This is a genomic window from Stenotrophomonas koreensis (assembly GCF_001431525.1).
GTDB classification, from domain to species: Bacteria; Pseudomonadota; Gammaproteobacteria; order Xanthomonadales; family Xanthomonadaceae; genus Stenotrophomonas; species Stenotrophomonas koreensis.
Genome location: NZ_LDJH01000015.1, coordinates 1 through 52,593, shown reverse-complemented (window position 1 = coordinate 52,593; position 52,593 = coordinate 1). Strand labels below are relative to the sequence as shown.

Sequence of the window (52,593 nt, the reverse complement as noted above, 5' to 3'; positions counted from 1 at the left end):
GGTGTAAGAAAAAGTTTCAGCAGGATGGAAAATGAAGAATCACATGCCGTGAAGCTGAAGCTTCACAACATCGTGCCGTCAGGATTTGACGGGGGAGTCCATACATGAATTGTTAGACCTCACCTGTATTGGCTAATTCTTGAAGTATGTGGAGGTACTGATTGGCAATTAAATCAAAGCCGAACTCTAGATCTAGCACGGGGAAATTTGGCGAAGTTCCGCCAAAGGCCGCGGTGACAATGTTGTTCAAGCTCTTTCCATGCGTATCAAAGCTTGCTATGCGATAGATTGGATACAAATAGTCCAGCTTATTGCCGTATACGTTACTCAGGCGGCCAAGCATAGTTCTCACATCAGGAGCGCGAGGAAGTTGCCGCCACGCAGCATCAGGCTGCGGCAGCGCGGCATTGATGGGTAGTTGCTCATTGTGAAGTTTCAAATATTCACCCTTAAATGAGTCAACAAATTCGTTGTACCGAGCTTGCCTTTGCGCCGGATCGTCAAATATGTAGGTAAGCCAGAAGAAGCTCTCTATCAAAGATCTTGCAAGAATATGCGTGATGTAACGCTGGTCGACACTACTGTTATCCAGCATTCCGTTGGCTTTAAGTGTGCCTGCGATAGATCTAAACCTTAAGGCTTCTTGACCAAGTAATCCTATTGGCCCGACCAATCCAGAGATTGCATTGAAGCGAGCGATTTCGCTGTCGAGAAGTTTGAAGTGGTCGATTTTTGTCGTGCGAGTCGGAGCTACACTCTTAGGTCCCCGAAGCCTCGCGAGCCACCCTTCTAGTTCCTCGATGAGGAATTTATCTTGACCAGCTATCAGGGCTATTAAAACTATAAGAAGTGGAACCGCTGAAGCGTAGTCATACCATTTTGGATCGGTGTTGGATGCAAGGCTGAGCAGTGTTGCGAAGGCAAAAGACACCCAGATAAGCGCGGCGATAGTGCGTCGAAGCATGATTTTTCCCCAAAATAGCAATGCACTGTCACGTGAGGTCTAACGCTTGAGTTAAGCCGAGCCGCGAAGCGGCTTCGGCTTGGACGAATTGTTATGCGGCGCCGAGGAGCTGCTGGCCCGCCACAGTGCCCAGCCGACTAGCCCAACCCACAGGAAAAAACACAAGAATGTGATGCGCTGACCGATGCTGGCCATGCCAGCGAAGCGAAGAAACCCAGTAAAGATCGACGCGATTACCAGAGCGAGCGACGGCGTTGCTGCCCAGCGCCACGAGTTGACCTTCCGGAATAGTGAGGGCAGCCAGAACCCGGCTACCAAGAACGCGATGTAGCAGCCAAAGCTGCCCACGGTGTGCAGGAGCGTCGTCGTGGATTTGAAGTCCGCCATGTTGGCGGGGAACGCGCCGGACAGTGCCATAAGGAGGCCGGCAGCTACTAAAGCCATCGCCGGGCCATTGGCCCGGAGCCCGCGGCCCATAAACTCGCGCCGCAGGCCGATGCCAAGGAGTGCTACTGCGAAGCCCGGCAAGATGTATCCGAGAACGTTCCAAGCCCAGAGGTTCGGAGCATCCAGACTGCCCAGCTCACTGATGGCTTGGTCGGTGTGCGCGTAGTCCGGCCGCATGGCCGACATTGCTAGATAGACCGTCAAGAACCATAAGGGCGTGGCGATAGCGACAAGGCCAATCTTCTTTTGAGACATCATCTGCGGTGCGGTCCCTGTGCCGCATAACTACTATTAGACCGCTGATCTGCGGCGTTGCAACCGAGTATGCCGACAAAACCCTGCCTGCAACAGGGGGCATTGTTTGCGTGCAATCAAGCACTTGCCGCCTCTTGCGAAGATTTGCCCGCGCATCCTTGAAACGATTACACCCCCCAAACCTTTTCGCTGTGGTTACACCCCTCAAACCTACGGTGTAACCATGACGGATGACGCCCGCGCCTGCTTGCGCCATCCCGTCATCACTCACTCCACAAAAAGGAAATAATCGTGCGCGGCCCGTGCCAGGTCGGCGATGGTGCGCTCGCGGGCAGCAGTATCGGCGCTGGATTGCATCAGCACTGCCACCACCACTTCGCCCTTGCCGTCGGGCAGGGTGATCACGCCGGCATCGTTGATGACATCGCCCACCGTGCCGGTCTTGTGCGCCACCGGGGTGCGCGGGGGCAGTACGCCGCGCAGGCGGCCGCTGCCGGTGCGGGTCTGGGCCATGATCTGCTTGAGCACGGCGGTACTGCCGTCGCTGAGCACCCGGCCCTGCCAGACCTGCTGCAGCAGGGTGGCGATGGCGGCAGTGCTGGCGGTATCGCGCGGGTCGGCATTCCAGGCATCGATATGCGCACGCCGCAGCGCCGGGGTACGCGGGGTATTGGCCACGGCGGCGTAACCGGTGCCGTCCAGCGGTTGCTGCTGGCTGGCCGGGTGGCCGTAGTAGTTGGCCAGCAGCTCCCAGATGTAGCGGTCGATGCGGATGCCGTCGATGCCCAGCTGCTGCATGCGCGTGTTCACCGCCGCGGTGCCGCCGCCCACGCGCAGCAGGATATCGGTGGCGTTGTTGTCGCTGACGGTGATCATCATGTGCAGCAGGTCGCGCACGCTGATGGCCGAGCCGGCGCTCAGGTGCAGGTCCATCGGCCCGCCCATTTCCGGGTAGATGTCGGCCTCGGTCAGGGTGACGGTCTGGCCCAGCGTCAGCTGGCCTTCGTCCACCAGCTTGAGGATGTGCACCGCGACGGGCAGCTTCATCACGCTGGCCAGCGGAAAGGCGCGCTGGCCGTTGACGTGGACGGCGCGCCCCGTCTGCAGGTGGATCATCGACACCCCGACCTCGCCTTCCAGGCCCTGCACCAGGCGCTGTGCCTCGCGCTGCAGGGCCGGAGCATCGGCGGCCAGCAGCGGGCCGGAGAACACACCGGTAACGAGCAGCGCGGTGGCCAGTGCCAGCTGACGTACACGCTTGCCAGGCACGGCCAGCGGTGCGGTTGATGCCTTGATGGCAGGGGCGAAAAACATCGGCGATCCTCCAGAACCGGTGCCGCCACCGTGGCAGCACGCCAGCCTGATCCAACCACGCCGGTGACGGGCAGGACACTGCCATCGGTCATCCAACGCAACAGCGCCGGCACATGGCCGGCGCTGCGAGCATTGCCTGGATCACCAAACAGGCTTACTTGGTGATGTCCACGTCCTTGGTTTCACGCAGGAACAGCGTGCCGATCACCACGGTCATCAACGCGATGCCGATCGGGTACCACAGGCCGTAGTAGATGTTGCCGGTACCGGCGACCAGGGCGAAGGAGATGGCCGGCAGGAAGCCACCGAACCAGCCGTTGCCGATGTGGTAAGGCAGCGACATCGAGGTGTAGCGGATGCGGGTCGGGAACAGCTCGACCAGGTAGGCGGCGATCGGGCCGTAGACCATGGTGACGTAGATCACCAGCACCCACAGCAGCAGGATCGTCATCGGGATGTTGATGCGTGCGGTATCGGCCTTTTCCGGGTAGCCGGCATCGACCAGCGCCGCCTTCAGTGCCGGTGCGAATGCATCGGCGCGGGCCTTGAGTTCGTCCTTGGACAGGCCGGCTGCCTCGTAGGAGGCCACGCTGTTGTCACCGACCTTGATCTGCGCCAGCGAGCCGGCCGGGGCGGCCTGCACCGAGTACGGCACACCGGCGCGGGTCAGCGCGGCGGTGGCGATGTCACAGGAGTTGGTGAACTTGCGCACGCCCACCGGGTCGAACTGGAACGAGCAGGTCTTCGGGTCGGCCACCACCAGCGCCGGCGAGTTGTTGCGGGCTTCCTCGATGGCCGGGTTGGCGAAATGGGTGATGCCCTTGAACAGCGGCATGTAGGTGATGGCCGCCAGCAGGCAGCCGGCCATGATGATCTTCTTGCGGCCGATCTTGTCCGAAAGCCAGCCGAAGAAGATGAAGAATGGCGTGCCCAGGGCCAGCGCACCGGCAATGAGCAGGTTGGCCACGGTGGCATCGACCTTGAGCATGCTGGTCAAAAAGAACAGCGAATAGAACTGGCCGCCGTACCAGACCACGGCCTGGCCTGCGGCTGCGCCGAGCAGCACCAGCAGCATCAGCTTGAGGTTGCCATCCTTGAGGCTGTCACGGAACGGGGTCTTGGAGCCCTTGCCCTCGGCCTTCATCTGCTGGAACAACGGCGATTCGCTCAGCTGCAGGCGGATCCACACCGACACGCCGAGCAGGATGATCGAAACCAGGAACGGGATGCGCCAGCCCCAGGCCTCGAACGCTTCGGTGCCCAGGGTCATGCGGCAGACCAGGATGATCAGCAGCGACAGGAACAGGCCCATGGTCGCGGTGCTCTGGATGAAGCTGGTATACAGCCCGCGCTTGCCCGGCGGTGCGTGCTCGGCCACATAGGTGGCCGCGCCACCGTACTCGCCACCCATGGCCAGGCCCTGCAGCAGGCGCAGGATGATCAGGATCACCGGGGCGGCAAAACCGATGGTGTTGTAATTGGGCAGCACGCCGACCAGGAAGGTCGAGATGCCCATGATCAGGATGGTGACCAGGAAGGTGTACTTGCGCCCGATGCGGTCGCCCAGCGAGCCGAAGAAGGCCGCGCCGAAGGGGCGGACGAAGAAGCCGGCGGCAAAGGCCAGCAGGGCGAAGATCATGCCGGTGGTTTCATTGACCCCGCTGAAGAACTGCTTGGCGATGATCGCGGCCAACGAGCCGTAAAGAAAGAAGTCGTACCACTCAAAAACGGTGCCCAGGCTGGAGGCAAAAATTACCTTCTTGTGGCCTTTGGTGAGTTCCCCTTTCGGGGCTGCGCTGGCGCTGGTGTTGGACATAGGAGCTTCCCCTCGAAGCAATCGTGTAGCGGAACGGAATTACGCGATGGAATGGTGCTGACCAGACATGGGGGGACTTGCAACAACAACTGCGGGTACGACGGCAAGGCCGGCCCGGCGCAACCGTGATGGCTGCGCCGGGTGCCTTCAGGCTCAGAAGCTGTACTTGGTGGTGAACTGCACGCGCGAGATGTCGCCCTTGCGGCCGTCCTCGATTTCGCGCACGCCGTACATCAGCTCGGCACCGACATCGACCTTGGGCATCGGGGTGTAGAACACGTTGCCGCGGATGGACTGCACGTTCCTGGTCACCAGGCCACCGGCAGCGGTGGCGTTGTCGTAGTCGCTGCGGGCGTAGATCAGGTTGGTGCGCAGGCGCTCGTTGATGTTGTGGCGCCAGCCGACAAAGCCGGCCAGCACGCCGGTGCTGTCCAGGCTGCCATCGGCCGCATCCAGGGTGGCATCGCCGGTGATGCCCAGGCCGACATAGCGGGCAATGCCCTCGCCGCCGGTGAGCTGGTAATGCAGCGCATTGCGCGGGCTCATCACCCAGCGACCGCCGACGGTGACACCGCCGGCAAAGCTGTCATCGTCATAGTCCACGCCACCGACGCTGCGGTCGACCTTGAGCTGGCGGACGATGCCGGCCACGCCGAAGTGGCCCCAGTCACCCTTCCAGTTGTAGCGCGCGGTCAGGTCCGGCAGCGTGCCGCGGTCGGAGGAGGTGCCGTTGACCAGGGTGGTTTCCGGGTTTTCCAGCGCCACGCTGAAACCGCCGTTGGTGTAGCGGATCTGCGCCTGGCGCACGAACAGCACGCCGTCGGTGGGGCCGACAAAATCGGCCGCTTCGGGCATCAGCCCGGCATCCATGAAGTTGGACCAGGTCTGGCCGGCCAGCCAGTTGTTCCAGTACATGTAGGCATGGCGCACGGTGGTGCCATAGGTGTTGGTGGCGTTCTGGTTGCCCAGCGCGTTGCCGAAGAAATCCACCTCGATCAGCGCGCCGGCCTTGTCGCCGTTGTCGGCGACGTGGTCCAGGCCAAAGCCCAGACGCGAGAACTTGGCGTGGAAGTTGGTATCCCAGTCCGAACGCTCGCCGCTCCCGCCGGCGCCGGCCACCGGGGTCTGCCCCGGCAGGTACAGCGCGCGGCCGGTGGCGTCATCGGCCAGCTGGCCATCGCCGGTGGAGGTGCTCAGGAAATCGGCCTTGATGAAGCCACCGACGCGGAAGGTGGTGCCCGGCGCAGCGCCCGGGGTGATGCTGGTGCGCTGGATCGGCTGCTTGCCGGCCGCCAGTGCGGCCGGCGCGGTGGCCTTGACCTGGTCCACATCCTGGCGCAGGGCCTGCACCTGGGCGGCCTGCTGCGGCTGGGCGGCGAGCAGCGCCTGCACCTGCTGCTCGAGCTGGGCAATGCGCGCTTCCAGGGCCTGCTCGCGCGGGGTTTCGGCCAGGGCCAGACCCGGTGCCAGCAACGCCAGCGACAGGGCCGCCGGCAACAGACGACGGACAACGGGGACGCTATCAGGATGACGCATCGGGACTCTCCGTAACAAATTATGAATATGACTAGAGAAAATCGACAGGTGCAGACTGCACGCTTGCCGCTACCACACACCATTAGCCATTGGTCGAAACCCCGCCGGCCCAAACGACAGGGGCCGGCAATGCCGGCCCCTGTCGGTGCTTCACAGTGTCAGATCAGTGGTCCGAGGCCTGTGAGGCCCCCATGCCGGTCTCGGCACGTACCTGCTGGGCCAGGAAGGCATCCCGCTCGCCACGGGCGCGGGCGCCACGGTCGGTGATGGAAAACAGCCAGATGGTCACGAAGGCCAGGGTCATCGAGAACAGCGCCGGGCTGGTGTACGGGAACGGCGCAGTACCCACCGCATTGCCGAAGGTGGCTTCCCACACCGACGGCGACAGCAGGGTCAGGCCGACCGAGGAGATCAAGCCCAGGAAGCCGCCGACCACCGCACCACGGGTGGTGCAGTCCTTCCACAGCAGCGACATGATCAGCACCGGGAAGTTGGCAGAGGCGGCCACCGCGAAGGCCAGCGAGACCATGAAGGCCACGTTCTGCTTCTGGAAGGCAATGCCCAGCAGTACCGCCAGCACGCCCAGCACCAGGGTGGTGATGCGCGAGACACGCAGCTCGGTACCGCCCGGCGGGTGGCCCTTGTGCAGCACGGTGGAGTACAGGTCATGCGACACCGCCGAGGCCCCGGACAGGGTCAGGCCGGCGACCACCGCCAGGATGGTGGCAAAGGCCACCGCCGAGATGAAGCCCATGAACACGTTGCCGCCAACCGAATGGCCGACCAGCACCGCGGCCATGTTCTGGCCACCCTGCAGGCCACCGGTGATCGGGTCCAGGTACTCGGGATTGGTCAGCACCAGGGTGATCGCACCGAAGCCGATGATGAAGATCAGCAGGTAGAAGTAGCCGATCCAGGTGGTGGCCCACAGCACCGACTTGCGCGCTTCCTTGGCATCGGGAACGGTGAAGAAGCGCATCAGGATGTGCGGCAGGCCGGCGGTACCGAACATCAGCGCCATGCCGAAGGAGATCGCACTGATCGGGTCCTTGAGGAAACCGCCCGGGCCCATGATGGCCTGGCCGATGGCCGCGGCCTGTTCGGCGCTGGCGCCGCCGTCGGCAGCGATCTGGGCCTTGACCTGGACCGCGCTGGAGAACAGCTTTTCAAAGCTGAAGTCGTACTGCCACATCACCGCCACCGCCATGAAGGTGACGCCGAACAGCAGCAGGGTGGCCTTGATGATCTGCACCCAGGTGGTGGCGGTCATGCCGCCGAACAGCACGTAGACCATCATCAGGATGCCGACCATCACCACCGCGACCCAGTACTCCAGGCCGAACAGCAGCTGGATCAGCGCACCGGCACCGACCATCTGCGCGATCAGGTAGAAGGCCACCACCACCAGCGAGCTGGTGGCCGCAAAGCCACGGATCGGGGTGGAGGCAAAGCGGTAACCGACCACGTCGGAGAAGGTGAAGCGGCCCAGGTTGCGCACGCGCTCGGCCAGCAGGAAGGTCAGGATCGGCCAGCCGACAATGAAGCCGATGGCATAGATCAGGCCATCGAAACCGGCCAGCATCACCATCGCGGTGATGCCCAGGAAGGACGCGGCGGACATGAAGTCACCGGCGATCGCCAGGCCGTTCTGGAAGCCGGAGATGCCGCCACCGCCGGTGTAGAAGTCGCTGGCCGAACGGGTCCGCCCGGCGGCCCACTTGGTGATGCCCAGGGTGGCCAGCACGAAGGTGGCGAACATGATGATCGCCGTCCAGTTGGTCGGCTGGCGCTCGGTCTGGCCGAAATCACCACCGGCTGCCAGGGCCAGGCCGCTGAAACCGAGCAGGCCCAGCGCGGCAAGAACACGGAATGAGTTGCGCATTACTTGCCTTCCCCCACGATCTGACGGGTCATCGCATCGAACCGGGTATTGGCCACGCGCACGTACCAGGCGGTGGTGGCCAGGCTCAGCAGCATCAGCACCAGGGCCACGGCAAAGCCGATGGTGGTGGCCTGCCCTTCGATCAGCGGGGTGGCCAGCAGTTCCTTGTTGAAGGCCACCAGCCCGATGAAGCCGAAGTAGCTGACCAGCATCACCAGAGTGAGCAGGCCGGCCAGCCGGTTGCGGCGGCGCCGCAGCTGCTGGTACAGCGGGTTTGCTGCAATTGCCTCCGGGTGGGAGGCAGCGGGGGTTGTCATGAAACACTCCGTCAGGATCAGCACCGCCGCAAAAAGCGCGTCGGTGGCACGAAAACAGCGTGCAAGGGTCCGCACCCGGCCAGTGACCGGGTGTTGTTCAGGCCGGCAAAGCCGGAATGAGGGGCGGCAAGCCGCTAGTGGCGGGGGTTGATCACGTCGGTGGGGGACCTCGGCGGGGGGCAACGGACTGCGGGAAACCACAGTGGCCCCGTCCACAAACGCATAGACAAACTGATGCGCCGCGGCAGGATACGCCCAAACGGCTAGACATAAATGGCTGAATATGGCTGATTCGACCATTGTCTAGTGTTATTGCTGCCGCCGGCCCGTGCCTGCTGCGGCACACTGGCTGCAAGAGGCAACTGCGTGGGGCAGCTGTCAATCAATGAGTCATAGCAAGGTGAGGGGTGCCATGGCAGACATCTATCCGGTCGATCCGCAATTCGCCGCCAAGGCGCGTTACGACAAGGCCACCTACCAACGGCTGTACGCCGAATCGATCAGCGACCCGGAAGGCTTCTGGGCGCGCCAGGCCGAGCGCCTGGACTGGTTCGTCAAGCCCACCCGGATCAAGGACACCAGCTACGCGCTGGAGGGCTTCCGGATCAAGTGGTTCGAGGACGGCGTGCTGAATGTCTCGGTCAACTGTCTGGACCGCCAGCTGGAAAAGCGCGGCGACAAGACCGCGCTGCTGTTCGAACCCGACAGCCCGGACACTCCCGCCGAGCACGTCACCTATCGCCAGCTGCACGAGAAGGTGTGCAAGCTGGCCAATGCACTGCGCAACCTGGGCGTGCGCAAGGGCGACCGGGTCACCATCTACCTGCCGATGATCGTCGAGGCCGCGGTGGCGATGCTGGCCTGCACCCGCATCGGCGCGGTGCACACCGTGGTGTTTGGTGGCTTTGCCCCCAACTCGATTGCCGACCGGGTTGCCGACAGCGGCGCCAAGCTGATCATCACCGCCGATGAAGGCCTGCGCGGTGGCAAGAAGGTGCCGCTGAAGGCCAATGTCGATGCCGCGCTGAAGCTGCCCGGCACCAACAGCGTGGAGACCGTGCTGGTGGTGCGCCATACCGGTGGTGCAGTGGCGATGCAGGCCCCGCGTGACCGCTGGTACCACGACGTGGTCGACAGCCAGCCGGCACAGTGCGAGCCGGAGCGGATGAATGCCGAGGACCCGCTGTTCATCCTCTACACCTCCGGTTCCACCGGCAAACCCAAGGGCGTGCTGCACACCACCGCCGGCTACCTGCTGTATGCCAGCCTGACCCACGAGGCGATCTTCGACCTGCGCGAGGACGATGTGTACTGGTGCACCGCCGATGTCGGCTGGGTCACCGGGCACAGCTACATCGTCTATGGCCCGCTGGCCAATGGCGCCACCTCGCTGATGTTCGAAGGCGTGCCCAACTACCCCAGCGTGTCGCGCTTCTGGGAAGTGATCGACAAGCACCAGGTGACGATCTTCTACACCGCGCCGACGGCGATCCGTGCACTGATGCGCGAGGGCGATGCCCCGGTCAAGCACACCTCGCGCGCCAGCCTGCGCCTGCTCGGCAGCGTCGGCGAGCCGATCAACCCGGAAGCCTGGCGCTGGTATCACGATGTGGTCGGCGACGGCCGCTGCCCGATCGTGGATACCTGGTGGCAGACCGAGACCGGCGGCATCCTGATCTCGCCGCTGCCCGGCGCGGTGGACCTCAAGCCCGGCGCGGCGACCAAGCCGTTCTTCGGCGTGCAGCCGGCGCTGGTGGACACCGAAGGCAACGTGATCGAGGGGGCCGGCGAAGGCAACCTGGTGATCACCGACTCCTGGCCGGGGCAGATGCGCAGCGTCTACGGCGATCACCAGCGTTTCATCGACACCTATTTCCGCACCTACCCGGGCAGCTATTTCACCGGCGACGGCTGCCGCCGCGATGAAGATGGCGACTACTGGATCACCGGCCGCGTCGATGACGTGATCAACGTCTCCGGCCACCGCATCGGCACCGCCGAGGTCGAAAGCGCGCTGGTCAGCCATCCGAAGGTGGCCGAAGCGGCGGTGGTCGGCTTCCCGCATGACATCAAGGGCCAGGGCATCTATGCCTATGTCACCCTGATTGCCGGCGAGGTTGCCAGCGATGAACTGCACAAGGAGCTGGTGGTGTGGGTGCGCCAGGAAATCGGCCCGATTGCTGCCCCGGACCACCTGCAGTGGGCCCCCGGCCTGCCCAAGACCCGCTCGGGCAAGATCATGCGCCGCATCCTGCGCAAGATCGCCGAAAATGCCCCGGATCAGCTCGGCGATACCTCCACCCTGGCCGACCCTTCGGTGGTGTCCTCGCTGGTCGACGAGCGCAAGGTACGTTGAGGCGAGGAAAGAGGTAAGAGGAGTGAGAAGAGAGAAAAGGCAAATGCAGCAGCGGCCGGCTTTTCCTCCCGCCCCTCACCAAAGCTGCGGCAAGACAGGAACGAGTTGAGAGGAAAGAGGAACGAGTAGATGCCACAGCCTCCTGCCCTCCCTCTCGTTTCTCTCTCCTCTGCCCTCGCTCCTCGCTCCTCACCGCGGCAAGCCAGGCAAGACAGGAACGAGTGGATAGGAAAGAGGAACGAGTAAAAGCAACGGCTGCCGATTCTTCCACTCGTTGCTCGTTTCTCTTCACTCGTTTCCCGCTATCCACTCACTCCTCTCCACTCGTTACTCGTTACTCGTTTCTCGCTCCTCGTTCCTCGTTCCTCGCTCCTCCCCCTCCCCTCTTTTCTGGTTCCACGCCCCGCCATGCCCACGCTCCTGATCGCCGATGACCATCCCCTGTTCCGTGAAGCCCTGCGCGGGGCCGTGCAGCGGATAATGCCGGGCGTGCAGCTGTTCGAGGCCGACAGCGTGCAGGCGCTGTATGCCCTGACCGATGCCCACAGCGATGCCGACCTGGTGCTGATGGACCTGAACATGCCCGGCGCCCAGGGCTTCAATGCGCTGGTGCACCTGCGCGCGCTGCACCCACAGCTGCCGGTGGTGGTGGTCTCCGCACGCGAGGAACCCAGCGTGATGCGGCGTGCGGTTGACCATGGCGCGGTCGGCTTCATTCCCAAGTCGGCCGATTCCAATACCATCGGCCAGGCCCTGGCCGCAGTACTGGATGGCGAGCACTGGCTGCCGGAAGCCGCGCTCAACGAACCGCCCACCGATGCGGTCGAACGCGAGATCGGCGTGCGCCTGCGCGAACTGACCCCGCAGCAGTTCCGGGTGCTGCAGATGCTCGGCTCGGGCCTGCTCAACAAGCAGATCGCCTGGGAGCTGAATGTCTCCGAGGCCACGATCAAGGCCCATGTCACTGCGATCCTGCGCAAGCTCGGCGCCACCAACCGCACCCAGGCGGTACTGATGGCCGGCAAGCTGGCCATCGACGGCGAGGGCATCGTGCTGCCGGCCGAGGAAGACTGAGGGGCGGGAAGCAGAAACGAGGGCAGAGGAGTGAGGAACGAGCAAAAGCGCCACCAGCCCCTCTCACTTCTCACTTCTCTGCCCTCGTTCCTCGCTCCTGCCAACGCGTTCCTGACCCCTACCCCAGCTCGCTCCTGCCCATCGATGGCGGGATCAAGCGAAAAGCGAGGGAAGAGGAGTGAGAAACGAGTAAAAGCGTCACCAGCCCCTCTCACTCCTCACTTCTCTGCCCTCGTTCCTCGCTCTTGACTACCGACGGCGAAGGCATCGTGCTGCCGGCCGAGGAATACTGAAGGGGCGGGAAACAGAAACGAGTGAAGAGAAACGAGCAACGAGTGGAAGAACCGGCCGCCACTGCTTTTACTCGTTTCTCTTTCCTCGCAACTCGTTCCTCGTTACTACCCACTCGTTCCTCGCTCCTGCCCGCCGCTCTGCTAGAATCCGCGCACCCCTTGGGGAGTAGCCGGCTTCCAGCTCCTGGAAGCAGCCCACATCAACATGCTTGGCCAGTGCGCCATGGTGTGGGCAACCAGTCCGGTAGGCGAGACCAGCGGCGTGCGTGCACAACATCGGTTGGGCGCGTGCGTGCGCCGTTTTCGCCCCGCCCGACCGCCGAGTAGCCATGTCCCCGTTTTCGATCCTGCTGATTGGCCTTGCCATGTCCACCGATGCCTTTGCCGCGGCGATCGGCAAGGGGGTGGCGATGGGCCGCCCACGGCTGTCCGATGCCCTGCGTACCGGGCTGATCTTTGGTGTCATCGAGGCCATCACGCCGATCCTGGGCTGGCTGCTGGGCAAGGCGGCGGCGGTGTACGTGCAGGCCTGGGACCACTGGATCGCGTTTGCGCTGCTGCTCGGCCTGGGCCTGCACATGATCGCCAACGGCCTGGGCAAGGAGGATGCGGAGCCGGACGCAGCGGCCGCCGGCAACGGCAATGCCCGCTCGTTCTGGCTGCTGGCCCTGACCGGCCTGGCCACCAGCATCGATGCGGCGGCCATCGGTGTCGGCCTGGCCTTCCTGGAGGTGCATATCGGCATCGTTGCGCTGGTGATCGGCCTGTGCACGTTCGTGATGGTCACCATCGGTGTGCTGCTGGGCAGCAAGCTGGGCGAGATGGCCGGCAAGCGCGCCGAAGTGCTCGGCGGCATCGTGCTGATCGTGATCGGTGCCGGCATCCTGTACGAACACCTCGGCCACGCCCCGCTCGCGGGCTGAGCCGGCAGCGACGACGGAGGCAACCCCACCGCCACTGGCCCGTGGAATGGCCTCAGCCGCCGCGGCGCGCGGCCACCTGCGCCGACAGGAATGCACGTAGCGAGGCCGGCTTGACCGGCTTGGTCAGCATCCGCCAGCCCTGGTCGCGGGCGGCCTTCTTCAGTTCATCGCGGCCGTCGGCGGTGAGCAGCGCACCGGGCAGTGGCCGCGGGCTGCGCTGGCGCAGCAGGTCCAGGGTCTGCAGGCCATCCAGACGGTCATGCAGGTGGTAATCGACCAGCATCACATCCGGGTTCTGCGCCAGGCAGTCCACCGCCTGGTCCACCGTGTTGGCGGCAATCACCGTGACCTGCCAACGCGCCAGCAGCGCGCGCATGCCATCGAGGATTTCATGGTCGTTGTCCACGCACAGCACGCGCAGCCCGGCCAGCGATTCACCGGCAGGCAGGCCGTTGGGGACCGGCGGCGGCATCCGCCGTGCTTCCGGTGCCGCCACCGGGCTCAGGCCGATGGCGAACATCGAGCCATGACCGACCTGGCTGCGCGCGGCCAGCCGGTGGTCGAGCAGGCGGGCGATGCGCTGGCAGATCGACAGCCCCAGGCCCAGCCCCTGCTCGCCCCAGTCAAAGGACTGCTGGTAGCGATGGAACTCGTTGAAGATCTGCTGCATGTGCGCAGCGGGAATGCCCGGGCCGGTATCCCAGACCTGCAGCCAGATCATGCCCTGGCGCTGGCGCACCGCCAGCACGATGCGCCCGCTGCGGGTATAGCGCAGCGCGTTGGCCAGGAAATTCTGCAGCACCCGCCGCAGCAGCCGGCGATCGGTATGGACCCAGGCACTGCGGCCATGCACATGCACCTTCAGCCCGCGCCCAGCCGCCACCGGCGCGTACTGGCTGGCCAGCTCGTCCACCAGAACGCGGGCATCAAACACACTGTACTTGGGCTGCAGGCCACCGCCGTCCAGGCGCGAGACATCCAGCAGGCCATCGAGCAGTTCCTCGGCACCACGCAGCGAGGCATCGATGCGCTCGACCAGATGCCGCTGCTCCGGGTTGTTGGCCGGGTGCTCACGCAGTGCCGAAGCAAACAGCCGCGCGGCATTGAGCGGCTGCAGCACGTCATGGCTGATGGCGGCCAGAAAGCGCGTACGCGAGGCCTGCGCCTGCTCGGCCGCGCGTGAACGCTCGGCCACCCGCTGCTCCAGGGTTTCATTGGTTTCCAGTAGCGCGCGCTCGACCCGCTTGAACTCGGTGATGTCGTTGTAACTGGTGACATAGCCGCCGCCCTGCAGCGCCTGGCCACGCATCTCGAACACCCGGCCATCGCTGCGCACCCGTTCAAACACATGCGCCGTACCGGCGCGCATATGGCTGATGCGGCGCGCGATCTGCTCCTCGACATCGCCATTGCCACCGACCTCGCCACGATCGGCGTTGTAGCGGATCAGGTCGGCCACCGGACGGCCGACATACAACATGCCATCGGGGTAACCGAACATCGACTGGTAATGCCCGTTCCAGGCGATCAGGCGCATCTGTGCATCGACCACGCTGACCCCGGCGGAGATGTTTTCCAGCGTGGTATGCAGGATCTCGCGGTTGAAGCGCAGCTCCTGGCCGGCCTCGTCGAGCACGGCCATCACCTCGTCCACGCGCATGCCCGAGCCACGCAGCAGGCTGGTCAGCAGCAGGCGGGCCGAGGTGGCGCCAATGGAGGCGGCGAGCAGGCGCTCGGTGAACTGCACCCAGCCACGGTCAGCCTGCCCCGCCAGCCCCCCCGGCAATTGCAGCCGTTGCGCCTGCTCGTCAAACGCCCCCCGGGCGTGGCTGTCACCCAGCACCCGCCCGGCCAGCGCCAGCAGGTCCATCACCTGGACATGCCCGGACCAGCCACCGGCAGTGGCGGCCGCGGGCGGCTGGCTGGCCGGCTCCAGGAACGGCGCCGCACGCAGGCGCTCGGCCATGCCCGGCGGCCAGCGCCAGGACACCCCGATCAACACCACACTGTTGAGCAGCAGCGACCACAGCGTGGCGTGGGTCAACGGATCCAGGCCCTGGATCCCGAGCAGGGCCTGCGGCTGCAGCCAGGGCAGCCCGGCCGGGCCATCGAGCATCCACGCCGGGCGCAGCCCGGCACTGTCGGCCATGGTCGGCAGCAGCAGGGTGTAGGTCCAGACCAGGAAGCCGGCCAGCACCCCCAGCTCGGCCCCGCGCCGGCTGGTGCCGCGCCAGTACAGCCCGGCAATCAGCGCCGGGGCGAACTGGGCCACGGCCACGAAGGCCATCAGCCCGTACGAGGCCAGGCTGGCATCGTTGCGGCTGATCCGGTAGTACGAATAGGCGGCCAGACCCAGGCCGAGGATGGCCAGGCGGCGGATCCACAGCACCCGCGCCGCACGGATCGCCGCCTCGTGCGCATCGCCATCACGGCGCAGCAGCAGCGGCATGATCAGGTCGTTGGAGATCATCGTGGCCAGCGCGATCGAGGACACCACCACCATGCCGGTGGCCGCCGAGAAACCGCCGATGTAGGACACCAGCGCCAGCACCTGGTGGCCATTGGCCAGCGGCAGCGCCAGCACCAGCGAATCGGCGGTGCTGCCATCGGCGCCGAGCAGGCGCACCCCGGCGGTGGCAATGGGCAGCACGGCCAGCGAGATCACCAGCAGGTAGGCACTGAACAGCCAGCGTGCCCGGCGCACGTCGGCCACATCGCCGCATTCGACCACCGCCACATGGAACTGGCGCGGCAGGCAGAGCATGGCCAGGAAGCTGAGCACGGTCTGGGCGATGAAGCCGCCGGGCATCGTGCTCGGGGTGAACAGCTGGCTGACCGCCGCCAGTGGCGCGCTGCCGCTGCTGCCCAGCAGCCGCCAGGCAAACACACCGACCGCGCCGATGGCCACCAGCTTGACCACCGACTCCAGCGCGATGGCCAGCATCATGCCGTGGTGGCGCTCGGTGGCATCGACCCGGCGCGCACCGAACAGGATCGCGAACACGGCCATCATCAGCGCCACGTACAGCGCCGGGTCCTGCCAGAAGCCGGGGTCGGCCACCAGCCCGGGCGAGAGCACCTGCAGGCTCATCGCCACCGCCTTGTACTGCAGGGCCAGATACGGGATGACCCCGATCAGCGCGATCAGCGCCACCAGCGCGCCGAGCCGGCGCGAGTGGCCGTAGCGCGAGGCGATGAAGTCGGCGATGGAGACCATGTTCTGGCGCCGCGCCACATGCACCAGGCGCTCGAGCACGCGCCAACCCAGCAGCATCAGCAGCACCGGGCCCAGGTAGATCGGCAGGTAACCCAGGCCATCTCGCACCGCCGTGCCGACCGCGCCGTAGAAGGTCCACGACGAGCAGTACACCGCCAGCGCCAGCGAGTAGATCACCGGCCGCAGCCACGGCCGGTTGGGGTACATCGGGTGGCGGTCGCCCAGCCAGGCCACGCCGAACAACAGCGCCGCATACGCCAGCGATACCAGCAACAGGATCCAGCTAGACACCGCGCAACTCTCCGACGATCCCCCAGGCAAGCGCCGCAGTGTACCCCCGGATCCACCCCGCTCGCAGGTGCGCAGCCACGATGCGGAACCCACTCATGGCAGGCGCAGCGCGGTATCGAGCCGACCCGCAACAAAACCGGGCGGCCATTGCCGCAAGCCGGTCAGGCCGGCAGTGGTGCAGGGGTGCTGCCAGGACGCTGTCACCGTGGGCAACCGGCAGCAACGCCTGACGGGCTGACCGCCCCGGGTGGCACACCCGCAACGGCTGGCCTGGGACACCCGCTGACAGGCACGGCCCGCCTGCCCGCCGTGTTGGAGGTCATCGCACCGATGTCACTGCGCCAGGACCGGCCCGGGCAGCGCGCTGGTGGTGGTGCCCTGCCGGCGTCGTGGTGCAAAAAACAACGCCGCCCGGTCAGGGCGGCGTTGCGTGCGCGGATGGCTGCCGGTTTTTCGACGCTTACCGCACCGGTACGCCCATTTCGGCCAGCAGGTCATGGGCCGGGTAGACCTTGTCCATCAGCCAGCGCATGTAGCGCATGTCCACATGCACCGCACGCTTGTAGCGCGGGTCGAACCACCAGCTGGCACTGACCGACTCCCAGTTGGAATCGAAGTTCAGCCCGATCAGCTCGCCACGCGCATTGAGCACCGGTGAGCCGGAGTTGCCGCCGGTGGTGTCCAGGTTGGTCAGGAAGTTCACCGTCTGCGTGCCCAGTGCCGGGTCGGCGGTGTTGCCCCAGTCCCCCTTGGCGATGGCCTCCAGCAGCGGCTTGGGCGCATCGAACGGATAGGCATTGGTGTTCTTTTCCACGATGCCGGCCACGGTGGTCACCGGGCTCCAGGTCACTGCATCGCGCGGGTTGATCGACTCGACCTTGCCATAGCTGATGCGCAGGGTGCGGTTGGCATCCGGGTACAGCGCGCGACCCTGGCTGTTGCGCCAGGCAAACAGCGCCTGCATGTAGGCCGGGCGCAGCCGCAGCGACTCGCCCTCGCGGGTCTTGGCCTCGTGCTCCAGGCGCAGCTGTGCCTGCACCAGCGGCGCGGCCAGTGCCAGCAGCGGATCCTCGCCCAGCGGCTGGCCGGCCTTGGCGCGTTCGAACTGGGCCAGGCGGTTTGCCTCATCGCCCAGCGTGGTGCCTGCATACAGCGCGTCCAGCTTGGCTGCCAGCTCGGCCGGGGTACGGCCGAAGGCGGCATCGAACTCGGCCACGCGCTGGGCATCGGGCAGCTGCTGGTAACGGCCCAGCACATGGGCCAGCAGGGCTTTTTCAACCTTCGGATCGAAGCGCCGCTGGACCTGCTTCAGGGTGCCTTCCAGGATGGCCAGGTCACGCGCCTGGTAGCCGGTCTCGCGCAGCGCATCGGGCTTGGCCGCCTCGATGCGCAGGCGCTCCAGCAGCAATGCCGAACGCAGCAGCTGGGTGGCGCCAGTGACCTGCTGCAGCAGCAGGTCACGCTCGCCGACCTGCGCGCCAGCGCTGAGCTGGGCAAACAGCGCGTCGATCTGCCGGCGCTGCGCGCGCGGGGTCACGGCCAGCATCGCCGCCTCGTCGGCCGCACGCTGCGCCTTGGCATCACTGCGCAGCAGGCCTTCCAGTTCGCCGGCGGCGCGCTTGCGGTTGTTCTTCAGCCCCTGCAGCTGCGAGGCATAGCGCTGGGTGGCCACGGCATCACCGGCACTGGCCGCGGCGATGGTGTCGATCATCTGCTGGAACAGCGCCACCCGGCGCGGCAGCACCTGGTCGATCTGCGAAGCGAACTCGGCCGCGCTGCGGTGGCGGAAGGTGGTGCCCGGGTAACCGGCAAGCATGGCGTAATCGCCTTCCTTCGGGCCTTCGGACGACAGGCGCAGGAAGGCCGGGTTGCGGTAGGGCACGTTGTGCTCGCTGTACGGCGCTGGCTTGCCGTCCGGGCCGACATAGGCGCGCAGCAGGGTGAAATCGCCGGTATGGCGCGGCCACATGAAGTTGTCGATCTCATCGCCGTAGTTGCCGATCGCACGCGGCGGGGCGTAGACCAGGCGTACGTCCTGCAGTTCGACCTGGGCGATGCGGTAGAAGTCGCTGCCGTAGTACATGTTGGCCACCGAGCAGCGCACGCTGCCATCGGCCTCGCACTCGGCAACGATCTGCTTGGAGGCCTGCTCGATCGCGTCATGGTAGGCGCGCCCGGTCTTGCCCTTGGCCGCGGCCAGCACCTGGTCGGTGACCTTGTCGAACGCGGTGGTGACCACCACCCGGAAATCCGGGTTGGCCGGCCGCTCGGCGTGGCGCCCGGCGGCCACGAAGCCGTTGTCGATGATGTTGTCTTCCGGCGAGCTGTTGTACTGGATCACGCCCATCGCGACGTGGTGGTTGGTCAGCAGCAGGCCATCGGGCGAGACGAACGAACCGGTACCGCCACCAGCGCGGACCACCGCACTGAGCGGCGGCGCGGTGACATCGGCCAGACCGGCCGGGTCACCTTCAAAGCCGGCGGCCTTCATCTGCGCGGCCAGATCCGGCAGCTGGGTGGGCATCCACATGCCTTCATCGGCATGCGCGGCGGTGGCCAGGCCCAGGGCCAGCGCGAGGGCAAGGGTGTTGCGGATCATGGGTGTCCCCGACATCGACAGAGAATCCTGCAACGCTAATGGGGTGCCGGCCGGCCAGCAACCGCCGTCAGGCAGGGGGCAGCAAGCGTGGCTGAATGCCCGTTCAGTTTTTATTGCAAAACCGGGATACTCGCAGGCCTCCTCACCTCCGGCCCTGGCCCATGATCGTCGGCATTGACCTTGGTACCACCCATTCACTGATCGGGGCCTACACCGCACAGGGCAGCGTCCTGTTTCCCAATGCCCACGGCCAGCTGCTGACGCCATCGGCCATCAGCCTGGACGGCGAGGAGGTGCTGGTTGGCAGCGCCGCACGCGACCGCCTGTTGACCCACCCCGGGCTGAGCAGCGCCAATTTCAAGCGGCTGATGGGCAGCAGCCAGGAAATCCGGCTGGGTGCACGCAGCTTCCGTGCCGAGGAACTGTCGGCGCTGGTACTGCGCTCGTTGCTGGCCGATGCCCAGGCCGCGCTCGGCGAGCCGGTGCACGAGGCGGTGATCAGCGTGCCGGCCTATTTCAGCGATGCGCAACGCAAGTCCACCCGCATCGCCGGCGAACTGGCCGGCATCCGCGTGCAGCGGTTGATCAACGAACCCACCGCTGCCGCGCTGGCCTATGGGCTGCAGGACAAGGACCAGGAGGGCCGGGTCATGGTGCTCGACCTCGGCGGAGGCACCTTCGATGTCTCACTGCTGGAAATGTATGACGGCGTGATCGAGGTCCACGCCAGTGCCGGTGACAATTTCCTGGGTGGTGAGGATTTCCTGGAAGTGCTGGTCAAGGCGTTCTGCAAGGAACACCGGCTGGACCGACAGCGGCTGCCCGCACAGGAACTGGCGTTGCTGCGCAGGCAGCTCGAGCGCCTCAAGCGTGAGCTGGACAAGGCCGATGCGGCGGCCATTGAGGTGTGCATTGAAGGCCGGCAGCGCCCCTGGGAGATCACCGCCGAACGCTTCCAGCAACTGTCCGACCCACTGCTCGAACGCATGGCAGCACCGATCCAGCGCGCCTTGAACGACGCCAGGATGCCGGCAGCGGCGCTGACCGATGTGATCCTGGTGGGCGGTGCCAGCCGGATGCCGATCGTCACCCGCATGGTGACCCGCCTGCTCGGCCGGCTGCCGTTGCGGCACATCCACCCCGACCAGGCCATCGCCCAGGGGGCGGCCATTGCCGCCGGCATGAAACAACGCGCCGAAAGCCTGGAGGAAATCGTGCTGACCGACGTCTGCCCGTACAGCCTGGGCACCGACGTCAGCCGGCAGGGCATCAATGGCCAGCTGCAAGGCGGCCTGTTCCATCCCATCATCCAGCGCAACAGCGTGGTGCCGGTCAGCCGCGAGGATGTCTTCCACCCGGTAAACCCTGAGCAGAAGTTCATCCGCATCCGGGTCTACCAGGGGGAACATCCGTTGGTGGAGAACAACATACTGCTCGGCGAGCTGGAGGTTCCCTTCAGCGCCGGCCACGGCGACAAGGACGTCACCGTGCGTTTCACCTATGACGTCGATGGCCTGTTGCAGGTGGAGGCCACCGAGAACCGTACCGGCAGGAAGCACGAGCTGATCCTGCAGCACACCGCCGGCACACTGGACCCGGAGCAGGTGCAGCTGCGGCTCCAGGCACTGTCGGCGTTGAAGATCCATCCGCGTGAGCAGCAGCAGGTCAGGGCGTTGATCGCCCGCGCCGAGCGCCAGTACCAGGAGCAGATCCATGCCCGGGAGATGATCCAGGACTGGATCGTCAGCTTCCGCGCCACCGTCGAAAGCCAGGACCTGCGTGCGGTGGAAAAGGCCAGCGCCGCACTGGCAGAGGCCTTGGATGCGCTGGAGCAGAACTGATGAGCCCAGTGCAGGAGTTTTCGCAGCTGGCAGCGCAGGGCGACCTGCGCGGGATCAAGCGCCTGTATGCCCGGCAGCTGAAACTGACCCGCCCGGATGACGATGCCCTGGCCTTCCAGCAGCTGCACCATGCGTATCAGCAGGCATTGGCAACCTGCCGGGATGGCCTGCGCGGCGACGACCAGGACAGCGCAGCACCACCGACGCTGAGCACGGCGGCCGAGAACGGCTCGGCCGCGCCAGCCATCCCCGCAGCGGCCGTTGTGGCGCAGCCAGAAACATCGGTGGTTCAGGTTTGCGGCGAGCTGGAAGACAACCTGCCGGCCACCCCGGATGATGCGGTGGAGCAGCTGCTGGCACTGTCCGACGGCCTGGACGATGATCGGTTCTACCGACGTATCCGCCACCAGATGCGCCAGTGGCCGCTGGACAGCCACTGGGCCATCGGCAAGGCCCTGTACCACCGCCTGCACAACGACCCGCCGGCCCTGCCGCAGGCGCATGTGCATGTACTGGCCCATGTCATGGGCTGGGACGATGTTGTCAACGGCATCGATCCGATGCAGATCCAGTGGATGGCCGCGATGGCACAGCAGCAGTGGCTGCTGGAACCGGCGCAGCAGTCCAACCTGCGCTACGAGTTCAACCAGTACGCACGCAGGCAGCAGGACAACCACAAGGAACTGACCGGCAAGCAGGTCCGCACGATGGTCGCCAACCTGACCACCGCCCTACCGGCGTGGCGCCGCTTCCTGATGCTGTTGCTACCCAGCCATTCCAACCGCTACCGCTACCTGCTGGATGTGCTGCGACATATCCCCGACACACAGGCACGCCCCCCGTTGAATGCCCAGACGGTCGCCTGGCTGGACCGCAGCCATACCGTTCGCACACGCGAGCAACTGGGTTATCTGCTGTGCCGCTGGGTGCTGGCCAGCCTGTGCATCGGCCTGCCGGCCGGTGCCCTGTTGCTGCACGGCACTGACGCACTCAACGCCGCCAACGCAATCGTGGTCATGCTGGCCTGCGTTGCGGTGGGTATCGGCCTGTTCTCGATCATCACCGCCTATCGCGCCCTGCTCGACTGGCAGACCCAGCCGGAGACCAGCCGCAGCCGCCATCGACTGCCGCGGCTGCTGGCCCTGCCCGTGCTGTGCCTGTCCTGTGCCGCCGTCACCATTGCACTGGCTGACCGCAGCGCGCTGTACTGGCTTGCCGGCATTGTCATTGCCGGCATCCTGCAACGGGTTGCATTGTTGCGGCTGGCCGTACGCCGCGGCAGACCGGTTTCCGTCAACCAGATCGCCAGCTTTGCCATGTTCATGGGCAGCGTGACCGTATTCCCGGGGCTGGGCATTGCCCTTGTTCTTTGGGCATGGGACGCCTGGGCCCACCGGCGGCACTTCCAGCACAAGGCCAGGTAAGCCTCGGCGATCGCTGGTGGCAGCCATGCCCGGCAGGTGCAGGATGGACCCGGGTGATGGCCTTGCCGGCCGCGTCCGGCGCGGCGGGAGGGGTAGCCACCGGCGCCTGCCGGCGGCCATCACCAATGGCACCCCAATGGCGCGGCGGGCTGTCACTGCCCCATCTTCGCCGGGACACAGCTGGTCGCCAGCAACCGGTGCATCGGCCTGCCCTCTGCGCCGGTCATTCCACGCCGATGGCCCAGGCCCGGCAGGCCTCATCCAGTGCCGTGGTGACTTCTTCTACCCGGTAGGCGGTTGCCAGCCGGCCATCCAGCCAGAACCAGCGCCGGTACTGTCCGCGCTGGCAACGCACGTGCAGGTGGCCGCCAGCATCCACGCGCACGCGCTCCACCTGGCCAAGCTGGCGCAGCACCACCTCCATCAGCAACTGCGCCGCCGCACGCCGGCAATCCTCCTCGCCCAGCGGGCGGTGGCCACTGCACTGCGCCTGCAACAGGCCCAGCAGCGTGAACCACTGCCGGTGCCGGGGGTGGGCGGGATCACACAGGCTGTTGGGCAGGCGAACGGACATCCGGTGCTCCGGCTCATGGCCAAGGCGACCAGCGTCAGTGGCCACGCCTGCCCACACCATCCGTACCGGCCGCGCTGTCGGCCAGAGACCCCGGCAGGGTGGTGTCGGAAATGACCCCGGTGCCTTGACCATTGTCCTGACACTGGCTATCACGGGTATTCCCTGTTGCCTGGAATACCGATGCGCCCTGCCCTGCCCGTTGTGTTGTCGACCCTGCTGCTGGCGCTGCCGGCACTGGCCCACCAACCGATTGCCAGCGTGCGCGTGGCCTTCGACCGCGACGGCATCACTGCCTCCCGCGCCGAGGGGCTGGCCGATATCGCCCGCAGCCGTGCGGTCAGCATCGATGACCCGGTGCGCATCGCCTCGATCTCCAAGCTGGTACTGGCCATCGGCGTGCTGCGCCTGGTAGAGGAAGGCAAGCTGGATCTGGATACCGATGTCTCCACCTACCTGGGATCGCCACTGCGCCACCCGCAGTTCCCCGACACCCCGATCACGCTGCGCCTGATGCTCTCCCACCGCTCCGGGCTGACCGACAACGCCGGTTACTGGGCCACCCCGCTGGACGGCGACATCCGTCAGATCCTGGACGATCCGCGTGCCTGGGATACCCGCGCCCCGGGCACCTGGTTCCGCTACACCAACCTCAATTCACCGCTGGTTGCCTCGATGATGGAGCGTGTCACCGGCGAGCGTTTCGATGAGCTGATGCAGCGCCTGGTGCTGCAACCGGCCGGGATCGACGCCTGCTATGGCTGGGAAACCTGTGATGAGCAAACCGCGGCCCGCGCGGTGGTGCTCTACGATGAAAACCGCGTGCCGGTGGTGGACGACAACCAGGGCCGCAAGCCGGACTGCAACGTGCGCCGCGCGCGCGATGGCAGCTGCGACCTGGCGCTGTGGCAGCCCGGCCGCAACGGTGGTGCGTTCTCGCCCCAGGGCGGGCTGCGGATCAGCGCCAGCAGCCTGGCCCGGATCGGCCGGCTGCTGCTCGGCGACGGTGAAATCGACGGCGTGCGTGTGCTCAGCCCGGCCTCGGTGGCGGCCCTGACCACCCCGCAGTGGGTATACCAGCCCGGCAACGGCCAGACCTGGGAAGACGGCGAACCCGAACCACCGCCGGGCGTCCCACGCGCGACGATGTGCCGCTACGGCCAGGGCACGATCACCCTGGCCACCGACCACCCGGACTGCGGCGATGATCCCTTCGGCGACGGCATTGCCCGCGTCGGCCACTCCGGCAATGCCTACGGCCTGCGCTCGGGGCTGTGGATCGACCCGGCCAGCGGCACCGGCGTGGCGTACTTCGCCACCGGCATGGACGGCGCCCCGGTCGGCAGCCACTCGGCCTTCACCGCCGAGGAAGAGCGCTTGGCCAAGGGCGAGGAGTGAGGGAGGAGGAGTGAGGAGAGAGAGGAAACAGCGGTGAGCAGCACGACACTGACTCGTTTCTCTCTCCTCGTCCCTCGTTTCTCTCTTCTCGTTTCTCGCTCCCAGCGTCGCCCTTCGGCAGCGACAGTCCAAGTGCATCGGCTGGCCAGGGGCGAGGAGTGAGGGAAGAGGAGTGAGGAGAGAGAAAACAGCAGCCGGCAACAGCAGCGCACTGCCCGGTTTCTCTCTCTACTCACTCCTCTCCACTCTTTTCTTGCTCCTCAGCTCCTCTCCACTCGTTTCTCGCTCTCAGATTTTCGCATCGACCTTCAGGTCGCCGTCCTTGATCCAGCCGATCCGGCGCAGCGGCCAAGCGATCAGCAGGCACAGCAGCGCCGGCAGCAGGAAGTGCAGCAGGCCGATCTTCAGCCACACCTCCAGCCCGTTGCCCATCGCCGCCAGGGTGCCGACCTGGCCGACAAAACCACTGGTACCCATGCCCGAGCCGGTGGGCACGTTCTGCATGCCGAAGCCCAGCGTGGCGATGGGGCCGAGGATGGCGGCGGTCAGCACCGGCGGGATCCAGATGCGCGGGTTGCGCACGATGTTGGGCAGCTGCAGCATGCTGGTGCCCAAGCCCTGGCTGAGCAGGCCGGCGGTGCGGTTCTCCTTGAAGCTCATCACCGCAAAACCAACCATCTGCGCCGCACAGCCGACCGTGGCCGCGCCACCGGCCAGACCGCCCAGGTTCAATGAAATGGCCAGCGCGGCGCTGGAGGTCGGTCCGGTCAGGATCATCCCCATCACCACCGCCAGCACCACGCTCATCAGCAGCGGCTGCAGGGTCATCGCCCACTGGATGGCCTGGCCGGTGGCCTCCATCACGTTGCCGATGATCGGGGCCAGGCCCTGGGCCACGGCAAACCCGGTCACCAGCGCGGTGGCCGGGGTGACGATGATATCCAGCGGTGTGGTCTTGCTGACCAGCTTGCTGGCCTCGGTCGCCAGCGCGACGGCAACAAAACAGCCGACCGGCCCGCCCAGCTTGGCCCCCAGCAGGCCGATCGCAGCACTGGCAAAGATCACGATCGGCGGCCCCTGCAGGCCGTAGGCCACGGCCACACCGATGGCCGCGCCCATCGCCTGCTGGGCCATCGCTCCGGCCTCGACCAGCGCCTCGATACCGGTCCAGCCGCCGACGGTCTTCAGGATCAGGCCGATCACCAGCGAGCCGAACAGGCCCAGGGTCATGTAGTTGAGCGCCTCCACACCGTAGCGGCGCAGCGAGAACTCGATGTTGCGGGCAGCAAGGAAGGTTTTCAGCGACATGGCACGAGCCGGGCAGCAGATGAAGGGCCCGCAGACGCGCAGCGCTGCGGGCTGGGCAGTGTACGACGGCGCAGACAGCGGCCGACGGGGGCAGGCGCGTCAGCACGGCAATCGCGGAACCAGGCCCAGCAGCATATTTACTGCCCTGTGAGTGAAACCAGGCTGCCAGGCATGGAGCGCGCCACCCAGCGTGGTAACTGCGACAGCAGCCGCAAAACGTCAGCGGCTGCCTTGACCCGACCGCCCTCGGCACCGAGGGTCGGCAACGGAACAGCCTTCCGTCACCGACACAGGAACAATGCCATGAGCGATCCGACAGCGGGTTCCCTCAGACAGCAGCTGGCCCAGCACGTGGACAAGCTGACGCTGGAGCAGGCCCTGCGTGCGCCTGTAGTGATGGAATCGCGGTGGTCGGCCGTCATCGCGCCGGCACAGGGAAGCCGCTCTCCAGACACAGCACCTGTTGATCAACCCGAGGATGCCCCCTGCCGCACCCTCATGAAGCCGGCGAGCGCGATGTTCATGCCCCTGACCTCATTTCCTGCAGGAGCGCCGGCGAAGGCGCTGGCCTGTACAACCCTGCTGCTCAGCCTGAGCCTGAGCGCATGCAGCAGCCATCCGGGCCCAGCCGTTGAGGGCAGGCGCACGCTGCAGGTGCTGAGCACCTCACCGGCACAGCTGCTGGAAAACCCTGAATCTGGCGGCAGGCAGTTCCCGCCTGCCTGCCAGGCATGGCAACTCAGCCATGCCCAAGTGGCGCAATTTTTCCGCCTGGCCAGCGAATACCCGCAGCTGCAGCACCAGGGTTTTGATTATCTGCCGTGTGAAATTTCCGGCGAGCTGGTGGCCGATGGCCAGCACTGGCAGTACCGGATCAATGCAGCCGGCACGGCCCGCTGGACCCGGGCCGGCCAACAACGGTATTTCGCCTGCGATGCACCTGGCTGCGCGCCGCTGGTGCTGATGCTGCCCGATCACGGCGAACCGTAACGCCGGATCAGCATGCCCTTTGATTGCCGGCGCAAATCCGCCCTTGCTTTCGGACTGAAAAGCAAAGGCCCTGCTTCGGCAGGGCCTTTGCGGTGCCGGCGGATGCGCGGATCACGCACCGGCGGTGGTCACAGGCCGTTGATCACGATCTCGTTGACCACATTGCTGCCGCTGGTCACGCGCACATAGCGCTGGCCGAGCTTGCGCCATTCCTGCCCACGCGGGGCCTTGCGCAGGCCGTGCTTGCCCGGCTCGCTGACCACCACGCCTTGGCGGTTTTCGGCCAGCGGTGCGCCCAGGCGGATGCGCTCGCGGCCATGCCGCATTCCAGCCGGCCCACCGGCGCGTGGGCCGGCCATCGCAGCGCCCCCCCGGCCGTGGTAGCGGCGATGTTCCTGCGCATGGCCGGGGCCATGGCGATGGTGCTGCGGCCCAGCCTGGCCGTGCAGGGCCCGACGTTCACCCAGCGCAGGACGCTGGGCCTGCGCTGCCGCTGGTGCATGAACCTGGCCGGTAGGGGCCTGCGCCTGGCGCTGGCCGGAGGCTGCCGGGGCAGTGAGCGGCGCGGCAGGCGGTGCGGCTGCAGCGCTCGCAGCCATCAACAGGGACAACGAGAGAACCGGGGCGAGCAAGTGCTTCATGGGGCGATCTCCTGGCACAGCAGGGTTGCTGCGTGGTTTCCAAGGTAGTGCCGAAAACATGAACAACCCTGCAAAAAAACAGGCTGCTGTGTATCGCCATGTATCGCTGTGTGCGGCCGGGCAACAAACCCGGTATTTGCCTGCAACAACGTCGGAAACGACAGACAGGGAAAGACAACGACAGGCTCTGCCGGTCAGCGCCAGAAGCAGGAGCAGGCGTGGGGAATAAATCCGGTTGCCAGGACAGCAGCTGTCGGCGCGGCGGCGACAGCCGGGTGATTGCGGCAGGATGAGAAGCCGAGGCAGCAGGCCGGCGGAGCCAGTGGCACGCAACCAGCGCTGCCGTGTTTCCGTGTTGCTGCGGTACTGATCGATATGCGGCGGCGGATCTGCCAAGTGCGCCGGTGGCCGGCACCATCCGCATCCCCTGTTACGTGCTGCTGTGGACCTGGTACCTGATGTCCGGCCGCGCCCGCCGACACTGATCCGTCGACGGGCGGGCGGGAAACGTCCTCAGCGCCGGCTCATGCCGCCTTATGCGCGGCGATCCAGCCATCCACGCGCTTTTCCAGCAGGTCCAGCGGCAACGCACCACCGCCGAGGATGGTGTCGTGGAAACCGCGGATGTCGAACTTGTCGCCCAGCGCGTTTTCAGCCTTGGCGCGCAGCTCCAGCATCTTGTTCATGCCGATTTTGTAGGAGGTGGCCTGGCCGGGCATGATCAGGTAACGGCGCACTTCCGATTCCATCGCCGCCTTGGGAATGGAGCTGTTTTCGGCGAAATAGGCCACCGCCTGTTCCTCGGTCCAGCCCTTGGCGTGCAGGCCGGTATCCACCACCAGGCGGATCGCGCGCCACATCTCCGACACCAGCCGGCCGTAGTCGGAATACGGGTCCTGGTAGGTGCCCGGCATTTCCTTGGCCAGGCGTTCGCTGTACAGCCCCCAGCCTTCGGAATAGGCACTGAGCATCAGCTGGGTGCGGAACTTCGGCAGGCCGGTCAGCTCCTGGGCAATGGACAGCTGCATGTGATGGCCCGGCAGCGCCTCGTGGTAGGCAATCACCTCCAGCTCGGTCCTGGGCATCGCGCTCATGTCGGACATGTGCATGTAGTAGATGCCCGGACGCGCGCCGTCGGCGGTGCCCGGGTAGTAGTGCTGGGCGGCACCGGGCTGCTCGCGGAACGCCTCGACCCGGCGTACTTCCAGCGGCGCCTTCGGCAGCAGGCCGAAATAGTCCGGCAACAGCTTGCGAATGTTGTCGATGGCCGCATTGGTATCGGCCATGTAGGCGGCGCGGCCTTCGTCGGTATTGGGGTACTGCAGCGCCGGGTTGCTGGCCACATGGGCGAAGAACGCCTGCAGGTCACCTTCCACGCCGATGGTTTTCTGGATCGCCTCCATCTCCCCGCGCAGGCGCGCGACATCGGCCAGGCCGATCTCGTGGATCTGCTCGGCGGTCAACTCGGTGGTGGTGTTCTGCTTGAGCTGGTGGCGGTAATACGCCGCGCCGTTGTTGCCGGCCTGGGTGGTGCCGACGCCGGACGGGTTGACCAGCGCCTGCTCACGCGCAGCGTCGGCCCAGGCAATGATCCGGCCGTAAGCCGGCTGGACGCTGTCCAGCAACGCGCTGCGGGCCTGGGCCTTCAGCTCGCTGGCACGTTCGGCGGTGATCTTCTCCTTGTCCACCAGGGCATCGGCCTTGCGCTGCAGGTCCGCCCACAGGGCACTGTCGGCCCCGCTGCTGAAGGGGGCACCGGCAACCAGCGCTCGCGACTGTGCCGACACCGCTTCCAGAGCGAAGCGCGGCGGCAGGGTGCCGGCGGCCTGGGCCTTCTGGGCGTGGTCCAGCAGCTGGCCGAAGAAGCGTGGCATCGCATTCAGACGGGCGATGTAGGCCTGGTAATCGGCCTCGCTGTCGACGCTGTGGAAGTTCATCAGCAGCATCGGCAGCGTGGACTGCATGCCGTTCATCTGGTCGAACACGTACTGGTTCTGGCGGAACGCCTTGCCGTCGCGCTCGTTCTCGTACTGACGCTTCCACAGCTCCCAGGAGGTCTGGGTTTCGGCATCCAGCAGGCGGTAATCAAAGCCGGCTTCCATCGCCTTGACCGAGTTTTCCAGCCAGGCCAGGCGCGCATCCATGCCGGCCTCGGAAACGTCGTCGAGCTGGTCGTTGAGCTCCTTGCTGCCCTGGAAGCTGAGCATCAACGGCGAAAACCGCATCCACTGCGCGTATTGCTCGTCAAACCAGGCATTCAGGCGCTTGGATTCGGCCTGCACCTGTTCGGCGCTGACCGCTGCCGGCGGTGTCGGTGCGGGGGAACAGCCGGCCAGGGCCAGGCCCATGGCCAGGGCGAGAACACTGCGGGAAGCGAGCAGGCGCATCGGTGTGTCTCCAGAGGAATTGCCCGTGATTGTGCCGGCAAGCACGGCGCATCAACAGTGTCAGCTGTCACCCGGGAAACCGGTCGAGCACGGACAGCCCGGCCTGGGCTAGCCTTGGCACTTTCCATCACCCGGAGCCCTCCCATGCGCCTTGCCTACAGCTGCGTCCTGATTGCCTGCCTGTTGCCATGGATCTGCGCGCTGATCGCCAAATCCGGCAGCTTTGGCAAGCCACGGCGCAACGGCGGTTTTGACAACCACAACCCGCGTCAATGGCTGGCCGGTCTGCAGGGCTGGCAGGCGCGGGCCCATGCCGCCCAGCAGAATGGCTTTGAAGCGCTGCCGTTGTTCATCGCCGGGGTACTGCTGGCCGGGCAGGCCGGCGCCGATGCGGTCATGATCGACCGTCTGGCACTGGCCTTCCTCGCCTGCCGGCTGGGGTACATCGGCGCGTATCTGGCCGACCTGGCCAGCGTGCGCAGCGGGTTCTGGTTTGCCGGGGTGGCCTGCTGCATCGGCCTGTTCGTGGTAGCCAGCTGAAGCTGCCGCGCGCGCTCAGCCAGGCTGCAGCCAGCGCTGGCGCTGCGCGGCCGGCTGGAAGCTCCAGGCCACGAAGCGGCTGCGCTTGCTGCCCTGGGCCATGGCCACCTCGCGCACCTCGCGGGCACCGGCCTTGCCCAGCTGCCGGTGCAGCCCGGGCAGGTGTTCGCTTTTGGCCACCAGCGAGGAGAACCACAGCACCTGGTCGGCCACGTCCACCGATTCGTTGACCATCCGGCGCAGGAACGACGCCTCGCCACCGGTGCACCACAGCTCGTTGGCCTGGCCGCCAAAATTCAATGCCGGCGCCTGCCGGGAACCCGGAACTGGCCTGCCCGCCGCCAGGTTGCGCAGCTTGCGCACGCTGCCGCGCGCCGCCTCCTCGGCCGAAGCATGGAAAGGGGGATTGCACAGGCTCAGCGCGAAGCGCTCGCCGGCACCGATCACGCCCTTGAACAGCTGGCCGCGGTTGGCCTGCAGCCGCAGGTCGATGACTGCCTCCAGCCGGTTGCCCTGCACATTGGCCCGCGCATGCTGCAGCGAAGCGGCGGCGATGTCGCTGCCGACGAACGACCAGCCGTACTCGGCATGGCCCAGCAACGGATAGATCACATTGGCACCGACGCCGATATCGAGCACGCGCCACTGCGGCCCGCGCGGCAGCACGCCGCCGTTGTCGGCGGCCAGCAGGTCGGCCAGGCCGTGCAGGTAATCCACCCGCCCGGGCACCGGCGGGCACAGGTAGCCATCGGGAATGTCCCAGTGGGCGATGCCGTAGTACTGCCGCAGCAGCGCGCGGTTGAGCTCGCGTACGGCGGCAGGGGCACTGAAATCGATGCTCTGCGCCCCGCCCAGGGTATGCAGCAGGTGGGCGCGCAGGGCCGGGTTGGCCTGGCACAGCACGGCCAGGTCGTAGCGGCCATGGTGGTGGTTGCGCGGATGCAGGGGAGAGGCGGCGGGCACGGAGGCGTCCGCCCGGCGGCGTGGCATGCGGGAAGTCATGCTGCTATTGGACACCAGCAACGCTGTATCGCGCACGCCGTGGCCATGACCTCCCGCCTCTGCCATGCCTGGACGCAATTGGCCATCGTGCACGCCTTGACGGTGCTGCCCCGGGCATCGCCCCGGCAGCGACCTCCCTGTGAGCGAGACCACTGCTCGTGTTGCCTGAGCCAACTGCCAGCCCCCGCTGCACGGCGCGTACTGCCAACACTGCGGCCAGGCCGCGCACAACCCGCTCAAATCCCTGGCGCATGCCATCGAGGATGTGTACGAGTCGTTCTGGCACCTGGACGGGCAGATCTTCCGCACCCTTTACGAGCCATGGATTCGCGGCCGCATCGCCAGCAATTACCTGGGCGGCCAGCGCGTGCGTATCTGCCGCCCTTGCGGCTGTTCGTGGTGCTGTCGCTGTTTGCCTTCTTCGCTGCCCGGCTGGCGCTCACGGGCAGGAGGAACTGCTGGACATCCGCCCGGGCAATGGCGCGTTCGCTACGCTGGACAACGTGGCCGAGGTACAGCGCCCGCGCGATGCGCTGCTCGCGGACATCGTGATGCCGGCCAATGCCGGCCCGCCGCTGGCGCCCCCGCTGGAAGCCAGCCGCAGGGCGATCGAGACTGCCGCAGCCGAGCGGATCGCCCAGCTGCAGGGGCAACCCGGGCCGGCGGCAGCGGCCAGGCCATTGCCATTGCCATTGAACAACGGCGGCCGGCCCTGGCACCCAGTGGACAACCCGCTGGCCTATCGCCTGCTGCCATCCTGGCTCAATGCCCCCCTCAAGCACCGGCTGGAGCGGCTGCAGGCCAACCTGCAACCCGGCCACAAGCGCGGCAGCCAGCTGATCAAGTGCTTCATGGCGGCCCTGCCGGCCACGCTGCTCGTGCTGATGCCGCTGCTGGCACTGGTGCTGCGTCTGCTCTACTGGCGGCGGCCGATGGGTTACCTGAAGCACCTGGTGGTGGCGCTGTACAGCCACGCCTGGCTGCTCACCGCGCTGCTGCTGGGCAGCCTGGCCAGCATTGCCGCCGCTGCCAGCGGCATCGCGCTGACAGCAACGGCGGCCAATGTGCTCGCGGCCGCCTTGTGGCTGGCGGTGCCGGTGTACCTGTGGCGGATGCAGCGCCGGGTCTATGGTGGAGGACTGCTGCTGCACAGCCTGCGCTTTGCCACCACCGGCAGTGTCTACGGCGTGCTGGTACTGCTGGCCACGCTGTACGCGATGCTGGCCAGCCTGACCGCCTGAACCGGCGCTGGGCAGGCGCGCGCGTGCATGCATCCAGCCGACACCGCCATCGCGTAGACAACGCAACACTCTACGTCCCTGCCCAGCTGGTGACCTGCCATGTTCCGCACCCTGTCGTTGCTGTCTGTCCTGTCTGCCGGCCTGGCCCTGCCCGCCCTGGCCCCCGCCGCCGGCGGTGCACCGCTGCCCAACACCAGCGTGCCGGCGCTGGACCTGCAGCGCTATGCCGGCAAATGGTACGAGCAGGCCAGCCTGCCGATGTTCTTCACCCGCGCCTGCGTGGGCGACACCACCGCGCAGTACACCCCGCAGGCCGATGGCACGATGGCGGTGCGCAACCGCTGCCGCACCGCCGACGGCAGCCACCAGCAGGCCGACGCAGTGGCCCGCCGGGCCGGACAGAACCCGGCAGAGCTGGAAGTGCGCTTCGCCCCGCGCTGGCTGTCCTGGCTGCCGATGGTCTGGGGCGACTACTGGGTGATCGCGCTGGATGAGGACTACCAGTGGGCGATGGTCGGCACCCCCGGGCGCGATTACCTGTGGATCCTGTCGCGCGCACCACAGCTGGAGGAGCAGACCTACGCGGCACTGGTCGAACGTGCCCGGCGCATGGGTTACCCGGTGGACAAGCTGCACAAGACGCCACAGACCGGCAACGACTGAGCCGGAGGCCGCGGCTCGACCCGGCCGGCGTCGCCAGCGGCGGTTGGTACACGGCATACTCGCCACGATGATGCCCACCCTGTTCATCCCCTCACCGGCGCGCCGCATCGGGCTGGCCGTGCTGCTGGCCAGCCTGCTCGGCGGCTGCGCCACCTCCCCCGCCCCGGCGCCGGCCAGCCCTGCCCCGCCACCGCTGGCGCTGGAGGGCACCGCCAGCCACCACTTCCAGGTGCCCGGCAGCGGCCGGCGCTATCCGTTGTGGGTCAGCCTGCCGGCCTCCTACGACCAGCAGCCCGAACGGCACTACCCGGTGCTGTTTGTCACCGATGCCCCGTGGTCATTCCCGATCATCCACGGCCTGCGCGCGTTGATGGGGCGTGGCGATGCGCGGTTTGACGAGTTCATCCTGGTCGGCCTGCCACCACAGGAAGGGCTGTCGCTGCGTGACAGCCGCTCGCGCGACTACACCCCGACCGACCCACGCCAGCGCGCCGGCTTTGACCCGGAAGACTACGAGGCGCCGGAGTACGGCCAGGCTGCGGCCTGGCGCGATGCGGTCGAGCAGCAGGTGCTGCCGCTGGTGGCCAGCCACTACCGCGCCGACATGCAGCGCAAGGTCTATGCCGGCCATTCCTATGGTGGGCTGTTCGGCAGCTACGTGCTGCTCACCCGGCCGCAGCTGTTTGACACCTACATCCTCGGCAGTCCCTCGCTGTGGTTTGACCAGGGCGAAATCTTCCGCCTCGAGCAGCAGGTGGCCGCACGGCGCGCAGCCAGCGGGGAGGACGCGCTGCCGGCACGGGTGCGGCTGTACATCGGCAGCTGGGAGCGACCGGGCCACGAGCCGCGCAGCTACGGCCCGGACGGCAAGGACATGGTCGGCGACGTGCAGCGCTTTGCCGGCATCCTGCAGCAGCGCGGCTACCGTGGGCTGCAGGTGGATTACCGGGTGATCGAGGGCACCGACCACGGCAGCGTGTACCCGGCCTTCATCACCGACGCGCTGGTCTGGGCGCTGCCCGGGCGCAACCCCAAGTACCACGAAGGCGACACGGCTCAGTCGCCCTGAGCCTGCTGCTGCGCCGACCAGCGCGCGGCGCGCGCGATCTGCTCATCATCCAGCGGTACATCCCGCGCGGTCGCCGCCTGGATCTGCGCCGGGCCGCCGGTGGCCCGGTTCAGCCAGCTGCCGCCCTTGCGCAGTGCCTGGTTGATGCCGTACATCAGGTAGCCGCCGTGCTTGAGGGCAATCTCCTCCGGGCTGGGGCCACGGCCGAAGCGGCCATCGAAGTGGTTGGGGCGACGGGCAAACGGGTCCGGCGTCCAGTCCAGGTCCGGGCGCAACGCCTCGATCACCTCCAGCGTGCGCAGCGGGGGCGTGGCCGCCCCGCTGTCAGCGCCTGCCTGCGACCGCTCGTCAGCCGGCAGCGTGGCCGCCGTCGGCGGCGCACTGTCGTCGGCCAGGCTCACCACCGGCAGGGACAGGGCCAGCAACAGGCACGGCATGGCAACGGACTTCATGGCGGGCGCGGTCACAGGGAAGGGGGATCGAGTGTGCCGCATCTGGCTTTGCGGAGCTGAACCCCGGGCGACTTCGCGTACTCTGCTTGCCCGGGCGGGCTCATCGCTCTGCCGCTGCCGCCTCGCTCCAGCGCGCGGCGCGCGCGAGCTGTTCCTCGTCCAGCGGCACATCACGGGCGGCCGCCGCCTGGATTTGCTCACGCCCACCGGTCACCCGGTTCAGCCCGCGCAGGCCGGCGGCCAGGGCCAGGTTGCCGTAGTAATGGATATAGCCGTGGTGCTTGAGCGCAATCTCCTGCGGTGAGGGGTCGTAACGGAAACGTCTGGCCATCGCGTCCGCACGCGGGGCAAACGGATCGACCGGTGCCAGATCCGGGCGCACGGCGTCCACCGTAGGCAGTGTTGTCGCAGCAACCGATGCGCCTGCAGTAACCGGATCGGTCACCGCCGGCATGGACGGCACCGCTGCGGTGGTACGCCCGCCCTCCTGCTGCTGCGCCAACGCACTGGCAGCCATCAGCCCCAACAGCATCCCTGCCACGGTCCTGCGCATCACAGCTTCCCTGTCCGGCGAGGCGCACAGTATTCACATGGCGGATTAAGTTTCCGTTCCCATGTCAGGACAGGTCGCGGCCAGTGAGATCCGGCTATGGTGTGCTGCCCGCTCCACCGTCGTGCGCCCTGCCCATGTCCTTCCCGATCGCCCCCCGCACCGTTGCTGCAGAACAGGCGCTGGCCACCACCGATGATGGCCGTCCCAGCCGCGATGGCGCCCTGCTCGGCCAGCGCCTGAGCCGGCGTTACGCCGACCGCGTCACCGGCAGCTTCACCATTCCCGGGCGCGAAGGCCGCTATGCGCCGATTCCCGACGACCTGCCCGAGTCGCTGAAGGCGGCGCTGAAGGCGCGCGGCATCAGCCAGCTGTATGCGCACCAGGCCCAGGCCTGGGAAGCGAGCCAGCGCGGCGAGCACGTGGCCATCGTCACCCCGACCGCCTCGGGCAAATCGCTGTGCTACACCCTGCCGGTGGTGAGCGCGGCGATGCAGGGGCAGGCCAAGGCGCTGTATCTCTTTCCCACCAAGGCGCTGGCCCAGGACCAGGTGGCCGAACTGCTCGAGCTCAACCGCGCCGGTGATCTGGGCCTGAAGGCCTTCACCTTCGATGGCGACACCCCCGGCGATGCGCGCCAGGCCATCCGTCTGCATGGCGACATCGTGGTGTCCAACCCGGACATGCTGCACCAGGCGATCCTGCCGCACCACACCAAGTGGGCGCAGTTCTTCGAGAACCTGCGCTACGTGGTGATCGACGAGATCCACACCTACCGCGGCGTGTTCGGCAGCCATGTCACCAACGTGCTGCGCCGGCTCAAGCGCATCTGTGCCTTCTACGGTGTGCAACCGCAGTTCATCCTGTGCTCGGCCACCATCGGCAACCCGCATGCGCACGCCCAGGCATTGGTGGAAGAGGCTGTCACCGCGATCACCGAATCAGGCGCGCCCACCGGCGACAAGCACGTACTGCTGTGGAACCCGCCGGTGGTCAATGCCGATCTGGGCCTGCGTGCCTCGGCCCGTTCGCAGGCCAACCGCATCGCGCGCATCGCGATCAAGAGCGGGCTGAAGACCCTGGTGTTCGCGCAGAGCCGGCTGATGGTCGAGGTGCTGACCAAGTACCTGAAGGACATCTTCGACCATGACCCGCGCAAGCCGCCGCGCATCCGTGGCTACCGGGGCGGTTACCTGCCCACCGAACGCCGCGAGGTCGAGCGCGCGATGCGTGCCGGTGACATCGACGGCATCATCTCGACTTCCGCGCTGGAGCTGGGCGTGGACATCGGCGCGCTGGACGTGGTCATCCTCAACGGCTACCCGGGCAGCGTGGCCGCGACCTGGCAGCGCTTCGGCCGCGCCGGACGCCGCCAGCAGCCCAGCCTGGGTGTGATGATCGCCAGCAGCCAGCCGCTGGACCAGTACGTGGTGCGCCATCCGGATTTCTTCGCCAACGCCAGCCCCGAGCACGCACGCATCGCCCCGGACCAGCCGCTGATCCTGTTCGACCACATCCGCTGCGCCAGCTTCGAACTGCCGTTTGTCGAGGGCGAGCACTTCGGCCCGATCGACCCGCAGGTGTTCCTCGAGGCGCTGGTCGAGGCCGGCGTGCTGCATGTGGAGGCCGGACGCTGGGAATGGATTGCCGACAGCTACCCGGCCAACAGCGTCAGCCTGCGCGCGGTGGCCGATGGCAACTTCGTGGTGGTGGACCGCAGCGACGGCAAGCAGCAGATCATCGCCGAGGTCGATTACTCGGCCGCCGCGCTGACCCTGTACGAGGGCGCGATCCACATGGTGCAGTCCACCCCCTACCAGGTCGAACAGCTGGACTGGGAGGGGCGCAAGGCCTATGTCACCCGCACCTTCGTGGACTACTACACCGACTCGATCGACTACACCAAGCTCAAGGTGCTGGACCGCTTCGACGGTGGCGCGGCCGGTGCCGGCGACAGCCATCACGGCGAGGTGCATGTGGTGCGCCGGGTGGCCGGCTACAAGAAGATCCGCTACTACACCCACGAGAACATCGGCTACGGCCCAGTGAACCTGCCCGACCAGGAGCTGCACACCACCGCGATGTGGTGGCAGCTGCCCCAGGCCACCCTGCTGCGCGCCTTTGCCAGCCGCCAGGACGCACTCGATGGCTTCCTCGGTGCGGCCTACGCGCTGCATATCGTCGCCACTGTGGCAGTGATGGCCGATGCCCGCGACCTGCAGAAGGCGGTGGGCAGCGGCGATGGCGCCTGGTTCGCGCTGGCCGATGCCAGCGGCCGCGGCCAGCTGCGCGGTGAGGGCGGCCAGCAGGCCGACGTCGAACTGCTGCAGCAGTTCGTGCCCACCGTGTACCTGTACGACAACTTCCCCGGCGGCGTCGGCCTGTCCGAACCGCTGTGGCAGCGCCAGGCCGAACTGGTGCAGCGTGCGCTGGAACTGGTCGATGGCTGCGACTGCCGCTGCGGCTGCCCCGCCTGCGTCGGCCCGGTGCTGGCCGCGCAGGAGGACAGCACAGGCCAGCAGACCCCGCGTACGCTGGCCCACCGCGTGTTGCAGCTGCTGCACGCGGCCCACTGTGACCAGGTACCCACCGTGACCGCACACGCCATCGAGGCCATCGACCTGCTGCCATGAGCCTGACGCTGGACAAGCTGCGTTCGCTGCGGCGCCAGGCCGGCGCGGCCGATACCCCGCCAGCGCCCGCCGAAGCGGCTGGATCAGCTGGAAGTGTGGGAGCGACCTTGGTCGCGAGCCCGCCGTCGCGCGCAAGCGCGCTCCCACAAACAGCGGCATCACCAGACGCTGCGCAAGCGGGCTCGATTCCCGCTGTGCCTGCAGCAGCGCCCCCGGGCGCGGCCTCGGCATCACAGACGAACGCATCCCCACCCACGCCCCCTGCAGTGACATCTGCCACTGTGGGAGCGGCCCTGGTTGCGAACAAACCACAATCCTCGGCATTGGACTGGATCCAGCAGACCATTCGCCACGCTGATCCGGCGGCTCTGGCCGCACGTGCCCATGGCAAGCCGGCGTCACTGCGTCCAGCGCCACGCCCCGGGCAATCCCCTCGCACCGCTCTGACGCCGCGCATCCCGGGCCAGCCAATCCGCACGGCCACGCTGCCGGATCGCCCGCCCCACACCCCTGCGGCCAGCGCCCCGGCATCGGCCGTTATGGGAGCAGGCCCGACCGCGACAGCTGCCAGGCCAGCCAAAACCACCACCCGCTCGGCCCTGGACTGGATCGAGCAGACCATTCGCCATGCCGACCCGACCACCCTGGCCGCACGCGTACAGGGCCAGGCCAGCACGCTGCGGCCGTCCGCGCCGCGCGCCCGCGTGCAACCGGCACCTGCCAGACCCGACCCGGCAGCGCCGGCCGATGCGCATGGGCTGAGCGCCAACACCACCATCATCCCGCCCGCGGTGGTGACCGGCGGCGGGCATGCCAACGCTGCGACAGCGGTACCGAAAAGCCCGGGCGCAACAGGCCCGGTCATGGCAGATCCCCTGCCCGCAACCGGCAGGGCAGCGCGTACATGCGCGGCAGGGCCACTGCCCGCCCAGACCGCGGCGGCATCGCGCACCACCGCGGAGCCGCCAACGGCAACCGGTCTGGTCAGTGCTGCGGCTCCCCCCCGATCCCCAGCGGCCACAGCAGTCGGGGTGATCATCCCACGTGACGTCGGCGCGCTGCAGCGCCTGCTGGCCACCCGCCAGCGGGCATTGCCAACGCCAACGGCCGCAACCGGATCAGTGGCCCGACGTGACCTGCCCGGCGAGGAAATCGCACCCGGTCTGTGGCTGCAGCAGGCCCATGTGCCGATGGCAATCCCCGCAGCACCGCTGTCACTGGGGTTTGCCCGTCGCCCGGACGACAGTGTGGCTCCTGCCGACCTGCTGTTCTTCGATACCGAGACCACCGGGCTGGCCGGCGGCACCGGCACCCGCGCCTTCATGATCGGCGCGGCGGATTTCCATGACGATGCCCGGCATGGCCCCGGCTTGCGTGTACGCCAGTTGCTGATTGCCACGCTGGGCGCGGAAAGCGCGATGCTGGATGCCTTCGCCGCGTGGCTCTCGCCGTCCACCGTGCTGTCCAGCTTCAACGGCCGCAGCTATGACGCGCCCCTGCTCAAGACCCGTTACCGGCTGGCCCGCAGGGCCGAGCCGTTGAGCGCGTTGGCGCACATCGACCTGCTGCATCCGGCACGCCGACGCTGGAAGGGGCTATGGGAAAACTGCCGACTGGGCACCATCGAACGCAACGTGCTGGGCATCGAACGCGACGATGACCTGCCCGGCAGCCAGGCTCCGGGCGCCTGGCTGGATTACCTGCGTGGCGGCAGCAGTGAACTGCTGCACCGCGTGGCCGCACACAACCACCAGGACGTGGTCACCCTGGCCCTGCTGCTGCAACAGCTCGTCAGCGATACACACCAGGACAGCGACCCAGCGCCGCGCCCCCTGCAACCCAGGTGACCTGGCCTGCACCGTCCGACGTCCGACGTCCGACATGCCGCATGCGGACCACAGCACAACGCACCGACTCAACGCGCCAGCGCCATCGGTACCGACACCGGCTCCTCCGCGAGCACGGCGCTGTAGCCCGGAACGGCGTGGCCCGGCTGGCTCGCGGCCTGCGCCAGGGAGGTCTCCACCGGCGTGGCCAGCGCGTCGGCAGCACGCACGTGCACCCGCTGATGTGCCGGATCCTGGCGATCCCCCCGCACAAGGACAAAGCGGGGATCATCGGCAGAGCCAGCCATCACCACGTGGTCGGCACGTTCGATACCGGCTTGCCGGGCCTTGGCATACAGGCTGGCGATGACCCGCTCGGAAGCCTGGTCCGGGGTACGGCCCAGCGCCTGTTCCAGCCGCACTACGCCAGCGTGGATGTCCTGGTACAGCGGGCTGTTGAACTCGCCATGCAAACGTTCGCCCGGCGCCGGCACAACCGAGGCAGCGCCAGGCAGCCGCTCCCCTTCCAGCGGTCGCGGACACCCGGTAACCCGCAGCTCGGCAAAGTCACGCTCCAGCGGCCGCCCTGAAACCGCATGCCGGACATGATCGGTCACCACATCAACCACATTGCGTGGCAGTGCCAGTACATCGTGCAGCGTGGCCACATCCTGACGGTACTTGTCGAACATCGGCTGGTAATGCAGATAGCGCTGCTGGTTGTCGGCACGGATGATCGAACCGCCGATACCCAGATCGTTATCAGGCAGGAAATTGCGGCTGTAATGGGCGGCAATTCCGACACCGGCAATGACCGCCAACGGATTGCGCAGGTCGGTAAAACGGCGCTCATCATCGGCATAACCGGCGCGCAGCAGCGCCTGCACATCCTGTTGCGCCGCATAGATGCGCACCTCGCCAACATGCTGGCTGGCTGCACTGACAAAATCGGTCGCCCGCACATGGTTGACGATATGTCCCACATCGGGCCGGAGGTCGGCAACCAGTCCGGCTGCGCCATAAGCGTCGAAAGTCTCGGTGTGCAGACCGTAGCGGTGCCCGGTGTACTGGGCAAGAAAACCGCCCAGCGAATGGCCGGTAACGGTCAATTCCAGCGGCCCACAATCCCGCGCCTTGTCCTGCGCATAGGCCAGTGCCGCCTCGGTAGCACGCCGCGCTGCGGCTACCTGGGCGTTGAACCCGGTAACGACCATGCCAAGGTCTGCAATCACGCCATCGCGTACCGGCTGGCGGCCAAACTCTGTTCCACGGTGGGCCAGAACCAATTCGCCACTCACCGTTTCCTGGTACAGGACTCCTTGATAGCCGAAGCTATCACTGAAGGTTTCCACTACCTGAAATGATCGTCCATCAACAGCTATTTCTTCATCCGGAAGTCGAGATTCATGCTCTCTGTATGAATCAACTGAAAGATAGGCATTGACCAGAGTACTCATCCTTGATTACTCCCATGGAATTTCAGTCCAGTTTTCTGGCCCGTACCTCGACGTTGAACAGGTCACTTTCCTTTACCCGCGCACGCAATGGGGTTCCTACCCGGTAGCGCATGGCCGCGGTGTCCTCAAAGCCGCCATTGGGGTAGTCACTGCGCAGAAAGCCGGAATGTATGACTGACTCAGCAAGGATTTCCTCGGTCAGCATTGACTCCACAAAACGGGTTTCATCCGGATTACCTGTCGGCCAGAGCGCAATCCGTGCCGCGACCATCGGGACATGGCAGACACCCAGGCCGAAGTAGTCATGACTCTCGATCAGATCGGTGTACACCACGCCGCGGAACACTCCCGGAGCCAGCTGTTCCACCTCGAAGGGAATGCTTTCGTGCAGCCCCTTCCGGGTACCGGACATCCCCCCTAGATCCGGGCCACAGGGATCGGCCAGCCGGGTTTCGTACTGCATGAAGCCCTTGGCATGGGCAAACGGTCCCGGCGGATCATGCAGGGTCAACGTGAACTCATAGGCAGTGGGGTTGGGATTGCGCTTCAACGGCGGTGACGGGGGGGCCCGGTGACGGACATCCATACGCGCCAGATAGGTAGGATCAGTCATGGCGCGCAGGACACAGCCGCTGGAAGACAGCATCAACAACACCACCGCCGTGCCTGTGACGGCTCCAATCAAGCCTCGCATCCTGTGTCTCCTTGCCATGGCTGCCCATACCGTCCCCGGATTGCTTGCTGCCTGTCATGACCACATCAGACCACAACGTCTGATCCTTTCCTGTCCGGGAAATCTGAAATCCGGGTCGTCCGGAGCTGGAGCGGCCTGCGCAGCGCCGGCTCGGCAGGATCGGCCCTGGACAACGGACCAGGACCTTTACCTGCGGCCTAATGCGCCGCATGGGGGGTGATTTCACTGTGGATATCCCAGCGCGCGAATTCGGCTTCGAATTCCGCCAGCTCGACCAGCCCGGCGCAGACATGCGCTCCGGGCGGCAACGGCTGCCCAGCCGCCCAGCGCCGGGCCAGGATGATCGCCGCGAAAGTGGGAATTTCCGGCCCGTGCAGCATCGGCGCGGTCAGTTCCCACTGCACGCTGTGGGGCAACCCCGCGCGCAGCCCCTGGACGCTCACGCGCATGCCGCCCAGCTCGCTGCCGAAGCGGTCGAACCAGCGTCCGCAGCGCGCGAACACCCCGCCCAGGGCCGCCATCGGCATGGGCAGGCCGTGGCTGCGCAGCCAGGCCAGGGCGGCCAGACAGCGCTGCAGCAACGGCAGCTCCAGTGCGGCGCGGAAGCGTACGCCCTGCAGCTGGGGATAGCGCTGCAGCAGCACATCGTGGTCGGGTACTTCACAGGCGGCGGCCAGCCGTGGGGCCAGGCGGGCAAACTGCACGGCCTGCGGATTGCCCCAGCCGACCACCGGCTGCCAGCGTCCCTGCCACCACACCGGGAAGGACTGCCCGCAATAGCCCAGCACCGCGCGTACCGTGGCCAGTCCCAGCGGAGTGGCCTGGGCCGGGGCAATCACCGTATCGACGTCAGACAGCACATCGAACTGTGTGGCCAGTGCATCGACCACCGCGGTGGACAGTGCCGGCAGGGTGCTGGCACCGCTGATCACGCTGCGCCCGGCAGCGCGTGCAGGCGCATCGAGCTGTGCCGGGAAATCGACCACGAATTGCCGGCCATCGGCCAGGTCGATGTAGTCCAGCCCGGCGTCGATGCAGGCCCGGGCAACCGTGTAGTCCTGCCCCTGGAAAGGCCCGGCGGCATGGATCAGCAGACCGGCGCCGCTGGCCCGCAGCTGCCCGGCCAGATCCGGGCCATGGCTGTCCACCGCGATGCAACGCACCTGCGCCAGGTCCACACCCGGCAGGTTGGCGGCTGCCTTGTGCGGATGGCGGCCGGCGGCGATCACCTCGATCCCCGGTGAGGCGGCCAGTGCACGCACGATGCGGGCACCAAAATGCCCGTATCCGCCCAGCACCAGGACGGTTGTAGGGGGAGCTTCCTGCATCGGCATGATCCTTGTCCATGAGCATCCATCCTGCACCAGCGCCGATGGCAAGGTAAACGCACTGTGCCCCGGCGCTGCCGGCAACAGCGTCCGTACTGTGATGGCGTGCACTGTCGGTGGCGGACAACAGAAGGATATTCACCGGCAGTGCGGTGATTGCCCCGTTGCCTGGGTCAGCGGCGGTGGTGTTGCCGTCAACAGGCCGGCAACGTCCTGGCCGCTAGTCTGCGGTGGTGTAACGCGTTGCCCGTACCCCGCCCTGGCCGCTCGGGCACACTGACAGCCACGGGATTGCCCGCCACTTGATCAAGGAACCCCTATGCGCTTTGCTCTTTTTTCTGCCTTGCCGCTGTGTGCAGCGATGACTGCCTGTGCCACGCCACCGCCCGGCAATGGCAACACCCCGCCGCTGGCTGCACCGGCCGAAGCAGGCGACTACAACTGCGAAAAAGCCGACCTGAGTGAATACAAGGGCCAGCAGTCCAGCCCCGAACTGCTGGAACAGGCGCGCCGCAAAGCCAATGCCCGCCATGTCCGGGTGGTCAAACCGGGGATGGCGGTGACCATGGATTACCGCATCGACCGGCTGACGGTGATGCTCGATGAAAGCGGCCGGATCGATTCGATCAGCTGCGGCTGACCGGCACGGGCCAGAACCGGCGCAACCGGCCTGCTGTGGCGCCGGTTGCGCAGTACCCCCCCGGCGACGGCTCCGGGCACTGCGCCGGGAGGAGCGGCCAGGTATCACCGCCCGGAACGCGTAGGCTACCGCCCGGTGCTTGCATCGGCATAACCACTGCCCAAGCAAAAAAGTGGCTCCGGAAAATCCCTGCCGAAACCAGCACAGCGGCAGGAAAGCCCGGCAGAAGTTCCGCCTGCAACCTATGTTGCAGCGCAGTAAATGCTGTGCTCTAGTCGATTTCCCGGGGCCCAGCGATTCGCCCGACCGTCGATACGCCAGGCATCCGGCCCCCCTGTTGGACGGATCGAGGCACCCATGTCGCACCGCAACTGTTCCGGGCTGTACCACCTCGACGATGAGCGCGACGCCTGTGGTTTTGGCATGGTCGTGCAGCTGGATGACCAGCCATCACGGATGCTGGTGGACACCGCCATCGGCGCACTCTCACGCATGACCCACCGCGGCGGCGTCGCTGCCGATGGCCTGACCGGCGATGGTTGTGGCCTGCTGATCCGTAAAGCCGATGGCTTCCTGGCCAATGCCGCCGGCGAGGCCGGCATCGTGCTGCGCCCGCGCTTTGCCGCCGGCAACCTGTTCCTGCCGCTGGATCCGGCCGCCGCCGCCCACTGCCGCCAGGTGCTGGAGCAGGAGCTGGTGCGGGCCGGGGTCGAACCGGCCGGCTGGCGCGTGCTGCCGCTGGACCCGTCGGTCTGCGGCGCGCTGGCCCGCGATACGCTGCCGCGGATCGAGCAGCTGTTCGTCAATGCCGGCGTCGGCCAGGGCGAGGAGGACTTTGCCCTGGCCCTGTTCCTGGCCCGCCGCCGCGCCGAGCAGGCGCTTGCCGGGCAGGCCGATTTCTACGTCACCTCGCTGGCGCCCAACAGCATCAGCTACAAGGGCATGGTGCTGCCGGACAAGCTGGCCACCTTCTACCCGGACCTGCAGCGCAGCGACCTGGCCGCCAGCGCAATCCTGTTCCACCAGCGCTTTTCCACCAATACCCTGCCGCGCTGGCCGCTGGCCCATCCGTTCCGGCTGCTGGCCCACAACGGCGAGATCAACACCATCGAGGGCAACCGGCGCTGGGCCCAGGCGCGCAGCAGGGTCTGGAAGAGCGAGCGCTTTGACATCGCCCAGTTCGACCCGGTGATCTCGATGCACGGCTCCGACTCGCAGAGCATGGACAACATGCTCGAGCTGCTGGTGGCCGGTGGCATGGAGCTGATCCAGGCGCTGCGCATCCTGGTGCCGCCGGCAACCCAGTCGCTGGAATACAAGGATGCCGACCTGGCCGCGTTCTACGAGTTCCATGGGCTCAATTCCGAACCCTGGGATGGCCCGGCCGGCATCGTCGCCTGCGATGGCCGTTATGCCGCCTGCACGGTGGACCGCAACGGCCTGCGCCCGGCGCGCTGGCTGCTGACCTCCGACCGCCATTTCCTGGTCGCCTCCGAGGCCGGCGTGTGGGAAGTGCCGACCGAGCGGGTGATCCGCAAGGGCAAGCTGGGCCCGGGCGAGATGCTGGCCATCGACCTCAAGCGCGGCGAGCTGCTCGACAGCGGGGCGATCGACCGTATCAACCGCGCCCGTGCGCCCTACAAGCAGTGGCTGCAGCACGGCGCGACCTGGCTGCAGACCGAGCTGATCGACCCCTCGCTGGTCGAGGAGCCGTTCGACGAGGCCACCCTGGCCAGCTACCACAAGCTGTTCCAGCTCAGCAGCGAGGAGGTCGAGCAGGTGCTGCGGCCGTTGGCCGAGACCGAGCAGGAAGCCACTGGCTCGATGGGCGATGACACCCCGATGGCGGTGCTCAGCCAGTTCGACCGCCCGCTGTACGACTACTTCCGCCAGGCCTTCGCCCAGGTCACCAACCCGCCGATCGACCCGCTGCGCGAAGCCTGCGTGATGTCGCTGACCACCCAGCTGGGCCGGGAGACCAACATCTTCCATGCCGGTGCGGAGACAGTGAACCACGTCATCCTCAACTCGCCGGTGCTGTCCCAGCGCAAGCTGCGCCAGCTGCTGAAGATGGAGCAGTACATCCACCTCAACCGCCTGCTCGACCTGTCCTACAGCGTCGAGGAAGGCCTGGCCGGCGGCATCGCGCGGCTGTGCGCCGAAGCCGAGGCCGCCGCACGCGCGGGCATCGTGGTGCTGCTGCTGTCCGACCGCTACCCGGTGCCGGGGCGGCCGATGGTGCATGCATTGCTGGCCACCGGCGCGATCCACCACCACCTGTGCCAGGCCGGCCTGCGCTGCGATGTGAACCTGATCATCGAGACCGGCACCGCCCGCGATGCCCACCACATGGCCTGCCTGCTCGGCTTCGGCGCCACCGCGGTCTACCCGTACCTGTCCTACCAGACCCTGTTCGACCTCGGCCGACGCGGCATCCTGAAGCTGAGCAAGGGCGGCGAGCAGTCGCAAATCGGCCGCCGCTACCGCAAGGGCATCAACAAGGGCCTGTCCAAGATCCTGTCCAAGATGGGCATCGCCACGGTGGCCAGCTACCGCGGTGCGCAGCTGTTCGAGATCGTCGGCCTGGAGGCGGACGTGGTCGAGCTGTGCTTTGCCGACACGCCCTCGCGCATCGGTGGCGTCGGCCTGGCGCGGCTGGACACCGAGGCGCGTGCCTTGAGTGCGCGCGCCTTCAACGAACAGCTCAAGCCCGAGGTCGGCGGCCTGCTCAAGTATGTGCACGGCGGCGAGTACCACATGTACAACCCGGACGTGGTGCTGACTCTGCAACGGGCCGCGCGCAGCGGTGATCCGGCGCACTGGCAGGCCTACTGCGCCGCGGTGCATGGCCGCCCGGTCTCGGCCCTGCGCGACCTGCTGACCCTGAAGCCGGCCGCCACCCCGGTGCCGCTGGACCAGGTCGAACCAGCCGAGGCGCTGTTCAAGCGCTTTGATACCGCTGCGATCTCGCTGGGGGCACTCTCGCCCGAGGCGCACGAAGCCCTGGCCCTGGCGATGAACCGGCTGGGCGGGCGTTCCAACTCCGGCGAGGGCGGCGAGGACCCGGCGCGCTACGGCACCGACAAGCGCTCCAAGATCAAGCAGGTGGCCTCCGGCCGCTTCGGCGTCACCGCCGAGTACCTGGTCAATGCCGAGGTGCTGCAGATCAAGGTCGCGCAGGGCGCCAAGCCCGGCGAGGGCGGGCAGCTGCCCGGGCACAAGGTCAACGAGCTGATCGCCCGCCTGCGTTATGCGCGGCCCGGCATCGGCCTGATCTCCCCGCCACCGCACCATGACATCTACTCGATCGAGGACCTGGCCCAGCTGATCTTCGATCTGAAGCAGGTCAATCCACAGGCGCTGGTCTCGGTCAAGCTGGTCAGCCATGCCGGCGTTGGTACCATCGCTGCCGGCGTGGTCAAGGCCGGCGCCGACCTGATCACCGTCTCCGGCCATGACGGCGGCACCGGCGCCTCGCCGGTCAGCTCGATCCGTTATGCCGGCGTGCCGTGGGAGCTGGGCCTGGCCGAATCGCACCAGGCACTGGTGGCCAACGACCTGCGCAGCCGCACCATCCTGCAGACCGACGGCGGGCTGAAGACCGGGCTGGATGTGGTCAAGGCCGCGATCCTGGGCGCGGACAGCTTCGGCTTCGGCACCGCGCCGATGATCGTGCTGGGCTGCAAGTACCTGCGCATCTGCCACCTCAACAACTGCGCCACCGGCGTGGCCACCCAGGACGAACGCCTGCGTGCGGAGCACTTCACCGGCCTGCCCGAACGGGTGGAGAACTTCTTCCGGCTGCTGGCCGAGGAAGTGCGCGGCTGGCTCAGCGTGCTCGGCGCGCGTTCGCTGGACGAGATCATCGGCCGCACCGAGCTGCTGGCCCAGCTGGAAGTCGAGCCCCGCCCGGGCGTGCGGGTGGACCTGTCGCGCCTGCTGGCCCCCAGCCATTTCGACGGTGCACATTGCGCCGCGCAGCGGCTGTACCAGCCCGCCGATGGCCTGGCCAGCCAGATCGACGGCCTGCTCGCCGAGGCGATCACGCACAAGCGCGGCGGCGAGCACCGCTTCCTGATCCACAACACCGACCGCTCCATCGGCGCGCGGGTGGCCGGGCAGATCGCCCGCGTGCACGGCATGCACGGCATGGCCGATGCGCCGATCACCCTGCGCCTGCGCGGCAGTGCCGGCCAGAGCCTGGGTGCGTTCAATGTCGATGGCCTGCAGCTGGAAGTGGAAGGCGAGGCCAATGACTACGTCGGCAAGGGCATGGGCGGCGGCCGCATCATCGTGCGCCCGCCCCGCGGCGCCCGCTTCGAGGCCCGCAGCACCGCGATCATCGGCAACACCTGCCTGTACGGCGCCACCGGCGGCGAGCTGTTTGCCGCCGGGCGGGCCGGCGAGCGCTTTGCGGTGCGCAACTCCGGCGCCCTGGCGGTGATCGAGGGTGCCGGCGACCACTGCTGCGAATACATGACCGACGGCATCGTGGTCGTGCTCGGCAAGGTCGGCCTGAACTTCGGTGCCGGTTTCACCGGTGGCCTGGCCTATGTGCTGGATATCGACCGCGATTTCGTGGACCGCTTCAACCACGAGCTGATCGACATCCACCGGATCAGCGCCGAGGGCTTCGAGAACTACCGCCAGCACCTGCACGGGCTGATCGGCCGCCACCGCGAACTGACCGGCTCGATCTGGGCACAGCAGATCCTGGACGAGTTCCGCGATTACATCGGCAAGTTCTGGCTGGTCAAGCCGAAGGCGGCCAGCATCGAATCACTGGCCGACTCCCTGCGGCGGGCCGCATGAATACCCCCCGCCGCGACCGCGCCACGCCCTCCCCCACCGTACCGGGACTGCCCACATGAGCCGCAAGCAACCCTTCCAGTTCCTGGACCTGCCGCGCCAGATGCCGCCACGCATTCCCGTCGAGGCACGTGTCGCCGGCGATTGGGGCGAGCTCTACCAGCGCTTCGACAAGGCCGAGGCGCAGTACCAGGCCGGCCGCTGCCTGGACTGCGGCAACCCGTACTGCTCGTGGAAATGCCCGGTGCACAACGCCATCCCGCAATGGCTGCAGCTGGTGCAGGAAGACCGCATCCACGAGGCGGCCACCCTGTGCCACAGCACCAACCCGCTGCCCGAGGTCTGCGGCCGGGTCTGCCCGCAGGACCGCCTGTGCGAGGGCAGCTGCACGCTGGAGGAATTCGGCGCGGTGACCATCGGCGCGGTGGAGAAATACATCGTCGATACCGCCCTGGCCACCGGCTGGACCCCGGATCTGGACCATGTACCGGGGACCGGCAAGCGGGTGGCGGTGATCGGCGCCGGCCCGGCCGGGCTGGCCTGTGCCGACCGCCTGGCCCGGGCCGGCGTGCAGGCCGTGGTGTTTGACCGCTACGAACAGATCGGCGGCCTGCTCCAGTACGGCATCCCGAACTTCAAGCTGGACAAGGACGTGATCGCCCGCCGCCGTGCGGTGCTCGAAGGCATGGGCGTGCTGTTCCGCCTCGGCATGGAAGTCGGCCGCGATGTCAGCGTCGACAGCCTGCTGGCCGATTTCGATGCGGTCTTCGCCGGCACCGGCGCCTACCGCTATACCGATGGCGGCCTGCCCGGGCAGGACCTCAAGGGGGTGGTACCGGCCCTGCCGTTCCTGGTCCACAACAGCCGCATCGTCACCGGCAGTGACCCGGCCGGGCGCCCGATTGCCGGCTGGGAAGACCAGACGCCCCTGCCCGATGTCAGCGGCAAGCGCGTGCTGGTGCTCGGCGGCGGCGATACCGGCATGGACTGCGTGCGCAGCGCGATCCGCCTGGGTGCGGCCAGGGTCACCTGCGCCTACCGCCGCGACGAGGCCTCGATGCCCGGCTCGGCGCGCGAGGTCGCCAATGCGCGCGAGGAAGGCGTGCGTTTCCTGTTCAACCGCCAGCCGCTGTCGGTCGAGGCCGGCGCCGATGACGAGGTGATCGGCGTGACCATGGTCGAAACCGCACTCGGCCCGGCCGATGCCGATGGCCGCCGCCGTGCCGAGGCACTGGCCGGCAGCGAGGCATTGATCGAGGCCGACGTAGTGATCATCGCCTTCGGTTTCTCGCCCAGCATGCCGGGCTGGCTGCAGGCTGCCGGGGTGGAAGGGCGCAGCAATGGCCGCATCATCACCGGCGATCCGGGCCGGCTGCCTTACCAGACCAGCCACGAGCGGATCTTTGCCGGCGGCGATGCGGTACGCGGTGCCGACCTGGTGGTCACCGCCGTGGCCGAAGGCCGGGATGCGGCAGCCAGCATCGTCCAGTACCTGGCCAACACGCACGCGCGCAACGCGGCCTGAGGCGATCGGCAAGGCTTTGCCAGGCCTTGCCGCCCGCTGGCGGTGGCAACAATGCAAAGGGCCGCCCACTGGGCGGCCCTTTGTCGTCACAGGCAGGCCAGCGTCTCAACCGCCAATCACGCTGCCGTCTTCCTTGGTGAACGGGGTTGCCAGCGGCGGCAGGATCTCCAGCACCAGCTCCGAGGGGCGGCACAAGCGGGTACCCAGGTCGGTACGCACGAACGGCCGGTTGATCAGCACCGGGTTGGCCAGCATCGCTGCCAGCAATGCGTCATCATCCAATGCCTGATCGGCCAGGCCGAGTTCGGCATACACCGCCTCCTTGCTGCGGATCGCCTCGCGCACGCTGATCCCGGCAGCGGAAATCATCGCCACCAGCGCGTCCTTGTCCGGCACCTGCTTGAGGTACTCGACCACGGTCGGCTCGATCCCGGCATGGCGCAGCAGCGCCAGGGTGTTGCGCGAGGTACCGCAACGCGGGTTGTGCCAGATCACCGCGTTCATGCCGCGACGTCCTGCAGCGTGGCCATGTCGATCACGAAGCGGTACTTCACATCGCCCTTGAGCATGCGCTCGTAGGCGGTGTTGATCTCATCGGCGCGGATCATCTCGATATCGGCGGTGATGCCGTGCCTGGCGCAGAAATCCAGCATTTCCTGGGTTTCACGGATGCCGCCGATCAACGAACCGGCGATGCTGCGCCGGTGCAGGATCAGCCCGAACACCTGCGGCGAGGGATGCGCATGTTCCGGTGCACCGACCAGGCACATGGTGCCGTCACGGCGCAGGCAGCCGATCAGCGGGTCCAGGTTGTGCGAGGCCGCCACCGTGTTGAGGATGAAGTGCAGGCGGTTGGCCTGGGCCTGCATCTGCGCCTTGTCCTTCGAATTGACCACCACATCGGCCCCCAGACGCAGCGCATCGGCGCGCTTGCTCTCGGAAGTGGTGAACAGCACCACCTCGGCGCCCATCGCCTTGGCGATCTTCACCGCCATGTGGCCCAACCCGCCCAGGCCGACCACGCCAACGCGCTGGCCGGGCCCGACCTTCCAGTGCGCCAGTGGCGAGTAGGTGGTGATGCCGGCACACAGCAACGGCGCCACGGCCGCCAGGTCCTGGCCCTGCTGGATATGCAGCGCATAGCCGGCATCGACCACGATGTGGTCCGAATAGCCGCCGTACGTGTTCACCCCGTCCGGGCCACCGTTGTAGGTACCGGTCATGCCGTTCTGGCAGTACTGCTCCTCGCCTTCCTTGCACGAATCACAGGTCCGGCAGCTGTCGACCATGCAGCCGACACCGGCCAGATCACCCACCTTGAAGGCGGTCACGGCACTGCCCACCGCCGTGACCGTGCCGACGATTTCATGCCCCGGCACGCAGGGGAACATCGTCCCGCCCCATTCACCACGGGCAGTGTGCAGGTCGGAATGGCAGACACCGCAGTAAGCGATATCGATGCGGATGTCATTCGGGCCGGGTTCGCGGCGCTCGAACGACCAGGGAGCAAGCGGCGCATCAGCCGCAGCGGCGGCAATGCCGTGGCACAGGGACATGGCAGTCTCCAGAAGGTGGGAATACAGGCGTGCCATGGTCGCATGCCCGATGTGTTGCTGGCTGTCTGCACCGGTATCACGGACGCAACACTGCATTGAATCCAGCCGCACGATGGCCCGGCACTACCTTGCGCACGCATCCGTCTGCCCGGCAGGCAGCAGCATAGGGCCTGTGGGATTGGGTTTTGCGGAAACCCGCTCGCACGGGAGGGATGGGCATCGAGCCGTGCGCCGGGGGCAAGCCTGGCCCTCGAAACCGCGTCGTGTAGGAGGGATGACCAGGTTTTGAAGCCCCCAAGACAAAACCCCCGGCCTTGGCCGGGGGTTTTGATTGAGGAACTGGCGATGACCTACTCTCGCACCGCTTAGGCGGCACTACCATCGGCGCGGCTGCGTTTCACTTCCGAGTTCGGGATGGGATCGGGTGGTTCCACAACGCTGTGATCGCCAGAAAGCGTTGTCTGCCGGCGCAAGGCGCACAGGACAGCGAATCTGGATGCCGCTGCAATCAGAGCGATTGCTGGGCTTACATAAAAAGAAAACCCCGCTGACGTGTCAGCGGGGTTTTCGGGGTAAAGACCCTGGCGATGACCTACTCTCGCACCGCTTAGGCGGCACTACCATCGGCGCAGCTGCGTTTCACTTCCGAGTTCGGGATGGGATCGGGTGGTTCCACAGCGCTAATTTCACCAGGGAGACAGTTGGAGCGTCGCCGGCTTTTCGTTCGGATAATGAGGGATTGCTCCCTTGTTACCTGAGTAAAA

Annotated in this window: 37 protein-coding genes, 2 rRNA genes, 1 pseudogene and 1 riboswitch; of the genes and pseudogenes, 17 read left to right on the top strand and 23 right to left on the bottom strand. The window is 66.8% G+C overall.

Annotated features, from left to right (window positions below):
* Positions 1–112 precede the first annotated feature (112 nt).
* The 7 genes from ABB25_RS14355 to ABB25_RS14765 all read right to left on the bottom strand — a co-directional run bounded on the left by ABB25_RS14355 (position 113) and on the right by ABB25_RS14765 (position 8,531).
* On the bottom strand, positions 113–964 hold the full coding sequence (locus ABB25_RS14355; protein WP_211259310.1) for a hypothetical protein: 852 nt from the start codon (positions 962–964) through the stop codon (positions 113–115).
* A 51-nt stretch (positions 965–1,015) separates the two neighbouring features.
* Positions 1,016–1,669 carry a DUF998 domain-containing protein gene (locus tag ABB25_RS09775; protein WP_057666306.1) on the bottom strand — a complete coding sequence of 218 codons (654 nt, stop codon included), beginning with the start codon at positions 1,667–1,669 and terminating at the stop codon, positions 1,016–1,018.
* A gap of 264 nt (positions 1,670–1,933) precedes the next feature.
* The gene (gene bla, locus ABB25_RS09770; RefSeq protein ID WP_057666304.1) at positions 1,934–2,980 is read right to left on the bottom strand and encodes a class A beta-lactamase; all 1,047 of its coding nucleotides are present in this window, start codon (positions 2,978–2,980) and stop codon (positions 1,934–1,936) included.
* Between the two features lie 154 nt (positions 2,981–3,134).
* Positions 3,135–4,796 carry an MFS transporter gene (locus ABB25_RS09765; protein WP_057666303.1) on the bottom strand — a complete coding sequence of 554 codons (1,662 nt, stop codon included), beginning with the start codon at positions 4,794–4,796 and terminating at the stop codon, positions 3,135–3,137.
* Between the two features lie 153 nt (positions 4,797–4,949).
* Positions 4,950–6,332 carry a DcaP family trimeric outer membrane transporter gene (locus ABB25_RS09760; protein WP_057666301.1) on the bottom strand — a complete coding sequence of 461 codons (1,383 nt, stop codon included), beginning with the start codon at positions 6,330–6,332 and terminating at the stop codon, positions 4,950–4,952.
* A 163-nt stretch (positions 6,333–6,495) separates the two neighbouring features.
* Positions 6,496–8,214, bottom strand: a complete 1,719-nt coding sequence (locus ABB25_RS09755) for a cation acetate symporter (protein ID WP_057666299.1) — start codon at positions 8,212–8,214, stop codon at positions 6,496–6,498.
* Positions 8,214–8,531 carry a DUF485 domain-containing protein gene (locus tag ABB25_RS14765; protein WP_160319429.1) on the bottom strand — a complete coding sequence of 106 codons (318 nt, stop codon included), beginning with the start codon at positions 8,529–8,531 and terminating at the stop codon, positions 8,214–8,216. The genes ABB25_RS09755 and ABB25_RS14765 overlap by 1 nt, the downstream gene beginning before the upstream one ends.
* A 412-nt stretch (positions 8,532–8,943) precedes the next feature.
* Between ABB25_RS14765 and acs the strand changes: the two genes are divergently transcribed.
* The 3 genes from acs (at position 8,944) to ABB25_RS09735 (ending at position 13,177) form a co-directional block, all read left to right on the top strand.
* The gene (gene acs, locus ABB25_RS09745) at positions 8,944–10,887 is read left to right on the top strand and encodes an acetate--CoA ligase (protein WP_057666296.1); all 1,944 of its coding nucleotides are present in this window, start codon (positions 8,944–8,946) and stop codon (positions 10,885–10,887) included.
* A 408-nt stretch (positions 10,888–11,295) separates the two neighbouring features.
* On the top strand, positions 11,296–11,961 hold the full coding sequence (locus tag ABB25_RS09740) for a response regulator transcription factor (RefSeq protein ID WP_057666293.1): 666 nt from the start codon (positions 11,296–11,298) through the stop codon (positions 11,959–11,961).
* Positions 11,962–12,409: 448 nt separating this feature from the next.
* Positions 12,410–12,572, top strand: a riboswitch (yybP-ykoY riboswitch).
* Positions 12,573–12,583: 11 nt separating this feature from the next.
* Positions 12,584–13,177, top strand: coding sequence for a manganese efflux pump MntP (locus ABB25_RS09735; protein ID WP_057666292.1), 594 nt, complete (start codon positions 12,584–12,586; stop codon positions 13,175–13,177).
* 52 nt (positions 13,178–13,229) lie between these two features.
* Here ABB25_RS09735 and ABB25_RS09730 read toward each other — a convergent pair whose 3' ends face one another.
* Together ABB25_RS09730 and ABB25_RS09725 are read right to left on the bottom strand one after the other, a co-directional pair.
* Positions 13,230–16,685 (bottom strand): hybrid sensor histidine kinase/response regulator, encoded by a 3,456-nt coding sequence (locus ABB25_RS09730; protein ID WP_057666290.1) that lies wholly within the window; start codon positions 16,683–16,685, stop codon positions 13,230–13,232.
* A gap of 460 nt (positions 16,686–17,145) precedes the next feature.
* Positions 17,146–19,299 carry a S46 family peptidase gene (locus ABB25_RS09725; RefSeq protein ID WP_083488231.1) on the bottom strand — a complete coding sequence of 718 codons (2,154 nt, stop codon included), beginning with the start codon at positions 19,297–19,299 and terminating at the stop codon, positions 17,146–17,148.
* 146 nt (positions 19,300–19,445) lie between these two features.
* Here ABB25_RS09725 and ABB25_RS09720 point away from each other — a divergent pair, with 146 nt between their 5' ends.
* Both ABB25_RS09720 and ABB25_RS14855 read left to right on the top strand, forming a co-directional pair.
* On the top strand, positions 19,446–21,125 hold the full coding sequence (locus ABB25_RS09720) for a molecular chaperone HscC (RefSeq protein ID WP_057666286.1): 1,680 nt from the start codon (positions 19,446–19,448) through the stop codon (positions 21,123–21,125).
* Positions 21,125–22,549, top strand: coding sequence for a hypothetical protein (locus ABB25_RS14855; protein WP_057666284.1), 1,425 nt, complete (start codon positions 21,125–21,127; stop codon positions 22,547–22,549). Before ABB25_RS09720 ends, ABB25_RS14855 begins: the two co-directional genes overlap by 1 nt.
* 223 nt (positions 22,550–22,772) lie before the next feature.
* On the opposite strand, the gene ABB25_RS09710 is transcribed toward ABB25_RS14855, so the two are convergent.
* Entirely contained in the window at positions 22,773–23,123 is a 351-nt protein-coding gene (locus ABB25_RS09710; protein ID WP_152981162.1) for a hypothetical protein, read from the bottom strand.
* 180 nt (positions 23,124–23,303) lie between these two features.
* Between ABB25_RS09710 and ABB25_RS09705 the strand changes: the two genes are divergently transcribed.
* Positions 23,304–24,518 carry a serine hydrolase domain-containing protein gene (locus tag ABB25_RS09705; RefSeq protein WP_057666280.1) on the top strand — a complete coding sequence of 405 codons (1,215 nt, stop codon included), beginning with the start codon at positions 23,304–23,306 and terminating at the stop codon, positions 24,516–24,518.
* Positions 24,519–24,806: 288 nt separating this feature from the next.
* Here ABB25_RS09705 and ABB25_RS09700 read toward each other — a convergent pair whose 3' ends face one another.
* Complete coding sequence (locus tag ABB25_RS09700; RefSeq protein WP_057666278.1) at positions 24,807–25,826, bottom strand: PTS sugar transporter subunit IIC; 1,020 nt, start codon at positions 25,824–25,826, stop codon at positions 24,807–24,809.
* A gap of 171 nt (positions 25,827–25,997) precedes the next feature.
* Between ABB25_RS09700 and ABB25_RS14570 the strand changes: the two genes are divergently transcribed.
* A complete protein-coding gene (locus ABB25_RS14570; protein ID WP_152981160.1) occupies positions 25,998–26,816 on the top strand; it encodes a 2OG-Fe(II) oxygenase family protein in 819 nt (272 codons plus the stop codon).
* 128 nt (positions 26,817–26,944) lie between these two features.
* Here ABB25_RS14570 and ABB25_RS09690 read toward each other — a convergent pair whose 3' ends face one another.
* Together ABB25_RS09690 and ABB25_RS09685 are read right to left on the bottom strand one after the other, a co-directional pair.
* Positions 26,945–27,457, bottom strand: a complete 513-nt coding sequence (locus ABB25_RS09690) for an RcnB family protein (RefSeq protein ID WP_160319428.1) — start codon at positions 27,455–27,457, stop codon at positions 26,945–26,947.
* A gap of 524 nt (positions 27,458–27,981) precedes the next feature.
* On the bottom strand, positions 27,982–29,844 hold the full coding sequence (locus ABB25_RS09685) for a DUF885 domain-containing protein (protein WP_057666273.1): 1,863 nt from the start codon (positions 29,842–29,844) through the stop codon (positions 27,982–27,984).
* Positions 29,845–29,988: 144 nt separating this feature from the next.
* Between ABB25_RS09685 and ABB25_RS09680 the strand changes: the two genes are divergently transcribed.
* Positions 29,989–30,384 carry an MAPEG family protein gene (locus tag ABB25_RS09680; RefSeq protein WP_057666271.1) on the top strand — a complete coding sequence of 132 codons (396 nt, stop codon included), beginning with the start codon at positions 29,989–29,991 and terminating at the stop codon, positions 30,382–30,384.
* 15 nt (positions 30,385–30,399) lie between these two features.
* On the opposite strand, the gene rlmF is transcribed toward ABB25_RS09680, so the two are convergent.
* The gene (rlmF, locus tag ABB25_RS09675) at positions 30,400–31,347 is read right to left on the bottom strand and encodes a 23S rRNA (adenine(1618)-N(6))-methyltransferase RlmF (protein WP_211259309.1); all 948 of its coding nucleotides are present in this window, start codon (positions 31,345–31,347) and stop codon (positions 30,400–30,402) included.
* Between the two features lie 226 nt (positions 31,348–31,573).
* Here rlmF and ABB25_RS15015 point away from each other — a divergent pair.
* The 4 genes and pseudogenes from ABB25_RS15015 to ABB25_RS09660 all read left to right on the top strand — a co-directional run.
* Positions 31,574–31,830, top strand: a pseudogene (locus tag ABB25_RS15015) (DUF3667 domain-containing protein); the annotation flags it as partial.
* A 59-nt stretch (positions 31,831–31,889) separates the two neighbouring features.
* Positions 31,890–32,627, top strand: coding sequence for a hypothetical protein (locus tag ABB25_RS09670; RefSeq protein ID WP_057666268.1), 738 nt, complete (start codon positions 31,890–31,892; stop codon positions 32,625–32,627).
* Between the two features lie 99 nt (positions 32,628–32,726).
* Positions 32,727–33,290 (top strand): lipocalin family protein, encoded by a 564-nt coding sequence (locus ABB25_RS09665; protein ID WP_057666266.1) that lies wholly within the window; start codon positions 32,727–32,729, stop codon positions 33,288–33,290.
* 67 nt (positions 33,291–33,357) lie between these two features.
* Complete coding sequence (locus tag ABB25_RS09660; protein WP_057666264.1) at positions 33,358–34,359, top strand: alpha/beta hydrolase; 1,002 nt, start codon at positions 33,358–33,360, stop codon at positions 34,357–34,359.
* On the opposite strand, the gene ABB25_RS09655 is transcribed toward ABB25_RS09660, so the two are convergent.
* A complete protein-coding gene (locus ABB25_RS09655; RefSeq protein ID WP_057666262.1) occupies positions 34,347–34,811 on the bottom strand; it encodes a hypothetical protein in 465 nt (154 codons plus the stop codon). The genes ABB25_RS09660 and ABB25_RS09655 overlap by 13 nt on opposite strands.
* A 100-nt stretch (positions 34,812–34,911) precedes the next feature.
* Positions 34,912–35,364 (bottom strand): hypothetical protein, encoded by a 453-nt coding sequence (locus ABB25_RS09650; protein WP_152981157.1) that lies wholly within the window; start codon positions 35,362–35,364, stop codon positions 34,912–34,914.
* A 134-nt stretch (positions 35,365–35,498) separates the two neighbouring features.
* Between ABB25_RS09650 and ABB25_RS09645 the strand changes: the two genes are divergently transcribed.
* Positions 35,499–37,994 carry a DEAD/DEAH box helicase gene (locus tag ABB25_RS09645; protein ID WP_425477327.1) on the top strand — a complete coding sequence of 832 codons (2,496 nt, stop codon included), beginning with the start codon at positions 35,499–35,501 and terminating at the stop codon, positions 37,992–37,994.
* A 1,031-nt stretch (positions 37,995–39,025) separates the two neighbouring features.
* A complete protein-coding gene (locus ABB25_RS15010) occupies positions 39,026–39,841 on the top strand; it encodes a ribonuclease H-like domain-containing protein (protein ID WP_425477326.1) in 816 nt (271 codons plus the stop codon).
* Positions 39,842–39,909: 68 nt separating this feature from the next.
* Here the strand turns inward: ABB25_RS15010 and ABB25_RS09635 are convergent, their stop codons facing one another.
* From ABB25_RS09635 to ABB25_RS09625, 3 genes are all read right to left on the bottom strand, one after another.
* On the bottom strand, positions 39,910–41,118 hold the full coding sequence (locus tag ABB25_RS09635) for an XVIPCD domain-containing protein (RefSeq protein WP_152981155.1): 1,209 nt from the start codon (positions 41,116–41,118) through the stop codon (positions 39,910–39,912).
* Positions 41,119–41,299: 181 nt separating this feature from the next.
* Positions 41,300–41,971: a hypothetical protein gene (locus ABB25_RS09630; protein ID WP_152981153.1), complete on the bottom strand. Its 672-nt coding sequence runs from the start codon at positions 41,969–41,971 to the stop codon at positions 41,300–41,302.
* 197 nt (positions 41,972–42,168) lie between these two features.
* Positions 42,169–43,299: a saccharopine dehydrogenase family protein gene (locus ABB25_RS09625; RefSeq protein ID WP_152981152.1), complete on the bottom strand. Its 1,131-nt coding sequence runs from the start codon at positions 43,297–43,299 to the stop codon at positions 42,169–42,171.
* Positions 43,300–43,618: 319 nt separating this feature from the next.
* On the opposite strand from ABB25_RS09625, the gene ABB25_RS09620 reads away from it, so the two are divergent.
* The 3 genes from ABB25_RS09620 (at position 43,619) to ABB25_RS09610 (ending at position 50,273) form a co-directional block, all read left to right on the top strand.
* Complete coding sequence (locus tag ABB25_RS09620; protein ID WP_083488228.1) at positions 43,619–43,939, top strand: I78 family peptidase inhibitor; 321 nt, start codon at positions 43,619–43,621, stop codon at positions 43,937–43,939.
* Positions 43,940–44,296: 357 nt separating this feature from the next.
* Positions 44,297–48,751 (top strand): glutamate synthase large subunit, encoded by a 4,455-nt coding sequence (gene gltB / locus ABB25_RS09615; protein ID WP_057666250.1) that lies wholly within the window; start codon positions 44,297–44,299, stop codon positions 48,749–48,751.
* A 55-nt stretch (positions 48,752–48,806) separates the two neighbouring features.
* Positions 48,807–50,273, top strand: a complete 1,467-nt coding sequence (locus tag ABB25_RS09610; protein WP_057666248.1) for an FAD-dependent oxidoreductase — start codon at positions 48,807–48,809, stop codon at positions 50,271–50,273.
* A 105-nt stretch (positions 50,274–50,378) separates the two neighbouring features.
* On the opposite strand, the gene arsC is transcribed toward ABB25_RS09610, so the two are convergent.
* The 4 genes from arsC to rrf (ABB25_RS09590) all read right to left on the bottom strand — a co-directional run bounded on the left by arsC (position 50,379) and on the right by rrf (ABB25_RS09590) (position 52,523).
* A complete protein-coding gene (gene arsC, locus ABB25_RS09605) occupies positions 50,379–50,777 on the bottom strand; it encodes an arsenate reductase (glutaredoxin) (RefSeq protein ID WP_057666245.1) in 399 nt (132 codons plus the stop codon).
* The gene (locus ABB25_RS09600; protein WP_057666307.1) at positions 50,774–51,829 is read right to left on the bottom strand and encodes an NAD(P)-dependent alcohol dehydrogenase; all 1,056 of its coding nucleotides are present in this window, start codon (positions 51,827–51,829) and stop codon (positions 50,774–50,776) included. Before ABB25_RS09600 ends, arsC begins: the two co-directional genes overlap by 4 nt.
* A 337-nt stretch (positions 51,830–52,166) precedes the next feature.
* Positions 52,167–52,281, bottom strand: a 5S ribosomal RNA gene (rrf, locus tag ABB25_RS09595).
* Between the two features lie 127 nt (positions 52,282–52,408).
* A 5S ribosomal RNA gene (gene rrf, locus ABB25_RS09590) occupies positions 52,409–52,523 on the bottom strand.
* Positions 52,524–52,593: the final 70 nt, after the last annotated feature.

Bases quoted from the DNA above. Each gene is read 5' to 3' on its own strand.
- ABB25_RS14355 (WP_211259310.1), bottom strand. From the start codon at position 964: ATGCTTCGACGCACTATCGCCGCGCTTATCTGGGTGTCTTTTGCCTTC.
- ABB25_RS09775 (WP_057666306.1), bottom strand. From the start codon at position 1,669: ATGATGTCTCAAAAGAAGATTGGCCTTGTCGCTATCGCCACGCCCTTA.
- bla (WP_057666304.1), bottom strand. From the start codon at position 2,980: ATGTTTTTCGCCCCTGCCATCAAGGCATCAACCGCACCGCTGGCCGTG.
- ABB25_RS09765 (WP_057666303.1), bottom strand. From the start codon at position 4,796: ATGTCCAACACCAGCGCCAGCGCAGCCCCGAAAGGGGAACTCACCAAA.
- ABB25_RS09760 (WP_057666301.1), bottom strand. From the start codon at position 6,332: ATGCGTCATCCTGATAGCGTCCCCGTTGTCCGTCGTCTGTTGCCGGCG.
- ABB25_RS09755 (WP_057666299.1), bottom strand. From the start codon at position 8,214: ATGCGCAACTCATTCCGTGTTCTTGCCGCGCTGGGCCTGCTCGGTTTC.
- ABB25_RS14765 (WP_160319429.1), bottom strand. From the start codon at position 8,531: ATGACAACCCCCGCTGCCTCCCACCCGGAGGCAATTGCAGCAAACCCG.
- acs (WP_057666296.1), top strand. From the start codon at position 8,944: ATGGCAGACATCTATCCGGTCGATCCGCAATTCGCCGCCAAGGCGCGT.
- ABB25_RS09740 (WP_057666293.1), top strand. From the start codon at position 11,296: ATGCCCACGCTCCTGATCGCCGATGACCATCCCCTGTTCCGTGAAGCC.
- ABB25_RS09735 (WP_057666292.1), top strand. From the start codon at position 12,584: ATGTCCCCGTTTTCGATCCTGCTGATTGGCCTTGCCATGTCCACCGAT.
- ABB25_RS09725 (WP_083488231.1), bottom strand. From the start codon at position 19,299: ATGTCGGGGACACCCATGATCCGCAACACCCTTGCCCTCGCGCTGGCC.
- ABB25_RS09720 (WP_057666286.1), top strand. From the start codon at position 19,446: ATGATCGTCGGCATTGACCTTGGTACCACCCATTCACTGATCGGGGCC.
- ABB25_RS14855 (WP_057666284.1), top strand. From the start codon at position 21,125: ATGAGCCCAGTGCAGGAGTTTTCGCAGCTGGCAGCGCAGGGCGACCTG.
- ABB25_RS09710 (WP_152981162.1), bottom strand. From the start codon at position 23,123: ATGTCCGTTCGCCTGCCCAACAGCCTGTGTGATCCCGCCCACCCCCGG.
- ABB25_RS09705 (WP_057666280.1), top strand. From the start codon at position 23,304: ATGCGCCCTGCCCTGCCCGTTGTGTTGTCGACCCTGCTGCTGGCGCTG.
- ABB25_RS09700 (WP_057666278.1), bottom strand. From the start codon at position 25,826: ATGTCGCTGAAAACCTTCCTTGCTGCCCGCAACATCGAGTTCTCGCTG.
- ABB25_RS14570 (WP_152981160.1), top strand. From the start codon at position 25,998: ATGGAGCGCGCCACCCAGCGTGGTAACTGCGACAGCAGCCGCAAAACG.
- ABB25_RS09690 (WP_160319428.1), bottom strand. From the start codon at position 27,457: ATGAAGCACTTGCTCGCCCCGGTTCTCTCGTTGTCCCTGTTGATGGCT.
- ABB25_RS09685 (WP_057666273.1), bottom strand. From the start codon at position 29,844: ATGCGCCTGCTCGCTTCCCGCAGTGTTCTCGCCCTGGCCATGGGCCTG.
- ABB25_RS09680 (WP_057666271.1), top strand. From the start codon at position 29,989: ATGCGCCTTGCCTACAGCTGCGTCCTGATTGCCTGCCTGTTGCCATGG.
- ABB25_RS09665 (WP_057666266.1), top strand. From the start codon at position 32,727: ATGTTCCGCACCCTGTCGTTGCTGTCTGTCCTGTCTGCCGGCCTGGCC.
- ABB25_RS09660 (WP_057666264.1), top strand. From the start codon at position 33,358: ATGATGCCCACCCTGTTCATCCCCTCACCGGCGCGCCGCATCGGGCTG.
- ABB25_RS09655 (WP_057666262.1), bottom strand. From the start codon at position 34,811: ATGAAGTCCGTTGCCATGCCGTGCCTGTTGCTGGCCCTGTCCCTGCCG.
- ABB25_RS09650 (WP_152981157.1), bottom strand. From the start codon at position 35,364: ATGCGCAGGACCGTGGCAGGGATGCTGTTGGGGCTGATGGCTGCCAGT.
- ABB25_RS09645 (WP_425477327.1), top strand. From the start codon at position 35,499: ATGTCCTTCCCGATCGCCCCCCGCACCGTTGCTGCAGAACAGGCGCTG.
- ABB25_RS09630 (WP_152981153.1), bottom strand. From the start codon at position 41,971: ATGCGAGGCTTGATTGGAGCCGTCACAGGCACGGCGGTGGTGTTGTTG.
- ABB25_RS09625 (WP_152981152.1), bottom strand. From the start codon at position 43,299: ATGCAGGAAGCTCCCCCTACAACCGTCCTGGTGCTGGGCGGATACGGG.
- ABB25_RS09620 (WP_083488228.1), top strand. From the start codon at position 43,619: ATGCGCTTTGCTCTTTTTTCTGCCTTGCCGCTGTGTGCAGCGATGACT.
- gltB (WP_057666250.1), top strand. From the start codon at position 44,297: ATGTCGCACCGCAACTGTTCCGGGCTGTACCACCTCGACGATGAGCGC.
- ABB25_RS09610 (WP_057666248.1), top strand. From the start codon at position 48,807: ATGAGCCGCAAGCAACCCTTCCAGTTCCTGGACCTGCCGCGCCAGATG.
- arsC (WP_057666245.1), bottom strand. From the start codon at position 50,777: ATGAACGCGGTGATCTGGCACAACCCGCGTTGCGGTACCTCGCGCAAC.
- ABB25_RS09600 (WP_057666307.1), bottom strand. From the start codon at position 51,829: ATGTCCCTGTGCCACGGCATTGCCGCCGCTGCGGCTGATGCGCCGCTT.